Annotated in this window: 56 protein-coding genes and 1 riboswitch (1 of these 57 only partly in view); of the genes, 41 read left to right on the top strand and 15 right to left on the bottom strand. The window is 62.5% G+C overall.

All coding sequences use genetic code 11. The features are described 5' to 3' along the window. The 14 genes from rpsE to truA all read left to right on the top strand — a co-directional run. On the top strand, window positions 1-393 hold the 3' portion of the coding sequence (gene rpsE / locus FHU29_RS10120; RefSeq protein WP_013805295.1) for a 30S ribosomal protein S5. 255 nt of this gene lie to the left of the window's left edge; only the last 393 of its 648 coding nucleotides appear in the window; the start codon falls outside the window, past its left edge; the stop codon is at window positions 391-393. Window positions 394-395: 2 nt separating this feature from the next. Beyond that, window positions 396-575, top strand: coding sequence for a 50S ribosomal protein L30 (gene rpmD / locus FHU29_RS10115; RefSeq protein WP_064441049.1), 180 nt, complete (start codon window positions 396-398; stop codon window positions 573-575). 2 nt (window positions 576-577) lie between these two features. After that, complete coding sequence (rplO, locus tag FHU29_RS10110) at window positions 578-1,018, top strand: 50S ribosomal protein L15 (RefSeq protein WP_064441048.1); 441 nt, start codon at window positions 578-580, stop codon at window positions 1,016-1,018. A gap of 277 nt (window positions 1,019-1,295) precedes the next feature. Then, window positions 1,296-2,609: a preprotein translocase subunit SecY gene (gene secY / locus FHU29_RS10105; protein WP_013805298.1), complete on the top strand. Its 1,314-nt coding sequence runs from the start codon at window positions 1,296-1,298 to the stop codon at window positions 2,607-2,609. Next, window positions 2,606-3,151: an adenylate kinase gene (locus FHU29_RS10100; RefSeq protein ID WP_064441047.1), complete on the top strand. Its 546-nt coding sequence runs from the start codon at window positions 2,606-2,608 to the stop codon at window positions 3,149-3,151. The genes secY and FHU29_RS10100 overlap by 4 nt, the downstream gene beginning before the upstream one ends. 16 nt (window positions 3,152-3,167) lie before the next feature. Next, window positions 3,168-3,962, top strand: a complete 795-nt coding sequence (gene map / locus FHU29_RS10095; protein WP_074390889.1) for a type I methionyl aminopeptidase — start codon at window positions 3,168-3,170, stop codon at window positions 3,960-3,962. Window positions 3,963-4,183: 221 nt separating this feature from the next. Continuing rightward, on the top strand, window positions 4,184-4,405 hold the full coding sequence (gene infA, locus FHU29_RS10090) for a translation initiation factor IF-1 (protein WP_005443304.1): 222 nt from the start codon (window positions 4,184-4,186) through the stop codon (window positions 4,403-4,405). A gap of 78 nt (window positions 4,406-4,483) precedes the next feature. After that, on the top strand, window positions 4,484-4,597 hold the full coding sequence (rpmJ, locus tag FHU29_RS10085; RefSeq protein ID WP_074390888.1) for a 50S ribosomal protein L36: 114 nt from the start codon (window positions 4,484-4,486) through the stop codon (window positions 4,595-4,597). 183 nt (window positions 4,598-4,780) lie between these two features. Further along, complete coding sequence (gene rpsM, locus FHU29_RS10080; protein WP_013805301.1) at window positions 4,781-5,155, top strand: 30S ribosomal protein S13; 375 nt, start codon at window positions 4,781-4,783, stop codon at window positions 5,153-5,155. A 3-nt stretch (window positions 5,156-5,158) separates the two neighbouring features. Further along, window positions 5,159-5,572: a 30S ribosomal protein S11 gene (gene rpsK, locus FHU29_RS10075; RefSeq protein ID WP_064441046.1), complete on the top strand. Its 414-nt coding sequence runs from the start codon at window positions 5,159-5,161 to the stop codon at window positions 5,570-5,572. Window positions 5,573-5,592: 20 nt separating this feature from the next. Continuing rightward, window positions 5,593-6,198 carry a 30S ribosomal protein S4 gene (gene rpsD / locus FHU29_RS10070; RefSeq protein WP_041450801.1) on the top strand — a complete coding sequence of 202 codons (606 nt, stop codon included), beginning with the start codon at window positions 5,593-5,595 and terminating at the stop codon, window positions 6,196-6,198. Between the two features lie 88 nt (window positions 6,199-6,286). After that, complete coding sequence (locus FHU29_RS10065; protein WP_064441045.1) at window positions 6,287-7,348, top strand: DNA-directed RNA polymerase subunit alpha; 1,062 nt, start codon at window positions 6,287-6,289, stop codon at window positions 7,346-7,348. Window positions 7,349-7,408: 60 nt separating this feature from the next. Next, entirely contained in the window at window positions 7,409-8,020 is a 612-nt protein-coding gene (gene rplQ, locus FHU29_RS10060) for a 50S ribosomal protein L17 (RefSeq protein WP_064441044.1), read from the top strand. A 13-nt stretch (window positions 8,021-8,033) separates the two neighbouring features. After that, window positions 8,034-8,933, top strand: coding sequence for a tRNA pseudouridine(38-40) synthase TruA (gene truA, locus FHU29_RS10055; protein ID WP_074390887.1), 900 nt, complete (start codon window positions 8,034-8,036; stop codon window positions 8,931-8,933). On the opposite strand, the gene eccE is transcribed toward truA, so the two are convergent. Then, the gene (gene eccE / locus FHU29_RS10050; RefSeq protein ID WP_064441043.1) at window positions 8,872-10,608 is read right to left on the bottom strand and encodes a type VII secretion protein EccE; all 1,737 of its coding nucleotides are present in this window, start codon (window positions 10,606-10,608) and stop codon (window positions 8,872-8,874) included. The genes truA and eccE overlap by 62 nt on opposite strands. A gap of 158 nt (window positions 10,609-10,766) precedes the next feature. Between eccE and eccB the strand changes: the two genes are divergently transcribed. The 5 genes from eccB (at window position 10,767) to FHU29_RS10025 (ending at window position 17,005) form a co-directional block, all read left to right on the top strand. Further along, window positions 10,767-12,200, top strand: coding sequence for a type VII secretion protein EccB (eccB, locus tag FHU29_RS10045; RefSeq protein WP_064441042.1), 1,434 nt, complete (start codon window positions 10,767-10,769; stop codon window positions 12,198-12,200). A 138-nt stretch (window positions 12,201-12,338) separates the two neighbouring features. Then, window positions 12,339-14,327, top strand: coding sequence for a CocE/NonD family hydrolase (locus FHU29_RS10040; RefSeq protein WP_064441041.1), 1,989 nt, complete (start codon window positions 12,339-12,341; stop codon window positions 14,325-14,327). Window positions 14,328-14,422: 95 nt separating this feature from the next. Further along, window positions 14,423-14,839, top strand: a complete 417-nt coding sequence (locus FHU29_RS10035; RefSeq protein ID WP_064441040.1) for a DUF3151 domain-containing protein — start codon at window positions 14,423-14,425, stop codon at window positions 14,837-14,839. Then, window positions 14,826-16,019, top strand: coding sequence for an FUSC family protein (locus FHU29_RS10030; protein ID WP_183377528.1), 1,194 nt, complete (start codon window positions 14,826-14,828; stop codon window positions 16,017-16,019). The genes FHU29_RS10035 and FHU29_RS10030 overlap by 14 nt, the downstream gene beginning before the upstream one ends. Window positions 16,020-16,078: 59 nt before the next feature. Further along, a complete protein-coding gene (locus FHU29_RS10025) occupies window positions 16,079-17,005 on the top strand; it encodes a cation diffusion facilitator family transporter (RefSeq protein ID WP_064441039.1) in 927 nt (308 codons plus the stop codon). Here FHU29_RS10025 and FHU29_RS10020 read toward each other — a convergent pair. Next, window positions 16,995-17,651 (bottom strand): hypothetical protein, encoded by a 657-nt coding sequence (locus tag FHU29_RS10020; protein ID WP_064441102.1) that lies wholly within the window; start codon window positions 17,649-17,651, stop codon window positions 16,995-16,997. The two genes, FHU29_RS10025 and FHU29_RS10020, sit on opposite strands and share 11 nt — an antisense overlap. A 127-nt stretch (window positions 17,652-17,778) precedes the next feature. On the opposite strand from FHU29_RS10020, the gene FHU29_RS10015 reads away from it, so the two are divergent. After that, window positions 17,779-19,068 (top strand): adenylosuccinate synthase, encoded by a 1,290-nt coding sequence (locus FHU29_RS10015; protein WP_064441038.1) that lies wholly within the window; start codon window positions 17,779-17,781, stop codon window positions 19,066-19,068. Between the two features lie 12 nt (window positions 19,069-19,080). Beyond that, the gene (locus FHU29_RS10010; RefSeq protein ID WP_064441037.1) at window positions 19,081-19,998 is read left to right on the top strand and encodes a ribonuclease Z; all 918 of its coding nucleotides are present in this window, start codon (window positions 19,081-19,083) and stop codon (window positions 19,996-19,998) included. On the opposite strand, the gene FHU29_RS10005 is transcribed toward FHU29_RS10010, so the two are convergent. Together FHU29_RS10005 and FHU29_RS10000 are read right to left on the bottom strand one after the other, a co-directional pair. Next, window positions 19,961-20,992 carry a hypothetical protein gene (locus tag FHU29_RS10005; RefSeq protein WP_064441036.1) on the bottom strand — a complete coding sequence of 344 codons (1,032 nt, stop codon included), beginning with the start codon at window positions 20,990-20,992 and terminating at the stop codon, window positions 19,961-19,963. The genes FHU29_RS10010 and FHU29_RS10005 overlap by 38 nt on opposite strands. A gap of 51 nt (window positions 20,993-21,043) precedes the next feature. Further along, the gene (locus FHU29_RS10000; protein WP_064441035.1) at window positions 21,044-24,118 is read right to left on the bottom strand and encodes an MMPL/RND family transporter; all 3,075 of its coding nucleotides are present in this window, start codon (window positions 24,116-24,118) and stop codon (window positions 21,044-21,046) included. A gap of 311 nt (window positions 24,119-24,429) precedes the next feature. On the opposite strand from FHU29_RS10000, the gene FHU29_RS09995 reads away from it, so the two are divergent. From FHU29_RS09995 to FHU29_RS09985, 3 genes are all read left to right on the top strand, one after another. Beyond that, window positions 24,430-25,506 (top strand): AurF N-oxygenase family protein, encoded by a 1,077-nt coding sequence (locus tag FHU29_RS09995; RefSeq protein WP_083962390.1) that lies wholly within the window; start codon window positions 24,430-24,432, stop codon window positions 25,504-25,506. 184 nt (window positions 25,507-25,690) lie between these two features. Continuing rightward, a complete protein-coding gene (locus FHU29_RS09990) occupies window positions 25,691-26,743 on the top strand; it encodes an AurF N-oxygenase family protein (protein WP_232323002.1) in 1,053 nt (350 codons plus the stop codon). A 6-nt stretch (window positions 26,744-26,749) separates the two neighbouring features. Next, window positions 26,750-28,474 carry an FAD-dependent oxidoreductase gene (locus tag FHU29_RS09985; protein WP_064441034.1) on the top strand — a complete coding sequence of 575 codons (1,725 nt, stop codon included), beginning with the start codon at window positions 26,750-26,752 and terminating at the stop codon, window positions 28,472-28,474. Window positions 28,475-28,485: 11 nt separating this feature from the next. Here FHU29_RS09985 and FHU29_RS09980 read toward each other — a convergent pair whose 3' ends face one another. Next, complete coding sequence (locus tag FHU29_RS09980; RefSeq protein WP_064441099.1) at window positions 28,486-28,791, bottom strand: glutaredoxin family protein; 306 nt, start codon at window positions 28,789-28,791, stop codon at window positions 28,486-28,488. 398 nt (window positions 28,792-29,189) lie between these two features. Here FHU29_RS09980 and FHU29_RS09975 point away from each other — a divergent pair, with 398 nt between their 5' ends. After that, entirely contained in the window at window positions 29,190-29,888 is a 699-nt protein-coding gene (locus FHU29_RS09975) for a haloacid dehalogenase type II (RefSeq protein WP_083962398.1), read from the top strand. Further along, window positions 29,882-31,429, top strand: coding sequence for a dipeptidase (locus FHU29_RS09970; RefSeq protein ID WP_232323000.1), 1,548 nt, complete (start codon window positions 29,882-29,884; stop codon window positions 31,427-31,429). Before FHU29_RS09975 ends, FHU29_RS09970 begins: the two co-directional genes overlap by 7 nt. On the opposite strand, the gene FHU29_RS09965 is transcribed toward FHU29_RS09970, so the two are convergent. Beyond that, on the bottom strand, window positions 31,416-32,348 hold the full coding sequence (locus tag FHU29_RS09965) for a DUF368 domain-containing protein (protein WP_232322999.1): 933 nt from the start codon (window positions 32,346-32,348) through the stop codon (window positions 31,416-31,418). The genes FHU29_RS09970 and FHU29_RS09965 overlap by 14 nt on opposite strands. A gap of 146 nt (window positions 32,349-32,494) precedes the next feature. Further along, entirely contained in the window at window positions 32,495-32,923 is a 429-nt protein-coding gene (locus FHU29_RS09960) for a hypothetical protein (RefSeq protein ID WP_013805326.1), read from the bottom strand. A 65-nt stretch (window positions 32,924-32,988) separates the two neighbouring features. Between FHU29_RS09960 and purT the strand changes: the two genes are divergently transcribed. From purT to FHU29_RS09945, 3 genes are all read left to right on the top strand, one after another. Then, a complete protein-coding gene (gene purT, locus FHU29_RS09955; RefSeq protein ID WP_064441031.1) occupies window positions 32,989-34,182 on the top strand; it encodes a formate-dependent phosphoribosylglycinamide formyltransferase in 1,194 nt (397 codons plus the stop codon). Window positions 34,183-34,289: 107 nt separating this feature from the next. Continuing rightward, window positions 34,290-34,433 (top strand): hypothetical protein, encoded by a 144-nt coding sequence (locus tag FHU29_RS09950; protein WP_157095207.1) that lies wholly within the window; start codon window positions 34,290-34,292, stop codon window positions 34,431-34,433. Window positions 34,434-34,455: 22 nt separating this feature from the next. Next, window positions 34,456-34,938: a DUF456 domain-containing protein gene (locus FHU29_RS09945; protein ID WP_064441030.1), complete on the top strand. Its 483-nt coding sequence runs from the start codon at window positions 34,456-34,458 to the stop codon at window positions 34,936-34,938. 68 nt (window positions 34,939-35,006) lie between these two features. Here the strand turns inward: FHU29_RS09945 and FHU29_RS09940 are convergent, their stop codons facing one another. The 3 genes from FHU29_RS09940 to FHU29_RS09930 form a co-directional block, all read right to left on the bottom strand. Further along, window positions 35,007-36,050, bottom strand: coding sequence for an IS3 family transposase (locus FHU29_RS09940; RefSeq protein WP_232322998.1), 1,044 nt, complete (start codon window positions 36,048-36,050; stop codon window positions 35,007-35,009). Further along, window positions 36,023-36,481 (bottom strand): hypothetical protein, encoded by a 459-nt coding sequence (locus FHU29_RS09935; RefSeq protein ID WP_232322997.1) that lies wholly within the window; start codon window positions 36,479-36,481, stop codon window positions 36,023-36,025. The genes FHU29_RS09940 and FHU29_RS09935 overlap by 28 nt, the downstream gene beginning before the upstream one ends. A gap of 115 nt (window positions 36,482-36,596) precedes the next feature. Further along, window positions 36,597-37,970 carry an FAD-dependent oxidoreductase gene (locus tag FHU29_RS09930; protein WP_064441029.1) on the bottom strand — a complete coding sequence of 458 codons (1,374 nt, stop codon included), beginning with the start codon at window positions 37,968-37,970 and terminating at the stop codon, window positions 36,597-36,599. A gap of 170 nt (window positions 37,971-38,140) precedes the next feature. Here FHU29_RS09930 and FHU29_RS09925 point away from each other — a divergent pair, with 170 nt between their 5' ends. From FHU29_RS09925 to FHU29_RS09905, 5 genes are all read left to right on the top strand, one after another. After that, window positions 38,141-38,554 carry a rhodanese-like domain-containing protein gene (locus FHU29_RS09925; protein ID WP_064441028.1) on the top strand — a complete coding sequence of 138 codons (414 nt, stop codon included), beginning with the start codon at window positions 38,141-38,143 and terminating at the stop codon, window positions 38,552-38,554. Next, window positions 38,551-39,750: an O-succinylhomoserine sulfhydrylase gene (locus FHU29_RS09920; protein WP_064441027.1), complete on the top strand. Its 1,200-nt coding sequence runs from the start codon at window positions 38,551-38,553 to the stop codon at window positions 39,748-39,750. The genes FHU29_RS09925 and FHU29_RS09920 overlap by 4 nt, the downstream gene beginning before the upstream one ends. 89 nt (window positions 39,751-39,839) lie before the next feature. Beyond that, window positions 39,840-40,862 carry a glucose-6-phosphate dehydrogenase (coenzyme-F420) gene (gene fgd / locus FHU29_RS09915; protein ID WP_064441026.1) on the top strand — a complete coding sequence of 341 codons (1,023 nt, stop codon included), beginning with the start codon at window positions 39,840-39,842 and terminating at the stop codon, window positions 40,860-40,862. 57 nt (window positions 40,863-40,919) lie between these two features. Next, the gene (gene pta / locus FHU29_RS09910; RefSeq protein WP_064441025.1) at window positions 40,920-42,992 is read left to right on the top strand and encodes a phosphate acetyltransferase; all 2,073 of its coding nucleotides are present in this window, start codon (window positions 40,920-40,922) and stop codon (window positions 42,990-42,992) included. Between the two features lie 11 nt (window positions 42,993-43,003). Next, window positions 43,004-44,194 carry an acetate kinase gene (locus tag FHU29_RS09905; RefSeq protein WP_064441024.1) on the top strand — a complete coding sequence of 397 codons (1,191 nt, stop codon included), beginning with the start codon at window positions 43,004-43,006 and terminating at the stop codon, window positions 44,192-44,194. A gap of 10 nt (window positions 44,195-44,204) precedes the next feature. On the opposite strand, the gene FHU29_RS09900 is transcribed toward FHU29_RS09905, so the two are convergent. Genes FHU29_RS09900 through FHU29_RS09890 form a run of 3 tightly spaced genes read right to left on the bottom strand, consistent with a single transcriptional unit; the run spans window position 44,205 to window position 49,111 of the window. Then, window positions 44,205-46,619 (bottom strand): serine/threonine-protein kinase, encoded by a 2,415-nt coding sequence (locus FHU29_RS09900; protein WP_083962388.1) that lies wholly within the window; start codon window positions 46,617-46,619, stop codon window positions 44,205-44,207. Between the two features lie 57 nt (window positions 46,620-46,676). Then, a complete protein-coding gene (locus FHU29_RS09895) occupies window positions 46,677-47,672 on the bottom strand; it encodes a glutamate ABC transporter substrate-binding protein (RefSeq protein WP_064441023.1) in 996 nt (331 codons plus the stop codon). Further along, the gene (locus tag FHU29_RS09890) at window positions 47,669-49,111 is read right to left on the bottom strand and encodes a hypothetical protein (protein ID WP_083962387.1); all 1,443 of its coding nucleotides are present in this window, start codon (window positions 49,109-49,111) and stop codon (window positions 47,669-47,671) included. The genes FHU29_RS09895 and FHU29_RS09890 overlap by 4 nt, the downstream gene beginning before the upstream one ends. Before the next feature lie 173 nt (window positions 49,112-49,284). Here FHU29_RS09890 and FHU29_RS09885 point away from each other — a divergent pair, with 173 nt between their 5' ends. Beyond that, window positions 49,285-50,175 (top strand): NUDIX hydrolase, encoded by an 891-nt coding sequence (locus FHU29_RS09885; RefSeq protein ID WP_064441022.1) that lies wholly within the window; start codon window positions 49,285-49,287, stop codon window positions 50,173-50,175. Here FHU29_RS09885 and thiE read toward each other — a convergent pair. After that, window positions 50,165-50,833, bottom strand: coding sequence for a thiamine phosphate synthase (gene thiE, locus FHU29_RS09880; RefSeq protein ID WP_064441021.1), 669 nt, complete (start codon window positions 50,831-50,833; stop codon window positions 50,165-50,167). The genes FHU29_RS09885 and thiE overlap by 11 nt on opposite strands. 34 nt (window positions 50,834-50,867) lie before the next feature. Further along, window positions 50,868-50,976: riboswitch (TPP riboswitch) on the top strand. Between thiE and thiO the strand changes: the two genes are divergently transcribed. From thiO to FHU29_RS09850, 6 genes are all read left to right on the top strand, one after another. Then, on the top strand, window positions 50,971-52,035 hold the full coding sequence (gene thiO / locus FHU29_RS09875; RefSeq protein WP_064441093.1) for a glycine oxidase ThiO: 1,065 nt from the start codon (window positions 50,971-50,973) through the stop codon (window positions 52,033-52,035). (Overlaps the previous riboswitch by 6 nt.) Further along, window positions 52,032-52,259 (top strand): sulfur carrier protein ThiS, encoded by a 228-nt coding sequence (gene thiS, locus FHU29_RS09870; protein WP_064441020.1) that lies wholly within the window; start codon window positions 52,032-52,034, stop codon window positions 52,257-52,259. The genes thiO and thiS overlap by 4 nt, the downstream gene beginning before the upstream one ends. Continuing rightward, the gene (gene thiG / locus FHU29_RS09865; RefSeq protein WP_064441019.1) at window positions 52,252-53,016 is read left to right on the top strand and encodes a thiazole synthase; all 765 of its coding nucleotides are present in this window, start codon (window positions 52,252-52,254) and stop codon (window positions 53,014-53,016) included. Before thiS ends, thiG begins: the two co-directional genes overlap by 8 nt. Before the next feature lie 109 nt (window positions 53,017-53,125). Continuing rightward, complete coding sequence (locus FHU29_RS09860) at window positions 53,126-54,070, top strand: ABC transporter ATP-binding protein (protein WP_064441018.1); 945 nt, start codon at window positions 53,126-53,128, stop codon at window positions 54,068-54,070. Next, window positions 54,070-54,861 carry an ABC transporter permease gene (locus tag FHU29_RS09855; protein ID WP_064441017.1) on the top strand — a complete coding sequence of 264 codons (792 nt, stop codon included), beginning with the start codon at window positions 54,070-54,072 and terminating at the stop codon, window positions 54,859-54,861. Before FHU29_RS09860 ends, FHU29_RS09855 begins: the two co-directional genes overlap by 1 nt. Window positions 54,862-55,038: 177 nt before the next feature. Continuing rightward, window positions 55,039-56,559, top strand: coding sequence for a M28 family peptidase (locus FHU29_RS09850; protein WP_083962386.1), 1,521 nt, complete (start codon window positions 55,039-55,041; stop codon window positions 56,557-56,559). On the opposite strand, the gene FHU29_RS09845 is transcribed toward FHU29_RS09850, so the two are convergent. Continuing rightward, window positions 56,552-57,598 carry an iron-siderophore ABC transporter substrate-binding protein gene (locus FHU29_RS09845; protein ID WP_183377527.1) on the bottom strand — a complete coding sequence of 349 codons (1,047 nt, stop codon included), beginning with the start codon at window positions 57,596-57,598 and terminating at the stop codon, window positions 56,552-56,554. The genes FHU29_RS09850 and FHU29_RS09845 overlap by 8 nt on opposite strands. Window positions 57,599-57,671: the final 73 nt, after the last annotated feature.

The following is a 57,671-nucleotide window of genomic DNA, read 5'->3' as shown; positions in this document are numbered from 1 at the left end:
GGATACGGAAAGGCCAAGGAAGTTCCCGCGGCCATTCAGAAGGGCGTCGAAGAGGCCCGGAAGAATTTCTTCCGTGTTCCGCTGATCGCGGGCACCATCACCCACCCAGTGCAGGGTGAAGCCGCAGCAGGTGTTGTCTTCCTGCGCCCGGCCAGCCCCGGTACCGGTGTTATCGCCGGCGGTGCTGTACGCGCAGTGCTTGAATGCGCAGGTGTCCATGACATCCTGTCGAAGTCACTAGGCAGCGACAACGCCATCAACGTTGTTCATGCGACGGTGGCAGCACTGAAGCAGCTGCAGCGCCCTGAGGAAGTTGCCGCACGTCGCGGTCTTCCGATCGAGCACGTTGCACCTGCAGGTATGCTCCGTGCACGCGCAGGGCAGGGGGCATAGCAATGGCTGAGTTGAGAGTTACCCAGCTGCGAAGCATCATCGGGGCGAACCCGAAGCAGCGCGAAAGCATGCGCACCCTTGGTCTGAAGCGGATCCGCCAGTCGGTAGTCCGTGAGGACACCCCTCAGAACCGTGGGCTTATCCATGTGGTGCGCCACCTCGTAGAAGTTGAGGAGGTCTGATCATGGCGATCAAACTGCACCACCTTCGTCCCGCTGAGGGCTCGAAGAAAGACAAGATGCGCGTTGGCCGCGGTGAAGGCTCAAAGGGCAAGACCGCTGGTCGTGGCACCAAGGGCACCAAGGCCCGCAAGCAGGTTCCCGTGATGTTCGAAGGTGGCCAGATGCCCCTTCACATGCGGCTTCCTAAGCTGAAGGGCTTCAAGAACCGGTTCCGCACCGAATACCAGGCCGTGAACGTCGGTGACATCGCGCGCGTTTTCCCTGAAGGGGGCACGATCGGTGTTGCTGAACTCGTTCAGGCTGGCCTCGTTCGGAAGAACGAGCTGGTGAAGGTTCTCGGCGATGGCGACATCTCGGTAGCCGTGCAGGTTACCGCGAACAAGTTCTCCGGTGCCGCTAAAGAGAAGATCGCCGCTGCTGGCGGCTCCGTAACGGAGCTGTGATACCTCGGGTACAGCAGTGCTGTGACTAAAGCAACGAGAGGCCGTGAGGGGTTCACCCTGACGGCCTCTTGTGCTGTCCGTGGTTCGTCACGGAATGGGGGAGGCTCGCCCAGCGCGCAACTGAGGCTGCGGCGCAAAGGGCGTACCCCCGGATACTGTTAGAGTTGACCAGACCTGCGAGACAGGCATGTTGGCCATCGCTTGGCCAGCTATCACCGTGTGTGACCGCTTGCCTGAACTTCGCTGCCCTGTACTACCGTCCTAGCCAGGAGGATCGTTGCTCTCCGCCTTCGTTACGGCCATCAGGACTCCAGACCTGAGGCGGAAGATTCTCTTCACGCTCGGGATTGTTGTCCTCTACCGTCTCGGCGCGCAGATTCCATCGCCCGGTGTTGACTTCGCGAATATTCAATCCTGTGTCGCGCAGGCTACCGGCGGCGACGCGGCCGGACTGTACTCGCTGATCAACCTGTTCTCCGGCGGCGCCCTGCTGCAGCTCTCGGTATTTGCAATCGGTGTTATCCCGTATATCACGGCGAGCATCATCGTCCAGTTGCTGACGGTAGTGATCCCGAAGTTCGAACAACTTAGAAAAGAAGGCCAAAGCGGTCAGGCCAAGATGACGCAGTACACGCGTTATCTCGCGGTCGCGCTGGCCATGCTGCAGGCGACGGGAATCGTCGCACTGGCTGCGCGCGGTCAGCTCTTGCAGGGTTGTGAACTCGACATTATCGCCGATACCAGCGTCTTCGGGCTCCTGGTGATCGTGCTTGTGATGACGGCTGGCGCGACGCTGCTGATGTGGTTCGGTGAGCAGGTCACCGAGCGGGGTGTCGGCAACGGCATGTCGCTGCTGATCTTCGCCGGCATCGCCGCCATGATCCCGGTTGAGGGCAACAACATCCTTCAGAGCCGCGGTGGCGTCACGTTCACCCTCGTTTGTATCGCGGCAGCGGCGATTGTCACCGGTGTTGTGTTCGTCGAGCAGGGCCAGCGCCGCATCCCTGTGCAATACGCGAAGCGCATGGTTGGGCGCCGCATGTACGGCGGTACGTCAACCTACTTGCCACTGAAGGTGAACCAGGCTGGTGTCATCCCGGTCATCTTCGCGTCGTCACTGCTGTACATGCCGTTCCTGGTTGTTCAGCTCACGACAGGGCAGGAAGAGCCACCGGCGTGGCAGCGTTTCATGACTGAGCATCTGATGAACCCGAGCAGCCCGGTGTACATCATCTTGTACTTCATGCTCATCATGTTCTTCACGTTCTTCTACGTATCGATCACGTTCAACCCGGATGATCGTGCTGAAGAGATGAAGAAGTACGGCGGCTTCATTCCTGGCATCAGGCCTGGGCGACCGACCGCCGAATACCTCTCGTTCGTGCTCAACCGCATCACGCTGCCAGGCTCGATTTACCTGGGCACGATTGCTGTGCTGCCGAACGTATTCCTCAATGCGGGGAGTGGCGATGTCCAGAGCATTCCGTTCGGTGGTTCGGCGGTACTCATCATGGTGGTCGTGGCTCTCGATACAGTAAGGCAGATAGAAAGCCAACTGATGCAGCGCAACTATGAAGGGTTCTTGAAGTGAGAGTCGTACTACTTGGTCCTCCCGGAGCTGGAAAAGGAACGCAGGCAGCGCTCCTGTCGGAGAAGCTCGGCGTCCCGCACATCTCCACCGGCGATCTGTTTCGTGCCAACATCGGTCAGGGCACACCGCTAGGCCTCGAGGCTAAGGCCTACACGGATGCGGGCAAGCTCGTTCCCAGTGAGATCACCAACCGCATGGTCGAGCAGCGCATCAGTGAGCCCGACGCTGCAAACGGCTTCCTGCTCGATGGCTATCCACGCACGGTCGATCAGGCTGAAGCCCTGGAGAAGATTCTTGACGATCACGGCACCAAACTCGACGCCGTCGTTTCGTTTGTCGTCGATGAAGATGTCGTCGTTGGACGCATGCTCGAGCGCGGCCGCGCCGACGACAACGAGGACGTCATCCGCACCAGGCTGCATGTCTACCGGGATGAGACGGCGCCGCTACTCGAGCACTACGCCGCCATCGTGAAAACGGTCAATGGCGTGGGTGACATCGAAGAGATCAACGGGCGCGCTATGGCCGCGCTGGGCAAGTGAACCGGGTTCATTGAACGTGCGACTCAGGAAACGCAAGGTAGTTCCGTTCCGGTCCGCCGGGGAACTCGATGCGATGGCTGCGGCGGGTGCAATTGTCGGCGAGACTCTTGTTGCTGTGCGCGACGCCGCAAAGCCCGGCGTGACCACCAAGGAGCTCGACGAGATCGCCGAAGCAACAATCCGCGCGGCGAATGCTGTGCCGTCCTTCCTCGGCTACCACGGCTTCACGGGTTCCATCTGCGCCTCGATCAACGAAGAGGTCGTGCATGGAATCCCCGGCAGCCGAGTCATCGAGGCGGGTGACCTCGTCTCGATCGACTGCGGTGCCATCCTCGACGGTTGGCACGGGGATTCCGCCTGGACGTTCGGGGTGGGGGAGACCAGCGACGCGGACCGCGACCTCAGCGAGGCGACTCGCCTGACGTTGGAAGCAGGGATCGCGGCGATGGTGGAGGGGAATCGACTCACCGATATCTCCTATGCGCTGGAAATGGGCACCCGGGAACTCGAACGCACACACGGCCGGAAGTACGGCATCGTTGATGGCTATGGTGGCCATGGGATCGGAAACGAGATGCACCTCGATCCGTTCCTGCCCAACGAGGGGGCACCGGGTAAGGGCCCGCATCTGGTCGTGGGTTCGGTGCTCGCCATTGAGCCGATGCTGACGCTGGGCACCACCGATACTGAAGTTCTGGACGACGAATGGACGGTTGTCACTGCTGACGGCAGTCGTGCCGCGCACTGGGAACACACTGTCGCGGTTACAGATGACGGCCCGCGCATTCTGACCTTGCGGCCCCACGACTAGCACGCAGCTTCAAAAACCCCGAGAAACGGGACAGACGCACAGGAGTAACTCCTGAGTCTGTCCCGTTTTCTGTACGCCACATAGAGCGGGTGGCAGCAGTGATTTGGCGCCTTCGCAATTCCTGCGTAGGATGGTGCGTTGGTGCGTCAAGCGCCTGAGTGGATCAGATGAAATGGTAAACAAAGGGGCCGGGGTGAGCTCTGCCCGGGATCGCGGAGGACATGGCTAAGAAAGACGGGGCCATTGAGGTCGAGGGACGCGTTATCGAACCGCTGCCCAACGCAATGTTCCGAGTTGAGCTGGAAAACGGCCACAAGGTCCTCGCGCACATCAGCGGAAAGATGCGCCAGCACTACATCAGGATCCTCCCAGAGGATCGCGTAGTGGTGGAGCTCTCGCCGTATGACCTGTCGCGGGGCCGGATCGTCTACCGCTACAAGTAACCAACTGGCTGGCTTCGCCAGCAACCCGCGTGGCGCCTGGTCGCCGCGGGGTGAGACAACCGAACAGATTGGACGGACGTGAAGGTTCAGCCAAGCGTCAAGAAGATCTGCGACAAGTGTCAGGTCGTACGTCGCAAGGGGCGGGTTTTCGTCATTTGTGACAACCTTCGCCACAAGCAGCGTCAGGGCTGACCTGACTGCGGGGGCATGACTGCCGCACTTTTCGCGATCTGCTTGCCAGACAGCACACAAGAAGACCTCCCAGCGCCACCTGCCCGATACGCGGGCAGACTCCCCTGGAACGGAGGCCGGGGCCCGAGCATCAGCTACGGGACGGACTGGGAGAAGACCTCCGCAAATGAGAGGAACAGCCGCATGGCACGGCTTGTAGGCGTCGATCTGCCGCGCGATAAGCGCATGGAGATCGCGCTGACATACATCTTCGGCGTCGGCCGGACCCGCTCCCAGGAGATTCTTACGGCGACGGGCATCAGCCCGGACCTCCGCACGAAAGACCTGACTGACGATGATGTCGCGAAGCTCCGCGAGTACATCGAAGGGTCTTTCAAGATCGAGGGTGACCTGCGCCGCGAGGTGCAGGCGAACATTCGCCGCAAGATGGAAATTGGCTCCTACCAGGGTCTGCGGCACCGCCGCGGCCTCCCGGTCCGGGGTCAGCGCACGAAGACTAACGCGCGCACCCGGAAGGGCCCGAAGAAGACGATCGCCGGTAAGAAGAAGGCAAGGTAAGAAATGCCCCCCAAGTCACGAGTGACCGGCGGTAAGAAGGGCCAGAAGTCCCGCCGCCGCGAAAAGAAGAACATTGCGCATGGTCACGCGCACATCAAGAGCACGTTCAACAACACCATCGTGTCGATCACGGACCCGCAGGGCAACGTGATCTCCTGGGCTTCCTCAGGTCACGTTGGCTTCAAGGGTTCTCGTAAGTCGACCCCGTTCGCCGCACAGCTCGCTGCCGAGAACGCGGCACGCAAGGCCCAGGACCACGGCATGAAGAAGGTTGACGTCTTCGTGAAGGGCCCCGGTTCTGGCCGCGAGACCGCGATCCGTTCACTGCAGGCCGCTGGCCTTGAGGTGGGCACGATCTCTGATGTCACGCCACAGCCGCATAACGGCTGCCGTCCGCCGAAACGCCGCCGGGTCTAACAGGAAGGGAAGGTCAAACAATGGCACGTTATACCGGTCCTGTAACCCGCAAGTCGCGTCGTCTCCGGGTGGACCTCGTTGGTGGTGACCAGGCTTTCGAGCGTCGTCCCTACCCGCCCGGTCAGCACGGCCGCGCGCGGATCAAGGAGAGCGAGTACCTGCTCCAGCTGCAGGAGAAGCAGAAGGCGCGCTTCACCTACGGCGTGATGGAAAAGCAGTTCCGCCGCTACTACCAGGAGGCAACACGCCGTTCAGGTAAGACGGGCGAGAACTTGCTCCGCATCCTCGAGACTCGTCTCGACAACGTGGTTTACCGCGCAGGGTTCGCGCGTACTCGCCGCCAGGCTCGCCAGCTCGTGACGCACGGCCACTTCCTGGTGAACAACCAGCGCGTCGACATTCCGAGCTACCGCGTTTCGCAGTACGACATCATCGATGTGCGCCCACAGTCGCTGGAGACCGTTCCGATGCAGCTCGCGAAGGAACTGATCACCGAGCGTCAAGCTCCCGGCTGGCTGCAGGTTGTCCCATCGAAGCTTCGGATCCTTGTCCACAAGGAGCCCGATCGGGAACAGATCATCGTTCCGCTGCAGGAGCAGTTGATCGTCGAGTTCTACTCGAAGTAATCGGTATGAGGGGCGTCCCATTCTTGGGCGCCCCTCATAAAACCCTAATCGGCATCAAATAGCGGATGCCAAGGAGGAACAGGAACACATGCTCATCTCTCAGCGCCCAGAGCTGACGGAAGAGATCGTCGCCGATAACCGGTCACGGTTCGTCATCGAGCCGCTCGAGCCGGGATTCGGTTACACCCTCGGCAACTCCCTTCGCCGGACACTGCTGTCGTCCATTCCGGGCGCGGCCGTAACCAGCATCCGGATAGACGGTGTTCTCCATGAGTTCACCACCGTCCCGGGTGTGAAGGAAGACGTCACCGAAATCATCCTCAACCTGAAGAGCCTCGTAGTGAGCTCGGAAGAGGATGAGCCTGTCACCATGTACGTGCGCAAGCAGGGCCCCGGGGCTGTCACCGCTGGTGACATCGTTCCGCCTGCGGGTGTCGAGGTGCACAACCCGGATCTGCACATTGCGACCCTCAATGACAAGGGCCGTTTGGAGATCGAGCTTGTGGTCGAGCGTGGCCGTGGCTACGTTCCGGCGCTGCAGAACAAAGCCACCGGCGCCGAGATTGGGCGTATCCCGATGGACGCGATTTACTCGCCAGTCCTGAAGGTCACGTACAAGGTCGAGGCGACCCGTGTCGAGCAGCGCACCGACTTCGACCGTCTCATCGTTGACGTTGAGACGAAGAACTCGATCAGCCCGCGTGACTCCGTTGCCTCGGCAGGCAAGACACTCGTCGAGCTGTTCGGCCTGTGCCGTGAGCTGAACGTGGAGTCCGAGGGCATCGAGATCGGGCCGTCACCGCAGGAAGCTGATCACATCGCCGCATACGCGATGCCGATCGAGCAACTCGATCTCACCGTCCGTTCGTACAACTGCCTCAAGCGTGAAGGTGTACACACGGTCGGCGAGCTGGTGAGCCGCACAGAGTCTGACCTCCTTGATATCCGCAACTTCGGGCAGAAGTCCATCGACGAGGTGAAGGTCAAGCTTCACACGCTCGGTCTTTCGCTCAAGGACAGCCCTGGACCGTTCGATCCTTCGGCGGTCGCTGGGTACGACGCGAGCACGGGGACATGGCGCGACACCGACGCTGACGGCGACGGTGACTATGCCGCTGAGCAGGACTACGCCGAAACAGAACAGCTTTAATTCACTTTCACCCGCCCTCGGTGGACTGACCGGGTCGGGCGATCTTAGAGGAGCATCACCATGCCCAAGCCCACCAAGGGGCCGCGCCTTGGCGGCTCAGCGTCGCATCAGAAGCTGATGCTGGCTAACCTCGCAACGTCACTGTTCGAGCATGGCCGCATCACCACCACCGAGGCCAAGGCCCGGCGGCTACGTCCGTTCGCGGAGAAGCTTGTCACCCATGCGAAAAAGGGCGGACTCGCCCATCGTCGTGAGGTGCTGAAGACGATCCGCGACAAGGACGTCGTCCACAAGCTCTTCGCCGAAATTGGCCCGCACTTTGCTGAGCGTGACGGTGGCTACACCCGCATCGTCAAGACGCTGCCACGCAAGGGCGACAACGCCCCGATGGCAGTGATCGAACTCGTCAAGGAGCAGACCGTTTCGTCCGAGGCGGACCGCGCTCGCCGCGTGGCCGCTTCGCAGAGCGCCCCTGCAGCTGCACCAGTTTCTCAGGCTACGGCCGAAGAGACAGTGACAGTGGAGAACCCTGCCGAGGAGGCCGTGGAAGCGGCTGACGACGCAGCTGTCGAGAATGCGGAAGAGGTCGTCGACGCCCTCGAGGACCAGAACGCAACCGCCGCGGACGCTACCGAGGCTGCCGAGGTTAGCGACGCTGACGAGTCCAAGTAAGGACCGCATCGGCGTGACACCTGAAGAAGTTCAGGAAGAAAAGCCCGCCTCCCCAGTTGGGGATGGCGGGCTTTCCGCTGTCCGGCTGCGGCTCGATATCGCCTACGACGGAACAGGCTTCGCCGGCTGGGCGCGACAGCGCGACCAACGGACTGTGGCGGGCGTGCTCGAGGAGGCGCTGTCGCTCGTGTTGCGGACACCGATCGAACTGACATGCGCTGGCCGCACAGACGCGGGAGTCCATGCAGCCGGCCAGGTGGCGCACATGGATGTGCCGGCAACAGTTGTGCCGGAGGATCTCTCACGGCTCGTGCGCCGGTTCGCCCGGCTGCTGCCGGTAGACGTGCGGATCACCGATATTACGGTCGCCGACCCAGCCTTTGACGCGAGGTTCTCGGCGATGCGGCGCCACTACCAGTACCGCGTTAGTACTGCGCCGTACGGCGCGGAACCAGTGCGGGCGCGTGACACTCTCGCATGGCCGCGAAAACTCGACACAGAGCGCATCGGGGCCGCTGCCCGCCACCTCGTGGGGCTGCACGATTTTGCGGCGTTCTGCCGGCATCGTGAGGGCGCCACGACGGTGCGGGAGATTCAGCGCCTGGACTGGGTAACGACCGGTGACCTGCATGTCGCACATGTCAGCGCTGACGCGTTCTGCTGGTCTATGGTGCGCAGCCTGGTTGGCGCACTCCTCGCGGTGGGCGAGGGTCGCCGTGAGCCTGAGTGGATTCTGTCTCTGCTGAGCGAGCGGGCGCGCGCCAGTTCTGTCACTGTTGCTCCTGCGCACGGACTGAGCCTCGTCCGGGTTGACTATCCACCGGACAACGAACTCCGGGCGCGTTCTGAAGCTACCCGGCGTGTGCGTGAACCCGTCTCGCTCGCGGACCCTCAGATTCCGGCTGAGAACTGATTGTCCGGCCCGTATTGCCCGGACGGGTGAGGTAGTCCATCTCTTCCGGGTAGGTAACGATGCTGAGGTCGAGGTGACGGCCCCCAATCGTGACACGTAACTGACTGGCGGCGTGCCGCGACTGTTCGATGGTGACGTCTGGTTCAGACGGCGGGGCATCGACTTCGCGATCATGCGCGGTGCCGTCGACAGGCATCCCGCGAACCTCGAGGATGGTGAGGCCAGGCTGGCGCGCCGGGTGGTAATCAGGGTCGTCCACGACGAGTAGGCGGTGTGTTTCTGTCGCGGGGGCCACCCATGGCTGTTCGGCGAAGGCGATGACCCCTGGTCCTTGGGTGAGGCTCCGATTTGGAATGAGCGGTGCCCAGACGTGTGGCCGATTCGTCGCGATGCGAACGTGCGCACCAGTGGCGACGGCGCGTATGACGAGTTGCTGCGCTAGCTGGGCGCGGCCTGCGACCATGGCGTACCGGACAGAACTAGATGCGAGCGGAATTGTGATCGCACGCCCCATCTGGTCTGTACCAATGAGTTGGCCGCACCCTCCGGCCGGCATGTGGAGGCGCGGTAATTTGTCTGCCGTGAATCGCGCTTGTCCGAGGGTGCCGGACATCGCGGCGGCGTCACGCGAACCGAGCGGCAGCAGGATCTGCTGGACGAGATCGCCGTGTCCGGAAAGCGGCACGGCGTGCGCGACTGGGATCGGCGTTCGTTGCACATCTGGCGTCGACGCATGGCCAGCTATCGCCGTGACGCCGTACCGAGTTTCGGTGCAGTTGGCGTTCTCTCGCAAGCGGCGCAGCTGAAGGGTCAGAGCCGTGAGCGAGGTGGCAGGTTGCCACACTGGCAGCATCTGCTCGGGGGTGAGCCCCGGAGCGCCCAGAGCATAGATGCGATCAAATCGCGGAGCGCGCTGGCCTATGCGTTTGATGTCCGCAGCGGTCAATGGCGTGGTTCCGAAGCCTTCGGCGGCTAATTGCCGCTGTGCGCGCACCGCGGTTACCGCGAGCGCTTGACCGATCCCGGCATCGCCACCACCGCGCCGCTGGATCTCACGCCACGAATCCAGTGTGTCGAGGCGGAGCACGATCCAGGTGCGCCGGTGACTGGCGGCGGGCAGCGGTGCGATGAGACGGGCGTAATGCTGGCCGATCGGATGTTCGGTGGTGCCTTTGAGCCCATGGGTAACGACGTCGATACCGCTGAGCGCGAATCCGTACTGGTCGAGTAGCTTCGAGAAGGCTCTCATGGGCACGGCGGCCTCACCGGCGTACGAGTCACGACCGAACGCGGCGGGCACTAGTGGCGCGCTGGTGATCTCGAGGATTGCGGCATTGGAGGTGCCGCAGCAGTGTATTCCGATGGCAGTGGCGCCAGGTGCCTCAATGCCGGTGACCTGGCTGAGCGGCACGCTGAACACACGGCCGATCGGATCTGGCTCCTCGGCAAACTCCGTCGCGTGAGCAGTGAGAGGGGCAGCCGCCCAGTCGACTATGAGCCGTCCGCGCCACGTCGCAATACACAGGATTGCGAGCAGCGCCGCGCCGCTCACGATTGTGACCGGCGGCAACTGCGCGATAGTGCCTGTCACGATGGCGCAGAGCACTGCGATCTGCGCGGCGACCATGCCGCGGATGGGTAGGCGCTGAAGCACGCGCGCGATGTGAACGTCCATGTCCCCCCAATCAATGGCGGCACTCGCCCGCGCGGTCTGGACGTTGACCTGCGCGAATGGAAAAACGCCCCCCAGCGTTCTACCCTGCTACGAGTGTGCCCCGTTTGGGGGAATTATCGGGGTTCACAGGCTTGTACCGCAAGTTCAGGGGAGGAACAGTGGCGGGCCATGTGACGACGCGTACCCAAGTCAGTGGGTATCGCTTCCTGTTACGGCGTATGGAGCATGCGCTTATCCGCAAGGACGCGCGCATGCTCAGTGATCCGCTCCGATCGCAGAATCGGGCGCTGGCGGTCGGATTGGTCATCGCGATGCTCGGAATCGCTGGTGCTGGTGTCCTCGCGGTGCTGTGGCCCCAGGACAAGGTTCGGGACGCATCGATCGCGGTGGGGCGGGATTCGGGCGCAATGTTTGTGCGCGTCGACGACGTGTTCCACCCGGTGCTCAATCTCGCCTCGGCGAGGCTGATTCTCGAGGACGCAGCCGAGCCAGCGATGGTCAGTGAAGATGACCTGGCGAAGTATCCGCGTGGACCGTTGCTTGGTATACCGGGTGCCCCACAGACGTTGCGGGTAGACGCAGCCACGGGTGGTGCGTGGACGGTGTGTGATTCTTTGCCTGGAGGCGCGGCCGGGCGGCCGGAGAGCATCCGTACGGCGGTGATTGCGGGTGATCCGGTCCTCGCCGATGTACGGGCATTAGGTGACCGCGACGCCCTGCTCGTACGGCGTGACGAGCAGGACTTTCTCATTTACGACGGTGTCCGTGCGCGAGTGGACCTCTCGGATCTGGCGGTGGTGCGTGCGTACGGACTGGAGGGTGTGCAGCCGCGGTCAGTGAGCGCGGGACTGCTCAATGCGGTGCCCGAAGTGCCGCCGCTCGCCCCGCCTGTGATCGAAGGGAGCGACGAGCCTTCTGCTCACTTCAGTGGACGGAAAGTCGGCTCGGTGGTGCGCGTCAACCAGGCTGGCCGTTCCCAGCACTACGTTATCGTCCGCGATGGCGTCCAGCCGGTAGGCGAGGCGATCGCGGATCTGCTTCGATTCGCTGATTCCCTGGGTGCTGGTGAGATCCCTGTCGTGCCACCGGATGCGCTGAAGCGTGTACCGCCGCGTGAGGACCTTCCGATCGATGCGTACCCAGCGGTCGCGCCCACCGTGATCGACGCTCCTGTCGCTTGCCTGTCCTGGACGCCGGTAGATGGCAGCGCTGCGCTCAAAGTCCTCGCGGGGGCGTCGCTGCCGGTTCCGGACGGCGCTCAGTTGGTGCAGCGCGTCAGTGCGGCTCATGCTGACGAAATGCTCGCCGACGAGGTATACGTCGCACCAGGCGGTGGCCGGTTTGTGCACCCTGTAGGCACTGGCGGTGCGAAGCTGGCGCTTCCCTCTGGTACTCCGGTCTATGTCTCGGACACGGGAGTGCGATTCGGGATCCCCTCCGCTGCGGAAGCGGCAGCGCTCGGGCTCGAGTCTGATTCGGCGCCCGCCCCCGGGCCGATTCTCCGGCTCCTCACCGCGGGGCCGCCACTCGGCCGCGATGAGGCGCTCGTTGCGCATGACGGTGTTCCGGGGCCCGTGCTGCCGGACCAGTGAGTCCGGATCGGCCGATTCGTTAACCGCAATTAGAAAGTGCGTGCTATCTTTCTCTGTGATCAATGTCATTTCGAGATTGCATTGTGACCCATCTGAGAGATGGCCCGGCCGATCTGGGCCCTGAAGTAAGGCGGAGCGTTGGGGCGTTTCCTGAAATCTGCGGGCCTGTTGCTCACCGCAGCATTGTTGATTCCGATCGCGCCCGCGAACGCTCAGCAAAGCCTTCCCCCCGATGGGGGTACCGCCGGGGAGCGATGGAGTCAGGCTGTCGACTCGACGCCCCAGTATCCGTCGATCGCGGTGGAAGAAGACGTTCCGATTGTCATGAGCGACGGCGTGACTCTGCGCGCCACGGTCTACCGGCCTGCTGACGCCGCTGGGCAGCCGGTGCGCGAGCCGCTGCCAGTGGTGCTCAACCTGACTCCGTATACGCGGCTCGCGAACACCCTGGTCGACGCAATCACGGAGCATCCCGAACTGGGCCCGCTCTTGCAGGCGGTTGTGCGTGACGCCAACCTCACGGGAACACCTTTTGATGGGGTCGAGGAGATCGCGACGGTGCTTCTCGGCGGTGGACCCCGACTGCTCGGGGTCAACCGCGACCTCATCCAGAACGGGTACGCGCAGGTTGTAGTGGACGTACGAGGGACGGGCTACTCCCAGGGCGTGTGGGACGTCTTACAGGCGCGCGAGCAGCAAGACAGCGTCGAGATTCTCGACTGGATCAGCAAGCAAGCGTGGTCTGACGGCTCAGCGGCGATGGCGGGCATTTCGTACTCGGCGATCAATAGCCTGCAGGCTGCGTCACACCGGCCACCGTCACTGAAAGCGGTGTTCGCGGTCGAGCCAGCGGAGGACCTCGCCCACGACATCGTGATGACAGGCGGTGCAGGCGGTATCGGATTTATGCCGCTGTGGCTCACCCTTGTGAACACGCTGAAGTTCCTGCCCTCCCTTGATGCGCTGCTGTCCGGTGAGTTTGATCCGGGATGGCTGGCCGATCGGATGGCCGAGCCGTTCGTGATGGGTGAGGAATTTGTTGAGGGGGCCTTGTTCGCTGAGGGAGTTGCAGCTCACGACGGGCCATTCTTCTGGGGGCTCAATCCGCAGATCGAGCGTATCGATGTTCCGACCTTCGTATTCGGGGCTTATCAAGACATCTTCGCCCGTGGCCAGGTCCGCATCTATGACCGGCTGCAACTTCCGGTGGCGGAGAAGAAGCTGGTCATGGGGGAGAACTATCACGTCAATCCGGGCTGGCGCATGGGCGGGGCAGGTCAGCCTCCACGGCTCGACGTGCTGGAACGCGCGTGGTTCGACCGTTGGGTTCGAGGGGTACCGAATGGCATCGAGAACTACGGGCCCATTGTGTCGGATCAGATGGGTAGCGGATGGACAGTGTCGTCCAGTATTCCGCGGCCAGGGTCGGAATACCGGAAGCTCTACCTCGACGCCGCGCCGAGCGGTACAGCTGCGCACGCGGTGCACGACGGCTCGCTAAAAGACCAGCCGGGCGCGCCCGCCCGGCTGAGTGTTGCGCCCGGTATTGAGAACGTCTGTTCGCGTGACGCAGCGCAAGGCACCGCTGGTCTCTTTGCGATATTCGGGTCGCAATGCACGCGTGACGGCCGAACTGCGGAACGGGACGCCGTAACGTTCACGACGGCACCTGTGGCGGAAGCCACGCAGATCTCGGGTCCGATGAATCTACGGCTGGTAACGCGCCATGACATGCCCGAGGGGTTCTGGCACGTCACTGTGTCTGATGTGGCGCCCGACGGCACGTCAACGACGGTGACCAGCGGGGGCCTCCTGGCGTCACGCCGCGCGATTGACGCCGCGCGCAGCCAAACGACCCCGGATGGGGACTACATCGACGCGGTCCATCCGCTTACGCGGGAATCAGTGCTGCCCGTGACGCCCGGGGAACCGACGGTGCTGGATATCGATCTGCGGCACACCGACGCCCTGCTCAAGGCCGGGCACCGGCTTCGAGTGAGCGTCTCCGCGTCCAGCATCGTTCGTTACATACCGCTGATTCCTGATCTGGTAGCGACGGGTCTCGCGCCCCAGCACATCGAACTGGATCCCGCGGCACCGAGCTGGCTGCTGTTCACCGCCAACTGAGTTTCTGTTCGCCCACCTCCAAGCGACAACCTCCAAATCTGTCGCTGAGAGGTGGGCGAAACCAAACTCCCGCTGCCCGGCATAGCATGTGAGCCATGAGTTCATTTGGTGATCTTCTCGGCCCTCAGCCCGTCTACCTTCCTGGCGACGAGGAAGCCGAGTCACAGCTGCTGAACAAGGCTGACCCGGAGCAGGTGGCAGCCGCGCATCCCACAGCCTCAATCGCGTGGGCTGCCCTTGCTGAACGCGCCCTCGACGCGGGCGAGAACGTCACCGCGTACGCGTTCGCGCGCACCGGCTACCACCGCGGCCTTGACCAGCTTCGCCGCCATGGGTGGAAGGGATTCGGTCCGGTGCCCTGGAGCCACGAGGGCAACCAGGGTTTCCTGCGTGCGGTCGGTGCCCTGGCGCACGCGGCAAAGGCGATCGGGGAGAGCGATGAGTACGCGCGATGCCTCGATCTGCTAGAGGATTGCGACTCGCAGGCGGCAGAACAACTTGGTCTCGGTTAGAGACGCTGACCAGCTCATCCGGCGTGCCTCGACAAAGGTTGCGGCACGGCTCCCGCAACCGCTGAAGGACCCCGTCCGGCGGCTGGTGCTCAGCGCGGTCCCGATTCTGCAGTGCGCAATAGCCGCGGGGCTAGCGTGGTGGGTTGCGACAGAACTGGTCGGCAACCCGCAGCCCTTCTTCGCGCCTATCGCTGCGGTGGTCTCACTGGGTCTGACGCTTGCGACACGTGTGCGCCGCGTCTTCGAACTCCTAGCGGGGGTGGTCGTCGGCATTGGCGTTGGCGATGTCCTCGTGATGGGGATCGGCACAGGGCCGTCGCAGATCGCGCTCGTCGTCGCTATGGCGATGGCTGTCGCGGTTTTTGTGGACGGCGGCCCGATCATCACGATGCAGGCGGCGACATCCGGCGTCTTGGTCGCTACGCTGCTGCCACCTGAAGACGGTCTGGGATTCAGCCGGATGGCCGATGCCTTGGTAGGCGGCGCGGTGGGCATTCTTGTTGTCGCACTGGTGCCCACCCACCCGGTTCGCCGGGCCCGCCGTGATGCTGGGGCGCTGCTGTGGGTCGCACGGGATGTTCTACGTCAAGCGGCAGACGGTCTGGAACGGTCCGACGCGACTCTGTTGGAGAAAGCCCTGCGAGAGGCGCGGGCTACACAGCCAGGGATTGATCAGCTACGTGGCGATCTGAAGGCTGGCCGGGATATCAGCAGGTTAGCGCCGATCTATTGGGGAGCGCGAGAGCGTCACCGCCGTATCGCGGAGACCGCCGACCCGATCGACGCTGCGCTGCGCAATATCCGCGTCCTGACGAGGCGGGCGCTGACACTGGTCAAAGACGGTGAGAAGCTCAATCCGGAAGTTGTCGCGCTGGTGCGCGACCTTGGCGAGGCCACTGCGGTGGTCCGTCGAATGGTGATCGCTGATCCGGGACAGCCGCCAGACGAGGCGGAAGCAGCACGGCGACTGCGTACAGTGGCGCGCCAGGCGAGACACGAAATCGTGGCGGGTGGTGGCCTCTCCTCTGGCGTCGTTCTCGCGCAAGCACGTTCGGTCATCGTTGACCTGTTCCAGGTGTGCGGGATGAGTCGCATCTCCGCACTCGCGACTTTGCCGCCCACGGTCCCGCACCCCGCGGTTGAGCCCGATTCAGAATGGGATCCAGACCACAAAAATTGATTAACTAATGCGCATGTGTGCATACTTGGGTCGGATGTGAGGCGACCGAAGGAGGCGGTATGGGTTCCGGACACGGGCACGGACACGGGATGGGCGGCGTGACACCCGGTGAGAAGCCCACTCGTGCACGGATCAAGCGCATGCTCATTGGGCTCGTGATCCTGAGTGTTTTCCTCGTCCTCGAACTCACCGTCGGCCTCATGATCAACTCGCTTGCGCTCATTGCTGACGCGGGCCATATGCTCACCGATGTCGTAGCACTGCTGATGGGCCTCGCGGCGCTGACCCTTGCGCATCGCGGCAGTCGCAGACCCGAGCGGACCTTCGGCTGGCATCGCGCTGAGGTGCTGACCGCGATAGCGAACGCGATGCTGCTCATCGGAATCGCGGTATACATCTTCATCGAAGCGATTGGACGCATCGGCGCCGCGCCAGACGTTCCCGGCGTGCCGTTGATCCTGGTCGCCCTCGCCGGTCTCGCCGCGAACGTCGTGGTGCTGTATCTGCTGCGCAGCGGATCAAAAGAGAGCATCGCGATGAAGGGCGCCTACATGGAGGTGCTCGCAGATGCGGTGAGCAGTGTTGGTGTGCTCGTCGCCGGCGTGCTCACACTCGCGTTCGGGTGGGTGTACGCCGATGTCGTCGTGGGCGTGCTCATCTCGATCTGGATCGTGCCACGCGCTATCGCACTCGCGCGCACCGCGCTACGGATCCTGACGCAGGCATCGCCCGCGACGGTCGATGTCCCCGCACTTGAAGCCGATCTCCGGGCGATTCCAGGTGTCGAAAATGTTCACGACTTGCACGTGTGGACGCTGACGACGGGCATGGACGTAGTTACCGTGCACCTGACGACGCGTGCTGACAACCAAGCGGTACTCCGCTCAGCGAAAAGCCTTCTCAGCAGCTACGGCCTCGAACACGCGACTGTGCAGATCGACTCTCCAGGCGAAAAGGAGCACTGTGAGGAGACCGTCACGTGGTAGCCCGCACCAGGCGCAGCGGCTCGGTGTGCCGGTAGAAAGTCGAGCGCTTGACAGTGCGCGCGTGCGGGATGCCATCGCGGGTCAGTGTGAGTTCATGCGCGCCGAGCTGGATCGCGCGGCCATAGAGCCATCTGCGCGGCACCAGACGACCCCGGATCACTGACGCGCGCAAGCCAGGAAGCTCGACTGTCGGCCGGATTTCGACACCGCCCACGGGGCCGAGGAATAAGCGCTCATCATCGACGTACGCTTCGCCGAACAGTTCACCCCCAGCCGGACCAGCTACAAGTGCGCGCCCTACGACGGCGACTCCTGTGTCATCCCGGATGAGTGGCACCTCGGTCGCGTCGCCCGCGACTGCGAGGCGCGCCGCACGGTCACCAGTAGGCAGCGAGTACCGCGCGGTGGCCGCCGTTTTCTTCGGGGTGACGTATGCGACCTTGGCCTCGAGCCGTTTGCGGCGCATCAGCCGGGTGACTACAGCAGCCAGAGCCGCGTCCTCGCCGACGACAACGATTCTCTCGGCCGTGGCGATCAGTGGGTCGAGATCGCCACGTCCTGGTACGGTGTCCAGCGCATGAACATGCAGATCCGAAAGCTGCCGAGGGATTGGTGTCTCGCCGCATGCGAGGACAACGGTGGTCAACACGCACTCCTGGGATAAGGTTGACGTCTGGTTGTGTGCGAATACAGACCTTAATGCCTAGCTGGGCAGCGGCACGGAGTGAGCTAGCCTCAAGCGCAGCCAGGATGCTAACAACAGGAGTGAGGGAATGCCGGCAATCGTCCTCATCGGCGCCCAGTGGGGCGACGAAGGCAAGGGCAAAGCGACGGATCTTCTCGGTGGACGGGTCCAATGGGTCGTCCGCTATCAAGGGGGTAACAACGCAGGTCACACCGTCGTTCTACCGAACGGTGACCACTTCGCTCTGCACCTCATCCCTTCCGGAATCTTGACCCCCGGTGTCACCAACGTGATTGGCAACGGAGTGGTTGTGGATCCGGCCGTGCTGCTCGAAGAGCTGTCAGGGCTGGACAAGCGTGGCGTTGACACATCACGGCTGCTGATCTCGGCGGATGCGCACCTGCTGATGCCTTACCACGTGGCGATCGACAAGGTCACCGAGCGATTCCTCGGCAATCGAAAGATCGGCACCACTGGCCGCGGGATCGGTCCCTGCTACCAGGACAAGATCGCCCGTGTCGGCGTGCGGGCACAGGATGTACTCGACGAGAGCATCCTGCGCCGCAAGGTCGAGGCAGCCCTGGAAGTGAAGAACCAGATCCTCACGAAGATCTACAACCGCCGCGCGCTTGACCCGGACCAGGTGGTCGACGACGTGCTTGGACAAGCCGACGGCTTCAAGCATCGGATCGCGGATACGCGGCTCCTGCTTGATCAGGCCCTTAGCCGCGACGAGATTGTGTTGCTTGAGGGGTCGCAGGGCACCATGCTCGATGTCGACCACGGTACGTATCCGTTCGTCACGTCATCCAACCCCACGGCAGGTGGCGCGGCAGTGGGCTCCGGCGTTGGCCCGACCCGAATCACGACAGTGCTGGGCATTCTCAAGGCGTACACCACTCGTGTCGGGTCCGGCCCATTCCCGTCGGAGTTATTCGACGAGTTCGGTGAATACCTGGCCAAGCATGGCGGCGAAGTCGGTGTCACCACCGGCCGGGCGCGCCGCTGCGGCTGGTTTGACGCGGTGATCGCACGTTACGCGACGCGCGTCAACGGCATCACCGACTACTTCCTGACGAAGCTGGACGTCCTCTCCGGACTCGATACCGTGCCTATTTGCGTCGGGTACCACGTAGACGGCGAGCGTTGCGATGAGATGCCGATGACACAGACTGGCATCCACCATGCGAAACCGATATACGAGGAAATGCCGGGCTGGTGGGAAGATATTTCGCACGCCCGCTCCTTCGAAGATCTGCCGAAGAACGCACAGGATTACGTGCTGCGGCTTGAGGAACTTTCAGGAGCACGAATTTCGTGCATCGGTGTTGGTCCCGGTCGTGACCAGACCATCGTCCGGCGCGACATTCTCGGCTAGTCAGCATACGGAGTGTCCGCGCTTGAGCTGATCGTGCTCGGTACCGCAAGCGCGGTACCGACGCGGAAGCGCAACCACAACGGCTATTTTGTCCGATGGGGCGCACAGGGATATTTGTTTGATCCGGGTGAGGGCACGCAGCAGCAAATGTCACGTGCTGGACTGTCCGCGCACAATCTCACGCAGGTGTGTATCACGCATTTCCACGGCGACCACTGCCTGGGACTGCCCGGTGTAATTCAGCGGATCGCCCGCGACGGCGTGCCTCATCCCGTCGACGTCGCTTATCCGGCTGCGGGCGAGGAGTACTTCCAGCGGCTCCGCTGGGCCAGCGATTTTCAGCCGACTGACAGCATTACCGCTCGGCCGCTCGAAGGCCCGAGTCCAGCGCCGTTCGGCGATCCACCGATCACCGCGCTGCCGCTGCGCCACAGCATCCCGGTCTATGGCTATCGCATCGAGGAGCCGGTGAAGACGCACATGCGCGCGGATGCGCTCGCAGCGAAAGGGGTCGCAGGCCCTAGTGTGGGTGAACTCAAAGCCAAAGGCACTCTCGTTACGTCCACCGGTGAAGTACTTGCGCTCGCCGACTACAGCTACCGTGAGCGCGGGCGCTCCTTCGCCATCGTCATGGATACGGGCGTGTGCGCAGGCGCGGCCGCTCTCGCCAAGGGCGTAGACATGCTCTTAATCGAAGCAACATATCTGTCATCGGAATCTGCCCTAGCGGCGAAGTACCTTCACCTGACGGCGCGGCAGGCCGCGCGTATCGCTGCCGAGGCTGGCGTCCGGAAACTCGTGCTGACGCACTTCTCGGAACGCTACACGGCGCAGGGATTCGAGCGTTTTGCTGCCGAAGCAGCGGAGGAGTTCAGCGGTGACATCGTCATCGCTAATGACCTTGACCGGATCGGTTTTCCGGCGCGTTAGCGTTATCTGAGCGCGCATTGCGGCGTTCCCGTTCACGGTTGCCGAAGGTGGCACGTTTGATGTCATCGTCGTCCTCAGCGCTCGAACCGAGTGCCCCCGCGATGGTGCCCATCGATGCGGAGAGCCAGGAGAGCACCAAGTAATCCGTGAATTCCGCGGGCCGCTCGAGTGTCGAACCAAGGAATTCCCAGGAGATCACCGTGAACGCGGCGACGACCGTCGCCACATACAAGGAGATGTACATGAGGGTCACGCCCACCAGGATGGAGCTGATACCCGCCACGTTGTAGAGGAGCGCTTGATCCTTGTCGTGGTAGCGCGACGGCGGATCCCAGAGCCGGTTGTAGGCGACGAGCCACGTCACCATCGCCGCGATCGACATGACACTGATCAGTGACAGGCGCAGCGGACTCAGCGAGGCCGCCATTTGCCAGATGCTGGAGTAGAAGATTCCGAAGGCGGCTGTAGCCGCTGCCGCCGCCATAGCGCTCGACAAACTCGGAACGAGGCGCCACGGACGGTTGATGCGGATCATGCCGATCAAGAGACGGGTGCGGCCCAGCAGCCCCGACGAAGTTTGGAAGACCTGAGTGTCCTCGGAGGGCTCACCGGAAGCACGCAACTCGGATACCGCGCGCGCGATGGCAGCGGTGACACGGGCACGGAGCCGCACGACTCCGAGCGCCGGCAGGGACACTATCGCGGTGCGAAGTCCGGGCTGGGCGTCGACCACCAGCGGCCGTGTCCCATCGCGGCGTGGCAGTTCAGTGACCACGACAGTCAAATCCCAGTCGTGCTCACGCGCGAGGTCTGCCGCCGTTGCACTGACATCGAGCACACCATCCTCGTTGAGGGGGAGCGAACGGACTACAACTTCCATGTCGTACTCGCCGCTTTGGTGGACTTGCTCCCGTAACTCGGACGGCAGTTGCTTCGCCACACTCTGAACTAGGCGTGCTGCCAGACCCGGGTCGGCAACAATGCCTAAACGCATTCTCCTGTCAGAGGGCAAACGATCTCCTTTCTCGTATTCACCCTAGGCACGCTAGCTTCTTGCGGGCCACCATGACACCTTGCCCAGGAGAAGCAGCGTTGACGGCACGAGAACCGTGCGGACTAAAAGGATGTCGAGTATCAGGCCGATGCCCACGACGAAACCAAGCTGCGCCAAGAGGTAGACCCCACCGGACATCAGCGCGAACATCGTGATCGCGAACACGACACCCGCGACGGTGATCACGCCGCCAGTTGAGCCGAGCGCACGAATCACACCAAGGCGTAGCCCGCCGTCGGGGGACCGGACGCCACGGAGGGTGGCAGCCGATTCCTCCCGGATCCGCGTGATGACGAGCATGCTGTAATCGGCGCCGACGCCTACTAACACCACGAACGAGATCGGGATCACCGACCAGTGCAGGGGCACTCCGAGGAGATGCTGCCAGACGACCACTCCGATGCCGATGGTGGCGATGTAGGAGACGAGCGCCCACACCATGATGACGAGCGGTGCGACGATGCTTCGCAGCATCGCGACCAGAATGAGTGTGACGGCCGCGAGGGCAATGAGCGCGACGAGCCTGAAATCACTGTTGATTTCGCCTTCGAGGTCGCTGTACACGGCCGCGAAGCTTGTTGAAGTGACGTCTGCATCGTGCAGTACGGTGTTATCGGTCGCGGACTGTGCCGCTGCCCGCATTGCGTCGATCCGGTCGAACGACTCTCGGCTGAGCACACTGCCTCCGGAAAGTGCGACCATCCGTGCAGTTTTCCCGTCTGGGGACAGGAAAAACTGACTGGCTGTGACGAATCGGGGCTCCTCGAGTGCGAAGTCTGGGAGATAGAACCCGGACCCGGGCCCGTTGAGTGCGCCGGTACGCATCCCGCCGAGATGTCCCGACGCGAGTTGCAGGCCTTGTGCCAGTTCGTTGAGGATCTGGGGAATCCGCTGGGTGCCGTCCGAGATCTCACGGGCTCCAGCAGCTAACTGCCCCACACCGTCAGCGAGTTCGCGGACACCGGCGGTGAGATCTGTGAGCCGCTCACGTGCGGATGCGGTTGAGCCTTGATCGGCGAGGGCGCCCAGCGACGTCTCTAACTGGGAGGCGATCTGGTGCATACGCGCGGAGAGTGCGCTTATTCTGGCCGTCGTCTCATCGAGGTTCTGGCCACCGTCGATTGCGGAGCGCAGCGCCTGGGACGCATTTCCGCCGGTTGCGTCGTCCGCGCGCTGAAGGGCTGCGTGGACTGCGGAACACTGGAGGTCGCCACACCCTCCCCGCAGTGCGGGGCCGAAGACGTTGTTGAGCATGCCCGATGAGGTCGTGATTGCGGCGGCGTTCGAGGCGAGAAGCCCCGCTACGTCGCTGAGCGCATAAGCGGTGGTGTGAATTTCCGCGACTGCACCACCGAGGTCCATCTCCCCGCCGGACGCTTCATCAACAGTCACCTCCAGTAATTCCACAGTGGTAAGGATGTCGTTGGCTAGCCCGGTCACCTCGTCAGTGCCGGTGACAAGTTCAGGAAGTCGCTGACGAGCAGTTTCCGCGCCGTCGGCCAATTCTGTCGTGCCCTCCGCTAGCCGTAGCAGTTCTGGCTGGGAAGCAGCGATCCGCTCAGTTGCCTCCGTCAGGCCGTCCGCGACAATTCCAGCCTGGTAGCCAAGCGATGCCTCGGGGAGCGGCGTGCCGTCCGGCCGGGTGATGGATCGGACGAGGCTAACGCCCTCGACCTGTGAGACGGACTGCGCAATCAACTCGAGGGCTGCGAGATCCGCACTGGTGCGCATGTCGTGATCAGTCCGCACGATCACGTACTCGGGGAGCAGCTCGTTGTACGGAAAGTGGTTGTTTGCGAGCTGATAGCCCTGATTGCTTTCGGAGTCTGCAGGCTGCGCACTGAACTCATCGAAATTTGGTTCGTATGTGAAGGCGACTGCGACGAGCGGCGTGATTACTGCAATACAGAGGAAGAAGGCTGTCAGCGGCCGGTGGACGACCCGCGCTCCGATCCGCCGCCAGCGGCGTTCAGCCTTGCGGCCGCCGTCCATGAGCGGGTCAGCGCCGCCGCGGCGGCCCAGAATAGCGAGAAGCGCGGGCCCGAGTGTCAGTGCGATCGTGAGCGAGATGAGGATGCCGACCGCAATCGGCGGGCCAGCGGTGCGGAAGATTCCCACCTCCGTGAAGAGCATCGCCATGCAGGCAGCAGCGATGGTGAGGCCCGAGGCAATGATGACCGTCGCGATGCCCCCGACAGCATCAGCGATAGCGTCGGGCAGTGATCGCCCGCTCCGCCGCGCTTCGTGAAATCTGCCGATGATGAATACCGCGTAGTCGGTGCCGGCGCCGATGACCAGCGCAGTCATGAGCGCTGCGGTGAACATCGACATCTCGAGAATCCCGGCCTGGCCGAGGATCCCCACTACAGGCCGCGCGAGACCGAGCCCAAAGCCTAAGATCAGCAGTGCGAACGCGACTGACATGACACGCCGGTAGGCAAACAGCAGCGCGATGCTGATCAGGATCACACTCACCCCGGTGATTACTAGCATGCCGTGTTCGACTGCTTGAAGCTGATCGGACGTCGTCGCGACAGGCCCGCTGAACTTCACGTCGAGTCCGTCAGGTTTGTCGATCGATGAGGCGATCTCGCGCACGGCGCTAGTTGCCTGCGTGGCCTCGGTAGTGCCGTTGTCGCCGTGCAGCACAGTCATCAGGGTGACCGCCTTGCCATCCTCGCTGGTGCTGAGCTCACGTGCTTCCGGTGTGGTCTGCAGGTCGAGGATGTAGGCGACGTGGTCAGGGGAGTCGACGAGGCGTTTCGCGAGCGCGTCATAGTAGGCACGATCAGCATCCCCGAAGCCATTTTCGTTCGCCATGACGAAGAATCCGACAGCGGACGAATCGGGGTTTCCGAAGTCCCGTGACATCTCTGTGATGGCGATGCTCGCCTGGTTGTTCTCCGGAATGAATGCCGCCGAGTTGTCGGCAATAACCTTCTCAAGCTGGGGAAAGAGCACGTTGAGCGTCACGAGCGCAATGACCCAGAACCCCGCGACCCACCAGGCGTATTTCGCTGCCGCCGCGCCCACACGGCTGAATGCAGAGCTGACGGTGCTGACCATGATGTCTCCTGGCTGTGAAATGGCGGCGGGACCGGAAGACTCCGCCTAGGCAGCTCACCCGCAATATGCTGGGTGGCATAGTATGTGAGACAGCATATGCCGAATGATTCAAGAAGTCGCCGGGCCATCGCCTATTCGGCCGAGCCTCACAGTCGCTGCACGATGTGACGTGTCTCATGTTGGCGTCTCTGACCAGGCAAAATGATGGTCAATAACAATTGTGCCAATACGCGTTGACAAGATTGAGCCGTTCGAATATGTTCAAAACGTCAACAGAAACCTGTGACTAACACCACTTGTGAGGGGTTGCAATGGCGCACTCCAATGTTCACGCTGTGACGTCGGTCCGGAACTCCGAGGTGCGGCGCAAAGATGCTCCGGTCAACACCGACGAGTTTTCCGGCGAGGCGAACGCCAGTTACGGGCAGGTCCTTCAGACACTGTCCGAAGGGTCGGTCCATCGGCGTTTCGATCCGTATCTCGACATTGACTGGGACTCGCCGGACTTTCGGATCGATCCAGCCGACAAGCGCTGGATATTGCCTCCGGCAGATCCGCTTGGCCGGCATCCTTGGTACCTCGCCCAGTCGGAGGAGAAGCAGATCGCCATTGGGATCTGGCGCCAGGCCAACATGTGCCGGGTAGGTCTCCACTTCGAGCAACTGCTGATCCGCGGGCTGATGCAGTACATGTTCTCTCTGGGGAACGGTGATCCGGAGTTCCGCTACATCACGCACGAAGCCGCTGAAGAGTGCAACCACACTCTGATGTTTCAGGAACTGGTGAATCGCGCCGGTGTGGACGTTCCTGGAATGGGACCCATCGACCGGAAGCTCACCCTGGCGATCTGGCCTGCGGTGCGTTACTTCCCGACGTGGTTCTTCACAATGATCATCGGCGGCGAAGAGCCGATTGACCATTTGCAGAAGACGGTGCTGCGTTCCGGCGGTCAGGTCCACCCACTCCTCGAGCGGGTCATGCAGATTCATGTCGCCGAAGAGTCACGCCACATCTCGTTCGCGCACGAGTATCTGCGCCGGCATGTAAGTGGCATGGGGGCGGTCGGCCGATTCGCGCTCTCGCTGCTGACGCCGCTGACTTTCCGGATCATGGGGGACATGATCGCGGTGCCGCCGAGGGAGTTCCGCAAGACGTTCGGCATTCCGCGCTCAGTGATGCGTGAGCTGTACTGGAAGAGCCCTGAATCGCGGGAGACTCTCCAGAACATTTTCGCGGATGTTCGTACCTTGGCCTGGGACACCGGGCTGATGAACCCTATTGCCCGCCGGTTGTGGAAACTCCTTGCGATTGATGGTCCTATATCGCGTTATCGTAGTGAGCCCACTGCCGAGCAGGTACGGATTGCGCGGTTGAGTCAGAGCGCGTGAGTTGCCGAGCCGTGATCCTCAGCACACCGCGTGAGCGGAGATCCAGCTGGTTGCCAGGTCCGGACGGGGTAATCCGATTTGCGCCAACTTTGATTGTGCCAATGAACGTTGACATGATTCTGTTGTCCGCATAGCTTTAGGTTCAATGTGGGACAATGTGACCAAGACACCGCGAGGGGTAGCAATGACGCTTTCCATTGATGACGCTGTGAAGACCGGTCGAGACTCTGCTGCCGGAAGCAATGATGCTCCGGTGGTAAACGACGAGTACACCGATGCTCTGCAGACCCTGTCCGAAGGTTCGGTGCGCAAGCACTTCGACCCTTATGAGGACATTGACTGGGACTCGCCTGAGTTTCGTATTGACCCCACAGACCGTCGGTGGATTCTCCCGAAGGCTGACCCACTGGGCAGGCACCCGTGGTACCTGGCGCAGCCAGAGGACAAGCAGATCGAAATGGGCATGTGGCGCCAGGCCAACATCATGCGCGTCGGCTTGCACTTCGAGAACGTCCTGATTCGCGGCATCATGCAGTACGTATGGAACCTCGATAACGGTAACCCTGAGTTCCGCTATCTCACCCATGAGGCTGCCGAAGAGTGCAACCACACCCAGATGTTCCAGGAAGGCGTCAACCGCATCGGTGCGGACGTCCCCGGGATGACGGGACTGCTTCGCAAGCTCGTGCCATTCGCTGAGATTGCCGTGAAGTTCTACCCCGAGTGGTTCTTCACCTTCGTTCTCGGTGGCGAGGAGCCCATCGACCATCTGCAGAAGAGCATCCTTCGCGCTGGTGGTGACATGCACCCCATGCTCGAGCGCGTGATGCAGATCCACGTTGCTGAGGAAGCCCGCCACATCTCATTCGCGCATAAGTACCTTGAGCGCAACGTTCCCCAGGCAAACCTCGTGAAGCGGCACCTGCTGTCCGTGCTGTTCCCGGTGACCATGCGCTGGATGTGCGACATCATCGTCATTCCGCCGAAGGAGTTCGGCGAGAAGTTCGATATCCCGAAGTCAGTCCTCAAGGAACTCTACTGGGATACCGACGAGTCCAAGGAAACGCTCCGCAACATCTTTGGTGACGTGCGCGCGCTCGCACGCCACTCTGGCCTGATGACTCCGGTCGGCAAGCTTGCCTGGAAGCTCTGCGGGATCGGCGGCCGCGAATCGCGCTTCCGCAGCGAGCCCACAGCTGACCAGACGATCGTCGCTAACCTGACTCGGGCGGCGTGATACCTCATGCCTCACGTCGTCACCCAGTCTTGTTGCAGTGACGCGTCGTGTGTCTTCGCCTGCCCGGTCAACTGCATCCATCCCACGCCTGACGCGCCTGACTTCCTTCAGGCTGAGATGCTCTACATCGATCCGGAGGCGTGTGTGGACTGCGGGGCATGCGCCGAAGCGTGCCCAGTCGACGCGATCGTGCCACACACCAAGCTGTCCGACAGCCACGCGGAGTATGCACAGATCAACGAAGACTTCTTTCGTGAACCGCGCCCACGGACACCCCTTGCGCTCGTTCCCGTTTCCGAAGTAATCGCTGATCAGACCGCGAAACTGCGCGTAGCTGTTGTCGGTTCTGGCCCAGCGGCGCTGTACGTCGCGGATGAACTGCTCAAGCAGCGCGGCGTCCAAGTCAACGTGTTCGAGAAGCTGCCCACCCCGCACGGTCTCGTCCGTTATGGCGTGGCACCGGACCACCAGTCCACCAAGAAGGTGACTGGGCTGTTCGGGATGATTGCTGCCCAGGACAACTTCGAGTTCTACCTCGGCGTTGAGGTAGGCAAGGACATCACACCGGAGGAACTGGCGGCGCACCATCACGCCGTGGTCTATGCGTACGGTGCATCCGGCGACCGCCACCTCAACATCCCCGGCGAGGAACTCGAGGGCAGCGTAGCCGCTACTGAATTCGTTGCCTGGTACAACGGCCATCCCGACTACGCCGACCGGAACTTCGACCTGAGCCATGAACGCGCTGTCATCGTGGGCAACGGCAACGTGGCGCTGGACGTCGCGAGGATTCTCACTACAGACCCCGACGAACTTGCGAAGACAGACATCTCCAGGCATGCGCTCGAGGCGCTGCGCGACAGCAAGATTCGCGAAGTGGTCCTTCTTGGACGGCGCGGCGCGGCCCAAGCGGCGTACACGCTGCCGGAGTTCCACGGCCTCATCCGCAAACACAAAGCCGAGTTTGTCATCGACAAGGACGAGCTCGTCCTCGACGAGCAGACCGTGCAGCTGCGCGCTGATGGCACGCTCGACCCGCAGATCGAACGAAAAATTGAACTGGCAGAGGAGATCGCACTGCGGATTCCGGGCGGCGGCAACGAGCGCCGCATCGTCTTCCGCTACCTCGCATCACCCACCGGAATCCTTGGCGATACCCACGTCACCGGAGTCAGTGTCGTACACAACAAACTTGTGACGGGTGACGACGGCAAGGTTCGTCCACAGCCGACAGCGAACGCTGAGGTGATTGACGCGGGCCTGGTCCTTCGTTCAGTCGGCTACCGGGGCAAACCGCTCGCGGGGATGCCATTCGACTACGACCGCGCAGTGATCCCGAACGAGGCCGGCCGGGTGCTGAACCGCGCGGGCGGATCACAACTCCCGGGTGCGTATGTTTGCGGCTGGATCAAACGAGGGCCATCGGGCTTCATCGGCACCAACAAGTCGTGTGCCAAAGAAACCGTGGACAACCTTGTGGCGGACTTCAACGCGGGCACGCTGCCAGAGCCGCAACCCAAGGTCAGGGAGATCGGGAAGCTGGTTCGGTCGCGCCAGCCCAACGTCATCGACAGTGTCGGCTGGCAGCGAATCGATCAGACGGAACTCCAGGTCGGTGCCGCAGAAGGTTCCGTACGGAGAAAGCTCACCAAGATCGAGGATTTGATTGCCTCAGCGCAGGCACCTCAGCGTCACGGACTGAACCGGGTACTGCACCTGGGCCGTAAGTAACAGCTGACTTTCTACTGGGCTACCGGGATACCGTGGACCGCTTCGTCGGCGGGGGCGAAGATTGCCGTATCGGCGGCGAAGCGGGCGAGTTCATCGATACTTCCGGGCTGGTAGCCACTCCAGTGTTCGGGTTCGGCGAGCGTGTCACGGACATACACGACAGGCAGCTCGTCGTAGCCGAGCGACTGCACCATGCGGGCTGCATGAACGTCACGAGTGACGTCAAAGAGCTCGTAGTGCACCCCGTACCTGTCCAGAGCCTTCTTGGTTCTGTGGCAGGCAAGGGAGCCTGGTGATGTGTAGACGCCGACATGCATACGCTTCACCTGACCTCGGAGGTTCACTGTCATTCACAGTTGCGCCAATGTCATTGTTGCGCGCTTCCGCTCCTGATCCTTCTGTGACACGCCGCCGTTTGTAGTAACCGACAACAAAACCGTGCGTGCTTTGTTCAGTTTTAACTGTCGGCGGGCACTTGCACAACGTCTAGATAACGATTCTTCAATAATCCACAGAATTGGCTCACAACTCCCTTGAACTCTCTCAGTCGAATCCATTTAATAACCGATTGTTGACATGACCTGGTGTAACGCGCTGACCACGCAAGTCGCCTGTCACCTCACCGGAATCCATCCGCGGAAGTCAACAGAACCAGGCCAGGAGGCCATGTCTTGTCGACTTGCGCAGATAGATCGTGGGTCGTAAGGCTAGAGCGGTGAAAGCGCTTCTGTTCGACGTCCAGGGCACCGCTACCGATTTCTACCGTCCTGTGCTCCGCGCACTGCAGGCAGTAAGCGCCAATAGGTGCCCCGGCAAGGACTGGGGTGACTTCGTCAACCGGTGGCGCGCGATGTACTTCGAGGCTGTCGACGACATTCAGCAGTCGCATGATGACTGGGTCAGTGTCCACGCTGTTTATCGCACTGCGCTCGACGAACTGCTGATGGCGGACGGCATCACGGTGTTCAGCGACGATGAGTGCGAGACCCTCGCGGACGCCTGGCAGCAACTCGAACCCTGGCCCGACGTGGTGGAAGGCGTTCAGCGGCTGAACACGAGGTTCGTCACGGCAACGCTGTCGAACGCGGATGTCTCCGCCGTGGTGCGTATATCCCGGAACGGCAGCATTCCGTGGACAGCGATCTTCGCGGCGGAAATGTTTGGGACTTTCAAGCCGAATCCCCAGATCTACCTGACCGCGGCGCGGTACCTTGGCCTCCCGCCCAAGGAGATCATGATGGTCGCGTCGCACAAATATGACATCAGGGCAGCGGGAGCACTCGGCTTCCAGACTGCGTTCATCGCCCGGCCCGAAGAGTACGGACCGACGGTCACAGCGGACACCGCGTTCGAGGCGGAGTTCGATATCAACGCCAAGGATTTCCTCGACCTCGCGGATCAGCTGAAGTGCTGAGACGGGCTGCTACGGCGCTTGTCAGCATCTGTGCGCTCCTCGTGGGCGTGTCTGCTTCTGGAGCGGCACAGCCGCCTCCAGGGGTCAATGTGGAGGGGTTCGCCTTCCCGGACAACCGCGTCGACGCGCCCGTGACAGGCCTGCTGCAAGCGCATGACCATCTCTGGTCATACAAGGGTTTCGGGGAAGGCCCTTTCTGCGGGAAAACGTTCGACCAAGAGGGGGTCGCCGCCGCGCTCGCTGACTGTGACACGCACCCGCTGGCATTAACCGCCTGGTTCGAGGCCCTGATGGAGGGGGACGAGCCGGCACCGCCGCGCGGCTGGCCGACATTCGACGATTGGCCGGGGCACGAGTGGCCCACACACAGCCAGAGTTACTACAAAGGAGTGGAACGCCTGTGGCGCTCTGGTGTGCGCGTCTTCGTCGACCACATGGTGTCCAACCGGGCGCTGTGTGAGGTCTATCCGCTCCGGCAGAGTACCTGCGACGAGATGGCCAGCGTCCGCGCACAGGTCGCGGAGTCACGGGCCTTCGAAGCTTTTCTCGATGTGGAGTATGGCGAGGGGCAAGGCTGGTATCGCATCGTCGGCAGTCCAGCGGAAGCGCGCGAGGTGATCGCGCAGGGCAAGATGGCTGTCGTTCTCGGAGTGGAGATCAGTGAACCCTTCGGATGTTCGATGCTGAACTCTGCGCCGCAATGCACTGAAGAAGCGATCGACCAGGGGTTGGCCGAACTGTACGACCTGGGCGTCCGCTCGATGTTCCTCTGCCATAAGTTCGACAACGCGCTCTGCGGGGTCCGATTCGATGAAGGTCTCACCGGCGTCGCGGTCAATGCAGGCAATGCGCTGACGACGGGGGAGTTCTGGAACGCGGAGACGTGTCAAGGTTCGTACCAGGACAACACGGCATTGGGCTTTGACGGACTGACCGAGGCGCCGCACTGTAATCGTCGTGGGCTCACCGGCCTGGGTGTCCACACGATCTACGCCATGATGGAGCGCGGCATGATCGTTGAGCTCGACCACATGAGTGTCAAAGCCGCAGATCATGCGCTGTCGATCCTGGAAGCTGAAAGCTATGCCGGTGTTATTTCGTCGCACAACTGGATGGACGCCGCACTGAGTCCCCGCCTGCTGCAGCTCGGCGGCCTCGTCACCGGGATCTCCCGGGAATCGAACCAATTTCTCGACTACTGGCGGGCTGCGCGGGCGGCCGCTCCGGACCCGGACACGTTCGCGTTCGGCTATGGGCTTGACGCGAACGGCCTGAATTCGGGTTTGCCGCGCGCGGGTCAGGGTGCTGAGATCAACTATCCGTTTCGCTCATTTGACGGTAACGCTCTGATTGACCGCCAGATCTGGGGCGAGCGAACCTGGGACTTCAATGAGGACGGGCTGGTCCATGAAGGCCTCGTGCCGGACTGGCTCGAGGCGCTCAGGCTTGATGCTGGCTCCGACGGACCGCAATTCGTGGCCGACATGTCGCGCGGCGCGGAGGCCTATTTGCGCATGTGGGAAGCCTCTACTGAACGATAGCTCCCGGCTCATGCTCGCGCGCCGCGTGGCGGTGCGCCACGACCAGAATCCCGATTACGACGGCCATCCCCACGCCTATTAGCCCGAACGTGACCGCCAGGTCGCCGCTGGGTGCGAGGAGTTCGCGGCGCTCTTCCTCCCACGGCTGCCACGGCCACAGTGCGCGCAGCGAGCCGAGGAGCAGGCCCGTCATGACCACGAGTGTCAGGTGATGGTAGTGCTCGAGCAGCCACTGCAGAAGCTTGACGAACAGGGACAGGCCGAGGACCGCCCCCAAGGCGAATAGTGCCAAATAGCCGAAGTCGCGGTCGTTCACTGCGTTGATCGTCACGGTGTACATGCCGAATGCCAGAAGCATGAAGGAACCCGATACACCGGGCAGGACCAGCGCGCAGATAGCAACAGCAGCGGCCCCGATGATCAGAAGCGGGTTAGGGTCGGAAATCTCCGTGGGGGGCAAGCCCGTGAGGAAGAACGCGGCAGCGGCGGCAGCGAGGGCTACCAGGTAGTTCAGTGCTGTCCACGGACGGCCGGATCCGGTGAACGGTACCCACAGCGATGCGAGCACCAAACCGAAGAACAATGCGAACGACCGTTGCGGGTACTCCTCAACGAGCGGCGCGACGATCTTCGCGGCGACCACCAGCATGACGGCCATACCGATGAGCACGCCGATGACGAGCTGCCAGTGCACGCGCCGGAATTCCACGAGGGAACGCTCGGTGCCCTGGCCGCGGGGCAGATCGGTTGCCGCAATGCGGATGCCGCTGACTGCATGTCCGGCGGAGGTGATGAGCCGGTCATAAATCCCGGTGATCAGTGCGACGGTGCCACCGCTGACACCGGGGATCACCTCGGCAGTGCCCATCAGGCCGCCGCGTGCCACATTCAACAGGTGGGTGCCCGTACCGTTTGACATGGCGTTAAGGGTAAAGGGCGTGCGGTGGAATCGGTTGGACGTGTGTTGTGGATCCCTTGCGCGATTCCGCTCCTCAGGCAGGTTTACCCTTTCATACCTGTGATTTCGTTTAGTGTGATGTCCAGCTCATCGCATTGAGGGGCAATTTAGAACTGCGTGTTGATAAAGCCGGCGAAAAGGATGACGAATCCGCCGATCTCAGCTGCGATCAGCGCGATCATAAAGGGGTGAAGCAGCCCCACGGGATGTGCGAACTGGTTGTCCGTATCCCGCTTCCAGCCGTGAAAGACGTACGAACCGATCGCGGCGACGAAGAAGATGACAACGGCGAGCACGCTGGCCACATTTACCGCCGTTGGCCAGCCGCTTAGCTCGGCAAACGGGGCAAGGAGTAGTGCTGCGAACGCATAGAGCAGGGCGGCCCGGTGCGCGATATCAACGTAGATGTGAGCCTGATGAGTCGGCGATTTCGTGATCTGCACGTACTTCCACACGCCAAGGACAAGGGCCCAGATGAAGATCAATCCGGCCGCCGTCAGGGCGACCCGCGTTTCGAGCGCAAGCTGAGTATCCATCCGGGACATCGTCTCACCAGATAGTCTCGTCTCGTCACGGGACCCGCACCAAGGAGGAACGCACGTTGATCATCGGAACGCCGCTGAGCCAGCGCGCAACACGGGTGATGTTGCTCGGTGCTGGTGAGCTGGGTAAGGAAGTGATCATCGCCTTCCAGCGGCTCGGCGTCGAGGTCATTGCCGTCGACCGCTACGAAAACGCTCCCGGGCACCACGTCGCGCACCATGGGCATGTGATTGACATGACGGACCGTGAAGCGCTGCTCGCACTTATCGAGCGGGAGCGTCCGGCCTTCATCGTCCCCGAGATCGAGGCGATAGCCACCGACGCGCTCGCTGAGGTGGAGAAGCGCGGCGGCACGGAGGTCATTCCCACTGCGCGCGCAACCCAGCTGACAATGAACCGTGAAGGGATCCGCCGTCTCGCCGCGGAGGAACTTGGGCTGCGGACCTCGCCCTACGCATTCGCCGATTCTGTCGAAGAACTCGAAGAGGCTGCGGACCGGATCGGGTATCCCTGCGTCATCAAACCTGTGATGTCGTCGTCGGGCAAAGGTCAATCAGTTGCGCACGACGCTGAGACGCTGAAGGTCGCCTGGGAGTACGCGCTCGCCGGTGGCCGGGTCAATCGGAGTCGCGTCATCATCGAGGGTTTCGTCGATTTCGATTACGAGATCACTCAGCTGACTGTCCGTGCCCTCGCAGACGGTGAGGTCGAAACGTACTTCTGCGAACCGATCGGACACAAGCAGGAACGCGGCGACTACGTCGAATCCTGGCAGCCGCACCCCATGTCGGAGCGAGCGCTCAGCGCGGCCCGCGACATCGCACAGAAGGTGACGGGCGCCTTGGGAGGACGGGGCATCTTCGGCGTCGAACTTTTCGTCGCAGGGGACGACGTTTACTTCTCGGAAGTCAGCCCGCGACCGCATGACACGGGCCTGGTCACCATGGCCACGCAGCGCCTCTCAGAATTCGAACTGCACGCTCGCGCGATCCTGGGGCTGCCCGTCGACACGACGCTGCGCTCCCCGGGTGCGTCGGCCGTGATTTACGGCGGAGTGGACGCGAAGCACGTGCGGTTCGAGGGGGTCCCGAAAGCCCTTGCCGTGCCCGGAGTGGACGTGCGGCTTTTCGGGAAGCCGGAGAGTTACGAGTTCCGGCGGATGGGTGTCGCTGTAGCGAGCGCCGAGAACATCGATGTGGCTCGGCAGCGTGCCCGCGACGCTGCGGCGTGCGTCAAAACCATCGTCGACTAGTCAGGGGATACCCCTACTCGCTACAGTCGTGGTCCGCCCCAGGTATGACGCGCAGTTCCTCCCGTGGGCCGATTATTTTCGCAGCTCAGCGCCATAATCTGGGAAATATGGAAACGAAAGCGCAGCGGCTGGCACGCATCGAAAAGGCAATGGTTCTCAGCGGGATTGCGGGAGTAGGCGTGTTTGCTCTCGCCGGGTGCTGGACAGACGGCGTCAAAGAAGAGACCATCGACCAGAACTTCGGAGGATGATCGCGCCCGCTACGGTGATGCCATGAACCTGGTGGGCGAGATCATCATCGCCGTCGTGATCCTAGTCGGAATCGCGGGCATCATCCTGCCCGTCCTTCCCGGTGTTGTCATCGTCTTCGGCGCTATCCTCGTGTGGGCGATCTTCGAAGGAACGTCGACTGGCTGGATCGTGTTTCTCATCGCGACTGGCTTCCTGGTCGCCACCGGGATCCTGCAATACACCTGGCCTGGCAGATCGCTGCGGGAAGCCGGGGTTCCGATGCGTTCCATCGTCATCGGGCTGATAGCGGCCGTCATCGGGTTCTTCGTAATCCCGGTCATCGGGCTGTTCATTGGATTCATTGGCGGGACGTTTCTCGCCGAAAGTGCCCGCGTCCGCCGGCCCGAAGCAGCCTGGAACGCCACGGTGCAGGCCACCAAGGCCGTCCTGGTTTCGACGCTCATCCAGTTGCTCGGCGCGTTAGCGGCCGCCGTGACATGGGCGCTGGGCGCGTGGGTGCTGTAGAACACCTCGCCGAACACCCTCAGCCATACACCCTGATTACCGGCCACACACCGCCTGCACGGTATTTGTCAGTCTGTCTGAGACAGCTGGTGTGTGTTGATTCCTGTTGGTTTGGGTAGTTCTGGTGCTGTTGGCCGACGGCGGAAGCGTCGCGGGTTCTTGGTCCAGTACTGGTCGAGGTTCTCTTGCCGTTGACGCTGGACTTCGATTGCTGTGCCGTTGTGTACAGCGGCTGGGGTGTGCCATCCGAGGCCACTGTGGCGGTGTTGGGTGGCGTAGCGGTGCAGATAGTCCCGGGTCCAGTTACGCGCATGATCAATGGTGTCGAACACGCCGGGCCAGCACGGGTCGTACTTGATCGTTTTGAACAGCGACTCGCTGAACGGATTGTCGTCACTGACCCGGGCGCGGGAGTATGACGTGAGAACACCGCGATCGTCGAGCGCGTTGATGAGCAGCCGTGACCGCATTACGCCGCCATTATCGGCATGCACGACCTTCGGCGCACCCCATTGCCTGATCGCGTCGGTGAACATGTCCACCGCGAATTGCCGGTCCTCATTGTGCTCGATACGCCAGGCGACTGGGTAACGGGAGAACACATCAATGACCAGGTACAGCTTGTAACGGTCCTGACTGCGCGGACCGCGCAGTTCGGTGACATCCCAGGACCATAGATCGCCAGGTTTGCAGGCTGCGGCGATGGGTTTGCGCCGCGACGGCGCCGTCCCTGTGCCTGGCCGGACCGGACGGCGGTCACCGACCATCGCTTCCGCTTGCGCTATCCGGTAGAACGTGCGCTGAGAACAGGCCACGAGTCGTTCATCAAACGCCCGCCAGTACGCCTGCACCACAGACAGTTCCTCGTAATCGTCCCTGCTCAGCACGGAAACAATGTCACCTCTTTCGGCTGAGGTGAGAGCCGCGGGCTGGTAGCGGCCGGTGTGCGGAACCGGGTTTGGCACCGGCCTGTAGTGCGCATAGCTGCGTGTGATCCGGTAAAAAGTCGATCTCGCCAGTCCGAGAATCCGGCACGCCGTGGTGACGGCCATACCGATCGCGGTCAACTCCTCAACTGTCTTGATCAGGAGAGATCGTGTCGCGCGAGCCACTGCCGGTAGGCTTTCGCTTTCATCATCGCCGGTGGGACCATATCCTTCGGATCTGTCGAGCTGTCGTTGATCCCCGACAAAAGCTCGAATGCTTTTCCCAGGATTTCCTGGGCTGCCCCGGACTGCGCGACCTTCTTCTTCAGCGCCGCGTTTTCACTGCGCAACCTAGCGAGTTCCGCGCGTTCACTGTCGTTCATCGTGCTTCTCGCTCTTCTCGGCTTTCCTGGCGTGACCCGGGCGTCGAAGTCACCTCTATCCCTCGCCACCAGCCACGGACTCACTGTCTTCCGTGTCAGGTTGTACTGCCGCAGCAGCCGAGCCCGGGATCCGTGCTCCATAGCTTCGTCCCACAGCCGGACAAACTCAACCTTAAAAGCAAGTGGGAACGTCCGCATCCCCGCCGGGCTTCTCCCGATCTCGACGTCAATCACGATTCATGCTCCAATCCCCACCACCAACACATGATGTGTCTCACGTTCATCATGGCAAAGAAGGTGCAGTGGGGTCCTGGCCCGCAAAGACGGTGTGTGGTGCCCTGCGCGGACGTCAGTCGTCAGCGCCACTCGCGCGCAGCATCTCGTCGCGCTCGACGACTTTGATGCGCTCACGGCCGTGCGGCTCACCGAGTGAGCGTTCGTGGGCGTCGAGGCGGTACCAGCCGTCCCACGTGGTGTACGGGACGCGCTGCTTGTCCAGGAACGCGACGATTTCGTCTTCCCCGGGGTGCTCAGGTGCGGGCAGGTTCGGAATGTCCTCGATCAGGCACGCAATGGTCTCGTTGGCGTCACCCTTGGTGTGCCCGATGAGCCCGATCGGACCGCGCTTGATCCAGCCAGTGACATAAATCCCGCCGAGATGCTCGCCGTTGTCGCCGATAACACGGCCGGCTTCGTTGGGCACGGTCCCGGCCTGCTCGTCGAACGGCAGTTTCGCAATGTTCTCCGACAGGTAGCCGACAGCCCGGTACACGGCCTGGACGTCCCAGTCCTTGAACGTCCCGGTGCCACGAACGTTGCCGGTGCCATCGAGTTCGGTCCGCTCGGTGCGCAGACCGACAACCTTGCCGTCCTCACCGAGTATCTCGGTGGGATTCTCGAAGAAGTGCAGGAAGATCTTGTTCGGCAGGTCCCGTGGATCGCGGATCGCGTAGTCCTGAATGATGTTCGCGACCTGGTCAACGATCTTGGACGAGCGCCGCGCTATCTCCGACGCCTCGTCGTAGTCGATGTCTTCGGGATCGACGATGACTTCGACGTTCGGCGAATGCGCGAGCTCCTTGAGCTCAAGCGGGGTGAACTTCGCCTGCGCGGGCCCGCGGCGGCCGAACACGTGCACCTCTGTGGCCTTATTCTCTTTCAGGCCTTCGTACACATTGTGCGGGATCTCGGTCTCGAGGAGTTCGTCCGCAGTCTTAGCGAGCACGCGTGCCACGTCGAGCGCGACGTTGCCGACGCCAAGCACCGCAACCTTGTCGGCGTTGAGCGGCCATTCGCGCGCGACATCGGGATGCCCGTCGTACCAGGACACGAAGTCGGCGGCACCATAGGAGCCGTCGAGTTCAATGCCCGGGATGCTGAGTGCGCGATCCGCGTTTGCGCCCGTGGCGAAGATCACTGCGTCGTAGAACGAGTGCAGCGTGCCAAGGTCCATATCCGAGCCGTAATCGACGTTGCCGAACAGGCGCACCTGCGGCTTATCGAGGACCTTGTGCAGCGCGGTGATGATGCCTTTGATCCGCGGGTGGTCGGGGGCCACTCCGTACCGGATGAGGCCGAAAGGCGCCGGCATCCGCTCGAAGATATCGATACTGACCCCGCGGTCGGACGCGACGTCTGATTTCATCAAGGCATCTGCGGCGTAGATCCCGGCTGGGCCGGATCCGACGATCCCAACACGCAAGGGCCGATTCTGGTCAGTCATCAGAAGCGCTTTACCTCATTCCGAAGCGGACAGTCGACTGATCAGTCTAGAGTAGAACTTCGTGTCGTGGGGCCGCTGGTTGGTGTGAACGCACATGCGGGGAGTGGAAGCCGGAAACTAATGCCCGACCTCCTGTGCATCATGTGCCAAATGTATGAAACGCTATAGACGTGAGCTACGCAGGTGATTTGAGCCCTGAACAGGCGTGGGAAATTCTGCGCGACAATCCCCAGGCGGTTCTGGTCGATGTCCGGACCCAGGCTGAATGGAGCTACGTCGGTGTGCCCGATGTCTCATCTTTGGGAAAACGTACGGTCCTCGTGGAGTGGGTGAAGTTCCCGTCAGGTGCACGTAACGCCGACTTCCTGAACGAGCTTTCCGACGCCGGTGTGGGCCCTGACCAGCCGGTGATCTTCCTGTGCCGTTCCGGTCAGCGGTCAATCGGTGCGGCTCAGCTCGCGACGTCCGCTGGGCTTGGGCCGGCGTACAACATGCTCGACGGATTCGAGGGTGGCCTCGATGAGGAAAGCCACCGCGGCAGGGTGGGCTGGCGAGCGCTTGGCTTTCCGTGGAGGCAGTCATGAGTCTGCCGTCTCCCCGCGAACTGCCGGATACTGTCCGGCCTGAAACGATCGCCGTTCGAGGTGGCCTAACGCGCTCCGGGTTCGAGGAGACGGCCGAGGCGATGTACTTGACGTCTGGTTACGTCTACGAGTCTGCTGGTGCGGCTGAGCAGGCGTTCATCAATGGCGATCGCTACGTCTACTCGCGGTACGGCAATCCGACGGTCGCGATGTTTCAAGAACGGCTTCGCCAGCTCGATGGCGCAGAGGCGTGCTTCGGCACCGCAAGCGGCATGGCGGCGGTTTTCGTCTCACTCGGCGCGCTGCTGAAATCGGGCGATCGATTGGTCGCCGGGCGCAGCCTGTTCGGCTCGTGCTTCGTGGTATGCAACGAGATCCTGCCGCGCTGGGGTATCGAGACGGAGTTCGTCGACGGCGAAGACCTCGAACAGTGGGAGCGCGCCCTGTCGAAGCCTGCGGACGCAGTGTTCTTCGAGACGCCCGCCAATCCGATGCAGACCCTGGTGGACGTCCGTCGTGTCACCGAGATGGCGCACGCTGCCGGGGCGAAGGTCGTGCTCGACAATGTTTTCGCGACGCCGCTGCTGCAGCGTGGCTTCGATCTTGGTGCCGACATCGTCGTCTACTCCGGCACGAAGCACATCGACGGCCAGGGCCGGGTGCTCGGCGGGGCAGTCCTGGGGCCGAAGGACTACATCGACGGTCCTGTCCAAACGCTGATGCGGCACACAGGACCCGCGCTGAGTCCTTTCAACGCGTGGGTAATGCTGAAAGGCCTCGAGACGCTGGGTATTCGTGTCCAGCAGCAAACCGAATCAGCGCTGAAAATCGCGCGATTCCTCGACGATCATCACGCGACTCGCTGGGTCCGCTACCCGTATCTCGAATCCCATCCGCAGTACGAGCTGGCCAAAAGCCAGATGCTGGGCGGCGGAACGGTGGTGACGTTCGAGCTAGACGCACCGGACGGTAAAGCCCGTGCTTTCGAGGTGCTGGACAAGCTGAAAATCGTCGATATCTCTAACAATCTCGGAGACTCCAAGACGCTCATCACGCACCCCGCGACGACGACGCACCGTGCTATGGGACCGGAGGGCCGCGCGGCGATTGGTGTCACGGACGGGGTGGTGCGGATTTCAGTGGGCCTCGAGCACACTGATGACTTGCTCGACGATCTCGAGCAGGCACTGAAGTAGTTGTCCAGCGGGGGCGCGGCGGACCTGTAGTAGCGTCGAAGTCGTTGTGACGTGCCCATGTAAAGGCCCACGTGAAGGAGTTCAGCGACGTGCTCAAGCTCGGTTATAAGGCTTCCGCCGAACAGTTCGCGCCCAGAGACCTCGTTGAATTCGCTGTGTATGCCGAGCGGTGCGGTATGGATTCCGTCACCGTCAGCGATCACTTTCAGCCGTGGCGGCACACGGGCGGTCACGCGCCGTTTTCCCTGGCCTGGATGACGGCGGTTGGTGAGCGAACCGAGCGAGTGCTCATCGGAACCTCCGTCATGACACCCACGTTCCGCTACAACCCAGCCGTTATCGCGCAAGCATTCGCCACGATGGGGGTGCTATACCCGGGACGCATCATGCTGGGTGTGGGGACCGGTGAGGCGCTGAACGAAATCGCCACTGGTTTCAACGTCACCGACGAGCACCCCTGGCCGGAGTTCAAGGAGCGTTTCGCACGGCTGCGCGAGTCGATCAGGCTGATGCGACAGCTGTGGACGGAAGACAATGTGACGTTCGACGGCGATTACTACCACACGGTTGACGCCACGATTTATGACCGGCCGGAAAGCCCGATTCCCGTGTACGTCGCGGCGGGCGGACCTGTGGTCGCAAAGTATGCAGGCCGCGCGGGCAATGGTTTCATCTGCACCTCAGGCAAGGGTATGGAGCTCTACACCGACAAGCTGATCCCCGCTGTAGCTGAGGGCGCCAAGGCAGCAGACCGGAATCCAGACGACATCGACAAGATGATCGAGATCAAGCTGTCGTATGACACCGAGTACGATAAGGCGCTTGAAAACACGAGGTTCTGGGCACCACTCAGTCTGACGCCGGAGCAGAAGCACTCCGTTTCCAGTTCAGCAGAGATGGAGCGACTAGCGGACGAACTTCCGCTTGAGCAGGTCGCCAAACGCTGGATCGTCTCCGCAGACCCGGACGACGCAGTCAAACAGATCGCCCAGTACGTCGACGCAGGGCTGAATCACCTTGTTTTCCACGCACCGGGGCACGATCAAAAACGCTTCCTCGAACTGTTCGAACGTGACTTGGCGCCAAGACTGCGTGAACTCGCGCAGAGCTGAGCGGCGATTTCCGGCCTTGTTGGGCGCAACGTCAGGAATGCCGTAAGAATAGGGGCCATGCCGTCGAGTGTTTATATCGCTGCGCCATCCGGTGACACCGGAAAGTCCACGATCGCGCTGGGAGTCCTGCACTTCCTAGGGCTTACCGCAGCCCGCGTGGGCGTCTTCCGCCCCCTCGCCCGGTCGAACGACGATAGCGATTACATCCTCGAGATGCTGCTCGAACATACGACGGCTGACGTCTCCTACGACCAGTGCATCGGTGTCACCTACAGCGATGTTCACCGCGACCCAGAGGGCGCACTCTCGGAGATCGTCCGCCGCTATCACCTACTGGCGGAGCATTGTGACGCAGTGGTGGTCGTCGGCTCGGACTACACAGACGTTGTCAGCCCCACCGAACTGACGTTCAACGCGCGAGTCGCCGTCAACCTCGGCGCGCCCGTGCTCCTCGCGCTGAGCGGCAGTGGACGCGACCCGGAGACAATCAAACAGGCCGCTGATCTTTGTCTTTCTGAGCTGCGATCAGTGAAGGCACACGCCGTAGCGATCGTCGCGAACCGGTGTGATCCGGAGAAGCTCAACGAGGTGGAAGCGGCTCTCGAGGAAACAGGTGTGGCGGCGTGGGCACTGCCCGAAGTGCCACTGATGGTGTCGCCGACAATGCAGGAATTGCTCGATGCGCTCAAAGGGGACCTGTATTCCGGGGACCCCGAGTTGCTGCAGCGTGAGGCGACCTCGGTTCTAGTCGGCGCGATGACGGCCGAGCACCTTCTCGAGCGCCTGAAGGAAGGAGCCGCGGTGATCGCCCCCGCGGACCGTTCCGACGTTCTGCTCGCGCTGGTCATGGCTCATGAGGCGGAAGGTTTCCCCTCGCTCGCAGGCATTATCTTCAACGGTGGCCTGCTGCCGCACAAGAGCATCGAAAAGCTCGTCGAGGGGCTGAAACCCAAACTGCCGATCATCACGTCCGAGTACGGCACGTTCCAGACCGCTAGCGTCGCCGCTGAAACTCGCGGCCGTGTGGGGGTCGGGTCCCAGCGTAAGGTCGACACCGCGATCGGACTCATGGAAAAGCATGTGGACGCCCCGCGCCTGATCGAACAGTTGAGGCTCGAAATGCCTTCGGTGGTAACACCACAGATGTTCGAGTATCAGCTCATCGACCGTGCGCGGGCAGACCGCAAGCACATTGTTTTGCCCGAAGCGACAGACGACCGGATCCTGCGTGCGGCAAGTCGGCTCCTGCAGCGGGAAGTTGCGAATCTGACCCTGCTTGGTGAGGAGGGCCCGGTCCGCAGGCGCGCGGCGGAACTTGGCCTCGACCTCGATGCCGCGGATGTTATCAACCCGGCGACTTCGGAGCTGCTCGAAAAGTTCGCTGCGGAATACACGAGGGTGCGGAAACATCGCGGCATGACGCATGAGCGTGCCCTCGAGCTGATGGTGGATGTGGCCTACTTCGGCACGATGATGGTCCATATGGACATCGCGGACGGCATGGTTTCCGGTGCCGTACACACCACCGCGCACACTATCCGGCCTGCTTTCGAGGTCATCAAAACACTGCCGAACTGTTCGACGGTATCGAGCATTTTCCTCATGTGTCTGGCCGACAAGGTGCTCGCCTATGGGGACTGCGCTGTAGTTCCGATGCCCGACGCAGGGCAGCTCGCTGACATCGCGATTTCGTCTGCCGAGACCGCCGCCAACTTCGGGGTCGACCCCAAGGTGGCGATGCTGTCGTACTCCACGGGTGACTCCGGTTCGGGTGCGGACGTCGACAAGGTGCGTGAAGCGACGAAGCTCGTCCGGGAACGCCGCCCGGACCTTCTCGTGGACGGCCCCATCCAGTACGACGCGGCTGTGGAACCGTCGGTCGCGAAATCGAAAATGCCTGATTCACCGGTCGCCGGGCAGGCAACCGTCCTCGTTTTCCCCGACCTGAACACGGGTAATAACACATACAAGGCGGTGCAGCGCAGTGCTGGCGCTGTCGCTATCGGCCCCGTACTGCAAGGCCTGAACAAGCCAGTCAATGATCTTTCACGCGGCGCACTGGTGCAGGACATCGTCAACACGGTCGCGATTACCGCTATCCAGGCGCAAGCCATTCAGGCACAGAAGTAAGGCGGCATCTGGTGGCTGTACTCGTCATCAATTCGGGCTCATCCTCGATCAAATACCAGCTCGTTGAACCGGAAACGGGTGACGTGCTGGCGTCAGGGCTCGTCGAGCGCATCGGTGAGGCTGAGGGGCGCATCACGCATAGTGATCGCGCGGGTGAGTCCGAGTCGACGGAGCCGATCGCGGATCACCGCGCGGGATTGCAACTGGCGTTCGACATGTTCAGCCGCGATGGCGCTTCCCTTGCCGAGTTCGGCGTTAGTGCGGTTGGGCACCGAGTCGTCCATGGCGGCAAGGTGTTCTCCAGGCCCACACTGGTCACCGACGACGTGATCACCGAGGTCGGCAAACTCTCATCGCTCGCGCCTCTGCACAACCCACCGAATCTGCTTGGTATCGAGGTGGCGCGTGCCCTGCTGCCGGATGTTCCGCATGTGGCGGTGTTCGATACCGCGTTCTTCCGGACGTTGCCCAGGGCAGCGAACACCTACGCGATCGATGCGAAGCTCGCCGAAGAGCATGGGGTTCAGCGGTACGGCTTCCACGGCACATCACACCACTACGTGTCGGAGCAGGTCGCGGAGTTCCTTGGGCGGCCTCTGTCCGACGTGAACCAGATAATCCTGCATCTCGGCAACGGGGCGTCGGCATCCGCGGTGCAAGGTGGCGTTGCGATCGACACCTCGATGGGGCTGACACCTCTGGAGGGCCTGGTGATGGGAACCCGATCGGGTGATATCGACCCGGGGATTCTGCTGCACTTGCGCCGATCTGCGGGGATGACTGTGGATGATCTGGATGAGCTGCTCAATAGGCGGTCCGGACTAAGGGGGCTCTGTGGGGTCAACGACTTCCGTGAACTGAGCGAACTCGTTTCGGCAGGCGATCAACATGCCACCCTCGCCTATGAGGTGTATGTGCACCGCTTGCGCAAATACGTCGGTGCGTACATGGTGGCGCTTGGCCGTCTCGACGTCATCACGTTCACCGCCGGGGTGGGGGAGAACGCCCCGCATGTGCGGGCTGACGCTCTTGCTGACCTCGAGGAGTTTGGCATAGTCGTCGACCCGGAAACGAACCAGCGCCGTGACAAGGGAGCTCGGATCATCTCTGCACCGGACAGCAAGGTGACGGTGCTCGTCGTCCCGACGAATGAAGAACTCGCCATCGCGCGCGCTGCGGCGACGCTGGCGAACGACGTTTGACTCCTGGGCGTCAGAAGATACTGCGTGGCCGGATCGCGTTCGCGAGATCAACAAGGCGGTACCGGTGGCGGCGTTCCGGTGCGTTACGGGCGAGGATGCGAAGCGCACGCTCGGTACTCCCGCGAAGGGACTCCTCGGTGAGCGTGACGCCCAAAAACGGCTCGGGGTAGCGTGCATGGTTTCCCGTCCTCAGCCAGTCGAGCGCCACACCGAGAACCACGACGCGCATCTGCAGGGAGCGCCGTTCTGTTTCAGGAACCATCTCGACCCGGCGGGCCGCCTCACGCAATTCGAGTTCATTAATCTGGTCGACCGGCCTGCCACCGATCAATGCCATGACGCTCGACAGACGAGCGACATTGTAATGCCGCGAACTGATGGGGACCTGGTCAAGTTCGGTGACCGCACCGGCACGGTTGCCTGCGTGGACGAGTTGGCGAGCGAGCCCGAATGCTGCGCTGACGACATTCCGGTCCGTCCGCCAGACACTGCGGTAATACTTCTCCGCGAACCTGTGCCACACCTCGTCGTTGTCAGTCTCCCAGTGGTCGAGGATGAGCTCAGCGGTGGCGGCGAGCGCGACTTTAGGGGCGTACTCGCCGGGCAACGCACCGAGGACTGATTCGAAGTGGTCGAACGCTTCCTGAAATTCGCCAACGAGCAATTCGGTGAAGCCGCTGAACCAGTCAAGTCGCCAGTCCGACTGGTTGTCGGTGCGCAACTGCCTGATGATTTGGCGGGCCTGTTCCGGCTCGCCGAGATCGATGTGGGCGCGGATCTCAGCGAGCGGCACCGCGAGACTCTCCTCGAAGTCGGCTGTCGCGCTGTTATCGGCGGCGCCGGCGCGCTCCTCACGGGCTGTTTCACGAATCTTGCGAATCGAGTCGAGGATCTCACTGGGGTCGCTCGCTGCGGTGGCGGCGAGCAAACGAGCAGCCGGGTCCGATGGATCGACGAGCGGCAGCGGCAGCGCAGCAACGACGTCGCGGGCTTCGACGTGCATGTCGCGCAGATGCCCGTCCACGTAGACGTCTGTCTGGCGGACTGCCTGGTCAGTGCCGAAGGCGGTGCGCTGGGGACTGAACATCGTCGACATACCTGGGTGCGGCTCGCCGCGTTTCTGAGCGAGCGCTTCCCGCAGCACTCCGGTTAGCTGCCGCGACATTTCTTCTGCGGAAGTGAAGCGTTTTTCAGGGTCGGCGTTTGTCGCGCGCAGGAGCAGCCGATAGAAAAACTCGTGCTCGCGGAACAGCAGCTCCTGGTCTGGTGTGGGCAGACCAGGCTTGTAGACACCGTTTTCCGTGGGCAGCCGGGTGGTCAGGACAGCGAGGGTGCGGCCCGCGGTGTAAATATCTGACGCTACGGTCGGTCCGGTACGGGCGAGCTCCGGGGCCTGGAAACCGGGGGTGCCGAAGATGTAGCCGTAGCTCTCGATCGCAGCGACGGCGCCGAGATCGATCAGCTTGATGCCCTCATCGGTGATCATCACGTTGTCGGGCTTGAGATCGTTGTAGGTGAGTCCGAGCGCATGAAGATAGCCAAGTGCCTGCAGGGTTTCCTGGATGAGGACGATCGCATGCTCGACGGGCATGCATACGTCGGAATCTCCCGTGGCCTTGCGACGGTTCTGCACGAGGTGGCGCAGCGTAGTACCACCCACGTATTCCATTACGATGTAGCCGACGGTCTCACCGCTACGGTTGACGTGCTCGACGAAATTGTAGATTTTGACGATGCTCGGATGAGAGACCTCAGCGAGGAACCGCCGTTCCGCCATGGCGACGGCTTGCGCCTTTGCGTCCCCAGAATGAAGCAGGCCTTTGAGTACAACCCAGCGGTCTTCGACGTTGCGGTCGATGGCCAGGTAGATCCAGCCGAGTCCGCCGTGCGCGAGGCACCCGCGTATCTCGTACTGACCGGCGATGATGTCGCCCTCGCGCAAAAGTGGTGTGAACCAGTAGGGATGTCCGCAGGTCCCACAGATACCGTCAGGCTCGGCCTTCTCACCGCCTCGCGATCGCCCCACGGGTTCACCGCAATGGAGGCAGAAACGCTTTGATTCAGGGACCGCGGGGTTTGTCAGAATCGCGGTGGTCGGGTCGATCGGCGGGACCGCCGGGATTTCGACTAGCCCTCCGCCCAGCCTTAGATTGCCGCCGGTCCGGGTGCGCACGAAGCGGCCGCCTGACCGTTTGGTTCCGCCTGTGGATACGACGGTCGCCGAGGTCGCATCACCTGACTCAGGTGCCACGAAGACGGTCCCGCCCGCCGTCATCGTGCCAGGATCAATGTGGACCGCCTGAGTGCCCTCGTTAGTCTCTGCGGTGTCCTTGCTCCCGACGTAAACCGCCGCGGTTGCGGCGGCATCCTCCGGGGGACCGCTGTCATGAGCGGCGGCGTGATCGGGAGAAGGATGATCTGTCATGATGGCGAACCCTGTGCGGCTAGTCGGGATCTAGCGGGGAGGCGGAGGCGAAGCACGCTAATCGCCGTACCTGGGAGGAGGTGGTCCGGGTGACGGCCCGAGCACGGACAGCCACTCTTGGTAAAGCCGATTCCAGGTGCCGTCGGTGCGAATTCGGTCAAGCGTATTGTTCACAAACCGGACGAGGTCCCGATTGTTGATGTTGATGCCGACCCCATACGGTTCCGAACTGAGAAATCCGCCGACGATCTCGAGGTAGGGATCCTGGGCGTTGAGCCCTGCCAGGATGGAGTCGTCGGTCGAGATGGCGTCGGCTTGCCCCTGCTGCAGCGCTACGAGGCAATCAGCCCAGGCGGGCACTCCCAAGATCGTCGCGCCGGGCTGTAGGCGCTGAATGCGCGCGAGTGACGTTGTTCCCCGCACGACGCACACCGTTCGGTCCGCCAAATCCTCGGCGTTGTTGATGCCGGAGCCGCTGACCGTGAGGATGCGCTGATACGCCTGGAAATACGACGTGGAGAACTCGACGCGCTCACGCCGCTCGCAGGTGATCGTCATCGTCTTCACGACAACGTCCACTTGGGACGATTCCAGAGCAGCCAGCCGCTCCGCGGACGTCAAGATCTCGAACTCGACCCGATCGGGATCACCGAAGATGTCCCGGGCGATTTCGCGAGCGATGTCCACGTCAAATCCCACGAGGTCTCCGGTGAGGGGATCACGGAAGCTGAACAGGTTGCTTCCCGCGTCCAGTCCCACGATGAGGCGTCCGCGCTCGTAGATCTCGGAAACCGGGTTCTCCGGTGGGATTTCTCCCGGCGGCGGATTGGGCTCGGTGGGGCGCAGGCTCGCGGTGGGATCGCATTCGAGGCTGGGTGGTGGTTCGACCTCGTCCGGCTGGGGGACAATCTCAGCACCGCTTGGCATCGGCATGGCTGGGTATGTCGGCGGGACACCCGGCGCGGGATCTGGCAAAGCGCACCCGGAGAGGGCAACAACCGCTGCCAGAGCCAGGCCTGCCAGCGATGCCATACGGCGTGACGGCCGGTTCATTGGTACTCCCGCAGCCGGGGCCACACGCCAGCGGCGATCGCGAAGCCAGCGGCGACCGACAACCCGAGTACCCCGCCGGCGGCGAACACGAGTGCCGTGCGCGCGCGAATCAGCGAGCTGCGCATCTCCGCGCGGGTGGCATTGATCCCATCCTGGAGCGCACCGTCGAGGGCCGCGAAGTTCGCAGTCGAGTCTCTTTCACCGGGACCCACGGCGATTCGGGCTGCTCCAAGGTGATCTCCCGCGCTGTAAAGGTCTGTCAGGCGGTCGTGCGCTGAAACCCACTGGGCATTCGCGGCTATCGCGCTGTCAATTGCGCGGCGTCCAACGGACACTCGGTCATCGTCTTGCAGCTGGCCGAGCCGTTCGGTGAGTTTCGCCGAGGTGGAGCGGAAGTTGGCTTCAAGCTCAGCTGCCTCACCGCGCCGGGCAAGCCCGAGTGTTTCATCGCCGCGCGCTTGCTGCGCGAGGATCCGCATTGTCGCCAAAGCCTCGAGCGGGCGGGCACCCTCATCCGCGGCGCGGGTCGCTTCGGCACGTGAATATAGCCCGACGGTCAGAAGCCACACGAGTACTAGCGTCATGAGGAGTGTGCTGACAAGCCAGCCGAGGTTGATAGTTCGCTGGGTTTTCCGGGCGAGCCGGAATTGCGCGCCAACAAGCGCGACGATGACGAAGAACACCGCGAACACCGCGAGCCATGGCGGGCGGATGAACGTCTCGTGCGCTTCAGCAACCCGGACGGCCCGGGTCCGGTACAGGTCTTCGGAAAGTGGCAGCACCTGGGTGCGCATGACGTGCGATGCCTCGTTCAGATACGCCGCGCCTACGGGATTGCCGACACGGTTGTTCGAGCGCGCGCTCTCTACGAGGCCTGTGTACACCGGCAACTGCATGGCGATTTCCGCGAGCAGTCGCTGGGCACGTGAATTACCCTCACCCACCTGTGACGATGCGTTCACCAGCGCACGTGAGGCATCCATCGTTGCTTGCAGGTAGCGGGTGCGCAGCTCGTCAGGCTCGATTCCACCGAAAACAAACGCGGTGCTCGCCGCGGCGTCCGCGATCGAGAGGGCGCTGTACAGTTCCAGCGCGGAATGCGCGATGGGCTCAGTACTGCTGATCATCGTGTCAAGCTGATCCTGGCGAGCACTGATCGACGTCGCGGTCACCGCCCCCGCGGTGATACACATCAGAATGAGGACAAATCCCGCGAGCACAAGTTTGCCCGGGCTCGAGTTCGCGACATCGCTGACCAGGCTGGCTTGAGTGGGGTAGTACTTCGCATACTTCTTGCGCTGTGCAGGCTTATGCGCCTTCGGCATCAGCCATTCCGGTGTGGCTTCGGCATCCGGTAAGGCTGCGGATGGGTCTATGCCGAAACGGTTGAATCCGAAGGACGCGGGCTCGTGCTTCTGCGCGCCTGAAGACTTAGGCATCGCGTTGCACCTCCCGAGAGCGTTCGCCGGGCCCGTTATCCTGTCGTATACCTTTCATCTTCTCCTGTGGGCGTCTCATTACGTTCGTCCGGGGGTCGTGTCGCGATCGTGATGTGTTTGCGACAGCACCATTACTGTGGGGGGCGTAGTCAGTAGCGGATTGAGGGTGCGTAATGCGTGGCGACGGTGACGGCTGGGTGATCGGCGGCGATGGGGCGAGACGCTGGGGTAAACACGGCGCGGCGGGCCTTCTGCTCCGTGCCCCGGGTGAGCGCGGAGCTTCCGTGGTTCTGTTACAGCACCGCGCAGAGTGGAGCCACCAGGGCGGCACGTGGGCATTGCCGGGCGGTGCGCGGGACAGTCACGAATCCGAGGTGCACGCAGCGCTCCGCGAGGCGCAGGAGGAAGCAGGCATCGCGGCGGATCGGATTCGCGTGCGGGCAGTAGTGACTACCGCGGGTGAGTTGCCTGGATGGACCTACACGACTGTGGTCGCGGACGCCGAGGAGACTCTCGAAACAGTCCCGAATCACGAGAGCCTCGACCTGGAATGGGTTCGTGAGGGCGAGGTCACCGACTACCCGCTACACACTGGTCTCGCGGCAAGTTGGCCAGCTCTGACTGCCTGTCCGTTGCGTCTGATCGTCGACACCGCCAACGTGGTGGGATCACGGGCAAACGGATGGTGGCGCGACCGCGTCGGCGCAACCCGCGCGCTTGCGGAGGAGATTGTTTCCACGCTGCCCAGGACGGTGGCATTGCCGGAAGGTGGCTACGGCTGGCTGACAGAACTTGATCTTGTCCTGGAAGGTGCTGCACGCGCGATCGAACGGCTGCCGCTCAGCCGGCTGCATCACGCTCCGGGCAGTGGCGACGACGAAATCGTGCGATTGTGCTCCGTGGCGGCGGACCACGCAAGTCAGTCGACTGTGCACACGGTCGTGGTGACGGCAGACCGGGGTCTGCGAGACCGGCTGCCAGCGGGTACCAGCATTCTCGGACCGTCCGCTTTGCTGTCGTGGCTCGACAGCACCGGTGAGGTCGCCGCGCGAGCTAACCGGTGAGTGCCGCTTTTATGCGCTGCGCCGCAGCGTGGGGGTCAGTGGCCTCAGTAATCGCACGGACAACAACGATGCGCTGCGCGCCCGACGCGACTACCTCAGGAAGGCGTTCCTCATCGATGCCGCCGATCGCGAACCAGGGACGCGCGGGAGCATGATCGGCTGTCGCCCGCACCAGGCCGAGCCCTGCCGCGCTGCGCCCGGGCTTCGTCGGAGTCGTCCAGCAGGGGCCGACACAGAAATAGTCGACACCTTCCTCGATCGCGGCATCTCGTGCCTGTTCCGCATCGTGGGTTGAGCGGCCGATGAGGGGCCGCTCTCCGAGAATCTTTCGTGCGTAATGAACGGGCAGGTCGTCTTGCCCGAGGTGCAGGATGTCCGCGCCCGCAGCAAGCGCAATGTCGGCCCTGTCGTTCACCGCGAGCAGCGCGCCGTGACGTTTCGCGGCAGCGCCGAGAACCGCGAGTGCCGCGATCTCGTGTTGCGCCTCGAGCGGACCGTATTGCTTCTCACCTGAGGATCCCTTATCGCGCAGCTGGATGATGTCGACACCTCCAGATAGCGCGGCTTCGGCAAACTCGGCTAGATCGCCTATATCGCGCCGAGCGTCGGTGCACAAGTAGAGCTGGGCCGTTCGAAGTCGTTCACGCGGAGATTCCACATTGTTGACCGTATCGGGCTACGGTGGAGATGTCACACAATCTCGCGGGAGCTCATGGAACGTGGGCTGAGAGGGTGCGCGCCGCTCCGACCGTCAAACCTGATCCGGATAATGCTGGCGCAGGGAGTGCAGGAACAGTGAAGGAAAAATCAGAAACTCTGGCTATTGTCGGTGGCGGTGTCATTGGGCTCGCCGTCGCGTGGCGGGCGTCCATTGCAGGCTGGCGCGTCACCTTGTACGAGCCCTGCCAGGCTGAGCAATCGGCATCGTGGGTTGCTGGCGGCATGCTCGCGCCCCTCAGCGAGGGCTGGCCTGGCGAGGAGCGATTGCTCGAGCTCGGTCTGGCGTCGCTCGCCCGCTGGGATGGTTTCGCGGCGGAATTAGACGCGTTCGCCGCCGGAATTGTCACATCGCGGTCGACGGTCGCGGTCGCGGTCGACGACGCCGACGCGCGGGATCTGCGTCGTATCCGGGACTGGCTCGCGGAGCAGGGCCATGCCGTTGGTGCGCTCAGTCGCGCGGAACTTCGGGACGCTGAACCCGAACTCACTCGTGCCCTGCGGCCTGGCTTCAGCGCTGATGCGGAGCGCGCGGTAGACAATCGGAGACTCCTCGAGGCCCTCGCGGCCGCTTGCCACGCCTCGGGAGTGCGGCGAATCGCGGAGCGGGTCACTGATATCGATCTCCTTCCGCACGAACAGGTTGTTGTCGCCGCCGGGGCATGGACAGGCAAACTTGTCAAAGGCGCCCCCGTGCGACCGGTCAAAGGGGAGGTCCTCCGCTTGCACCGCCGGGACGGTGCGCCGGCGCCGCCATCGCGGACCGTGCGGGCGTGGGTGCACGGCCGCCATGTGTACCTGGTGCCGCGCGAGCATGGACTCGTCATCGGTGCCACGCAGTACGAAGCAGGGTTCGATACGCAGGTCACTGCCGGTGGTGTGCGCGATCTCCTCGCTGACGCAGAGGCCGTTTTCCCGGGCTTGTCGGAGTACGGGTTCGCCGAGTGCGTCGCGGGACTACGTCCTGCTACCCCTGACAACCTGCCCCTGCTGGGGCGTATAGACGAAAGAGTGACTCTAGCTGCGGGGCACGGTCGTGGGGGCATTCTGCTGGCACCGCTCACCGCCGACGCTGTCGTCGCGGAGCTGAGCGGTGCGCCGCTCGACGAAACGCAACACACGAATCCAAGGAGGTTCTCATGAGCCGTCAAACGAACGGTGCGATTCGCGAAGTCCAGGTCAACGGCGAATGGCGAGAGTTCACGGAGGGGAGTTCGCTCACTGACCTGCTGAGTTCGCTCGGTCTGCCGGAGAAAGGCCTTGCTATTGCGGTGAACGGTGACGTTGTGCCTAAGGCTGACTGGCCGGAGACTCTCGTGCACCCGACATCGCGCATCGAGATTGTCACGGCGGTGCAAGGTGGGTGACTTGCTCGCAATCGCTGACCGCACGTTCACCTCGAGACTCATCATGGGGACCGGGGGTGCCTCCAATCTGGATGTCCTGGAGGAGGCACTCGTGGCCTCAGGGACCGAGATGACCACGGTGGCAATTCGCCGAGCAGACCTCGAGGGCGGCACCGGTGTTCTGGACTTGCTCAAGCGACTGGGCATCCAGATGTTGCCGAATACGGCGGGCTGCCGCACTGCTCGGGAAGCGGTACTGACTGCGAGGCTCGCGCGCGAAGCGCTCGAAACGGACTGGGTGAAGCTCGAGGTCGTCGCGGATGACCGCACTTTGCTTCCCGATCCGACGGAACTGCTGAGCGCGGCGGAACAACTTGTCGATGACGGCTTCACGGTCCTGCCGTACACAAACGACGATCCTGCGCTCGCGAAACGACTGGAAGAAACGGGCTGCGCGGCGGTGATGCCGCTGGGTTCGCCGATCGGTACCGGGCTCGGGATCAACAACCCGCACAACATCGGCATGATCGTGGCGCGCGCATCTGTGCCCGTGATCCTCGATGCTGGGATCGGGACCGCGAGTGACGCGGCACTCGCGATGGAACTCGGCTGCGACGCGGTGCTCCTTGCCACAGCAGTCACTCGTGCCGATGACCCCGCTCGTATGGCCGCAGCAATGTCGGCAGCTGTCACTGCCGGACGTCTCGCGAGAGAAGCGGGCCGCATTCCGAAGCGGCTCTGGGCTGAAGCCTCGTCTCCCGCGCGGGACGGAGTCTGAAGCGGCGGCGCTCCGAGACCGCCTCAGGGGCGGATCATACTCAGGTATGACGGAGATCAAGACTTCCGGACGATGTGCGCACTACCCGGTGTGAGGCAGACTTCTGGTCATGATCGAAGTACGGGGCCTCACCAAGGTGTTCGGGCAGACGAAGGCGGTAGACAACCTGACCTTCGACGTCCGCCCTGGGATTCTGACCGGCTTCCTCGGCCCGAACGGGGCGGGGAAGTCCACAACGATGCGCATGATTCTGGGGCTCGACCGGCCCACCGCGGGGACTGCGACCATCAACGGGAAGCACTACCACGAACTAAAGGATCCATTGAGGCATGTCGGGGCCTTGCTGGACGCCAAGTGGGTGCATCCCAACAGGTCGGCGCGCAGCCACCTGCGGTGGATGGCGGCCACCAACGACATCCCCGCCAAACGGGTGGACGAGGTGCTCGAAATGGTGGGGCTCACCGCGGTCGCGGGTAAGAAGGCTGGCGGGTTTTCCCTGGGTATGTCGCAGCGCCTGGGACTCGCCGCCACCTTGCTCGGTGATCCCGAGGTTCTGCTCTTTGATGAGCCAGTCAACGGTCTGGACCCTGAAGGGATCCGCTGGATCCGGTTGTTCATGCAGCAGCTAGCGAGGGAAGGCCGCACGGTTCTGGTGTCGAGCCACCTGCTATCCGAGATGGCGCAGACTGCTGAGCACCTAGTCGTGATCGGCAAAGGACAGCTGATCGCAGACACCACGGTCGACGAATTCGTCGAGCGGGCAAGCGCAGCAACGGTGCGTGTTCGTTCACCGCATGGCGATACCCTCCGGACTGCACTCACCTCACAGGGGCTGACTGTGCGAGAGGAAGGCAACGGGCTTGACGGCACGCCGTCGTTCCTCATTCCCGGAACGACGACCGAAGCGGTCGGTGAGCTCGCAGCCGAACACCGGATCACGCTGCACGAACTCGCAGCACAGCGCGGATCGCTGGAAGATGCGTTCATGAAACTGACTGGTGACAGCGTCGAGTACCACGCCGCCGGTATCGAAAGCCAGGGAGGTGCCCACTGATGGGCGTCATCGCAGCAGAGCGCATTAAGCTCACCTCAGTCAAGTCGCCGTGGTGGTGCAGCGGCATCGTCATCGTCATTGGAATCGGTTTCGCGTGGCTCATGGGCTTCTCCGCCAAAATGGCGTGGGAAAACTACAGGGAGATCGATCAGCCGGGTTTCGAACAATGGTTTCTGAACCCGTTTGAAGCCACCCTGGGTATTCATCTGTTCGGTGTCACCGTGCTGATGATTCTTGCGGCACTAGTTGTCACTAGTGAATATCGGTTCGGTGTGGTGCGTAATACCTTCCTCGCCACAAACCACCGCGGCATGGTGCTTTTGGCAAAGGCTGGAATCACCGCGGTCCTCGCAGCCGTGCTGACCGCGCTCGTTACGGTCGGTGCACTTCTTCTCGCGCGGGCAGCTGCCGGAGCAGAAGCGGGCGCGCAGCTCAGCCTCAGCGGTGCCGAGTCGGGCCGGTTGCTTTACGCCATACCGATTTACGCGGCGCTCGCGATGTTCCTTGCAGTGGGGGTAGGGGCAATCGTGCGGCAGACGGCGGGCGCGGTAGCGATCCTTCTCTTGTGGCCGCTGGTCGTCGAATCCATTGTCACGGTGCTGCCCCGAGTTGGCGAACATGTGGGCCCGTTCCTGCCATTCGCGAACGCCAATCTCTTCCTGACCGGCGACACGATGCCGGGCATGGATAACTTCCATTGGGGACCATGGGGCGGAATTGCCTACTTCGCAGGGTTTGTCGCGATTGTTTTCGCCGCGAGCATTGCCCTCGTGAACTCCCGGGACGCCTGACAATCTGAGATAATCGAATATGCCTGGTGATTGCTAGTCGGGAGTAATCACAGGGAACCGGACTCCGGGGCGGTGGTGCGCCTCGTCGAGACCGGGCCGAGGAACCCGGTGCTCCCAGCAGCGCCGGGTTCCTCGCTATCTAGGCGCAAGTGGTCGCCATTATGGTGGAATTGACCGATGCGTTTCCCTGCGCGATTGACCATGGCGCGTTCCACTGCAGCGACCCTCACTGTCGGCGCCGCCGCACTCTTGTTTCTCGCGGGGTGTGGGCAAGACGAATCGGACAGTGTCGGCGTCCTGGAGCCCGAAGTCGCTCATGATCTGTCGCCGCTCGAGTACGCGGAGTATGTCCGAGACAAGCTATCGGTCGAGGCCGTGTGGTCCCACATGGAATCGCTGCAGCGGATAGCTGATGAGAATGGGGGCACCCGCGCCGCGTTCACACCGGGCTACGAGGCGTCACTAGCTATGGTCGCCGACCAGCTGCGAGGAGCTGGTTTCGAGGTCGAGACGCCGGAGTTCGAGTTCGAGCGGTTCCAGATCGCCGCTCAGCGCGTCACGCTTGGGGGACGGGATGTTCTCAGCCGTGCGATGCGTTACTCGCCGTCGACTCCAGACGGGGGAGTCGCCGCCGAACTCGTCGTCCTCCCCCCAGGAGCCACCGGGTGCACGGATGGTGACTATGACGATCTCGATGCGGCCGGGGGGATCGTGCTGGTGGACAGGGGCGAGTGCAGCTTCACGGAAAAACAGCAGGCCGCGTCGGACCGCGGAGCTATCGCGGTCATCATCGTTAATACCGAAGACACCCTTATCGATGGTTCGCTTGGCAGCGGACCTGAGGCGCGGATTCCTACTGTGCTGACGACCCGAGGCGAGGGCGAGCGCCTGCGCGACGCGAAGGACGAGGACGTGACGCTGCTCGTTGATGCACAAACGTCGATTCAGCATTCCCGCAGTGTGGTGGCACAAACACGCACTGGCTCCGCGACGGACGTCATTGTCGCGGGTGCACATCTTGACAGTGTCGACGAGGGACCTGGAATCAACGACAATGCCTCCGGTGTGGCTGCGCTGCTCGAAACAGCGCTGTTGCTCGGGCCTGATCCAGACAGCACCCACGCGGTACGTTTCGCGTTCTGGGGCGCGGAAGAGAATGGACTAGTGGGGTCAACGGACTACGTTGACGGGCTGTCCGAATCTGAACGCCTCGATATTGCCCTTTACCTGAACTTCGACATGATCGCGTCAGAAAACGCCGGCTACTTCGTGCTCGACGGCGAAGGCGATGCGGAAGACGACGCCGAGCCGGGTCCCGAAGGTTCAGCGGGGATCGAACAGCTCTTTAGAGCATATTTTGAAAGCGCTGATATCGAGGCAGAGGGCTCTGTGCTCGATGGCCGCTCGGACTACGCGCCGTTCATGGCCGCCGGGATCCCCGTCGGAGGTATCTTCACCGGGGCTGACGGTGTCATGACGGAGGCGCAGGCCGAGGCATGGGGTGGTGTTGCGGGCAGGCGCTTCGACCGCAACTACCACACCGATGCCGACACCCTGGAAAACAGCAATCGCGAGGCGCTGACGCTCACAGCTCCCGCCGTCGCCTACGCGGTGGCGTTCTATTCGCAGGAAATCGACGGGGCGTACGGAGTGCCGGCCCGGGACGACAGGGAGCTGCTGCGGCGACCAGTCAGTTGACGCGTTCGATGATTTCTGGAACCAGCCGGTCTAGGGCGTAGGGAATACTCAGCACCGTCGCCATCGACATGGCGACACCGGTTGAGGAATCGACAACGACGTAACGGTTCTCCCTGCCCACGCCCGTGGACTGGAACGCGGCGTCGTCGCGAAGAACTTCTGCAGCATTGTGGTTCGCAAGGACCACAAGGACATCGGATTCGAGTAATGGCGCGTTCTCGGCGGAGATGTCGACGTAGAACTGGCCTTCCTGTTCCAGCTCTCGAAGCTGCGCGGGAAGCTCGAAGCCCAGCGCATGCATGAACTGCCCGCGGCCGTCCTCCTCGGTGTACGTGTAGTACCCACCGGCCTCATTGAGGAGCATGACTGCACCGGTGGTGCCTGCGATCTCGGGATGGCTGGAGCGGACCTGGGTGAACAGGTCTTCGATTTCAGTGATGACTTCTTCAGAACGGGCAGGCTGGCCGACAGCGGCGCCGATCATTCGGGTGGCATCTTGCCAGGGCACGCCCCAGTCGATGAACTCGGCGGGACGGACGATCGTGGGCGCGATCGCGCTGAGTTGCTCGTAGGTTGGCTGGTCAATCGATTGATTGATGGCGACGATCAGGTCGGGATCGGTACTTGCGATCAGCTCCATGTTGATGCCGTCGGTGTAGTCATGAACAACAGGTTCGGTACCGCCGAGCGCATCGATGGCCCACTCGCCGACACCTGCCTCTGTGGCGCCGCCCCACGGCGTGACCAGAACTGGGATAACGTCGAGGGCGAGCAGCGCATCAGTGTCCGCGAGCCCGACAGCCGCTACCCGCTGCGGAGCATCGGTGATCGTGGTCTCGCCAAATTGGTGCTCGATCGTCACAGGGAAAGCACCCGCTTCGGTGGGTGCTGCCGGTAGCGAATCCTGGCCGGACGCGTCCGCGTCGTCGGACGACCCGCAAGCCACTGTGAGGGCGCTGGCGGCGAGAACGACGGAGAGCAAGATCCCGCTCTTGAACCCAGCACGCGCCGATTTATGTCGCCAAGCTTTGTGTGTCACGAAGTACCCCATTCTATGTAAATGCATTTGGACAGGCTTACCTTACCCGTCGCTTATTTTGCCTGAACGGACA

The sequence above is a fragment of the Hoyosella altamirensis genome, assembly GCF_014191505.1.
Lineage (GTDB): Bacteria > Actinomycetota > Actinomycetes > Mycobacteriales > Mycobacteriaceae > Hoyosella > Hoyosella altamirensis.
The sequence above is the reverse complement of the archived record's forward strand: the minus strand, read 5'-3'. Positions and strand labels throughout refer to the sequence as shown.

Coding starts and splice junctions, on each gene's coding strand:
- rpmD (WP_064441049.1), top strand. CDS start 396: ATGGCTGAGTTGAGAGTTACCCAGCTGCGAAGCATCATCGGGGCGAAC.
- rplO (WP_064441048.1), top strand. CDS start 578: ATGGCGATCAAACTGCACCACCTTCGTCCCGCTGAGGGCTCGAAGAAA.
- infA (WP_005443304.1), top strand. CDS start 4,184: ATGGCTAAGAAAGACGGGGCCATTGAGGTCGAGGGACGCGTTATCGAA.
- rpsM (WP_013805301.1), top strand. CDS start 4,781: ATGGCACGGCTTGTAGGCGTCGATCTGCCGCGCGATAAGCGCATGGAG.
- rpsK (WP_064441046.1), top strand. CDS start 5,159: ATGCCCCCCAAGTCACGAGTGACCGGCGGTAAGAAGGGCCAGAAGTCC.
- rpsD (WP_041450801.1), top strand. CDS start 5,593: ATGGCACGTTATACCGGTCCTGTAACCCGCAAGTCGCGTCGTCTCCGG.
- FHU29_RS10065 (WP_064441045.1), top strand. CDS start 6,287: ATGCTCATCTCTCAGCGCCCAGAGCTGACGGAAGAGATCGTCGCCGAT.
- rplQ (WP_064441044.1), top strand. CDS start 7,409: ATGCCCAAGCCCACCAAGGGGCCGCGCCTTGGCGGCTCAGCGTCGCAT.
- eccE (WP_064441043.1), bottom strand. CDS start 10,608: ATGGACGTTCACATCGCGCGCGTGCTTCAGCGCCTACCCATCCGCGGC.
- FHU29_RS10035 (WP_064441040.1), top strand. CDS start 14,423: ATGAGTTCATTTGGTGATCTTCTCGGCCCTCAGCCCGTCTACCTTCCT.
- FHU29_RS10025 (WP_064441039.1), top strand. CDS start 16,079: ATGGGTTCCGGACACGGGCACGGACACGGGATGGGCGGCGTGACACCC.
- FHU29_RS10015 (WP_064441038.1), top strand. CDS start 17,779: ATGCCGGCAATCGTCCTCATCGGCGCCCAGTGGGGCGACGAAGGCAAG.
- FHU29_RS10005 (WP_064441036.1), bottom strand. CDS start 20,992: ATGCGTTTAGGCATTGTTGCCGACCCGGGTCTGGCAGCACGCCTAGTT.
- FHU29_RS10000 (WP_064441035.1), bottom strand. CDS start 24,118: ATGGTCAGCACCGTCAGCTCTGCATTCAGCCGTGTGGGCGCGGCGGCA.
- FHU29_RS09995 (WP_083962390.1), top strand. CDS start 24,430: ATGGCGCACTCCAATGTTCACGCTGTGACGTCGGTCCGGAACTCCGAG.
- FHU29_RS09990 (WP_232323002.1), top strand. CDS start 25,691: ATGACGCTTTCCATTGATGACGCTGTGAAGACCGGTCGAGACTCTGCT.
- FHU29_RS09985 (WP_064441034.1), top strand. CDS start 26,750: ATGCCTCACGTCGTCACCCAGTCTTGTTGCAGTGACGCGTCGTGTGTC.
- FHU29_RS09980 (WP_064441099.1), bottom strand. CDS start 28,791: ATGCATGTCGGCGTCTACACATCACCAGGCTCCCTTGCCTGCCACAGA.
- FHU29_RS09965 (WP_232322999.1), bottom strand. CDS start 32,348: ATGTCAAACGGTACGGGCACCCACCTGTTGAATGTGGCACGCGGCGGC.
- FHU29_RS09960 (WP_013805326.1), bottom strand. CDS start 32,923: ATGGATACTCAGCTTGCGCTCGAAACGCGGGTCGCCCTGACGGCGGCC.
- FHU29_RS09950 (WP_157095207.1), top strand. CDS start 34,290: ATGGAAACGAAAGCGCAGCGGCTGGCACGCATCGAAAAGGCAATGGTT.
- FHU29_RS09945 (WP_064441030.1), top strand. CDS start 34,456: ATGAACCTGGTGGGCGAGATCATCATCGCCGTCGTGATCCTAGTCGGA.
- FHU29_RS09930 (WP_064441029.1), bottom strand. CDS start 37,970: ATGACTGACCAGAATCGGCCCTTGCGTGTTGGGATCGTCGGATCCGGC.
- FHU29_RS09920 (WP_064441027.1), top strand. CDS start 38,551: ATGAGTCTGCCGTCTCCCCGCGAACTGCCGGATACTGTCCGGCCTGAA.
- pta (WP_064441025.1), top strand. CDS start 40,920: ATGCCGTCGAGTGTTTATATCGCTGCGCCATCCGGTGACACCGGAAAG.
- FHU29_RS09900 (WP_083962388.1), bottom strand. CDS start 46,619: ATGACAGATCATCCTTCTCCCGATCACGCCGCCGCTCATGACAGCGGT.
- FHU29_RS09895 (WP_064441023.1), bottom strand. CDS start 47,672: ATGAACCGGCCGTCACGCCGTATGGCATCGCTGGCAGGCCTGGCTCTG.
- FHU29_RS09890 (WP_083962387.1), bottom strand. CDS start 49,111: ATGCCTAAGTCTTCAGGCGCGCAGAAGCACGAGCCCGCGTCCTTCGGA.
- FHU29_RS09885 (WP_064441022.1), top strand. CDS start 49,285: ATGCGTGGCGACGGTGACGGCTGGGTGATCGGCGGCGATGGGGCGAGA.
- thiS (WP_064441020.1), top strand. CDS start 52,032: ATGAGCCGTCAAACGAACGGTGCGATTCGCGAAGTCCAGGTCAACGGC.
- FHU29_RS09860 (WP_064441018.1), top strand. CDS start 53,126: ATGATCGAAGTACGGGGCCTCACCAAGGTGTTCGGGCAGACGAAGGCG.
- FHU29_RS09855 (WP_064441017.1), top strand. CDS start 54,070: ATGGGCGTCATCGCAGCAGAGCGCATTAAGCTCACCTCAGTCAAGTCG.
- FHU29_RS09850 (WP_083962386.1), top strand. CDS start 55,039: ATGCGTTTCCCTGCGCGATTGACCATGGCGCGTTCCACTGCAGCGACC.